The sequence below is a fragment of the Chitinophaga sp. YIM B06452 genome, from assembly GCF_039655965.1.
Lineage (GTDB): Bacteria > Bacteroidota > Bacteroidia > Chitinophagales > Chitinophagaceae > Chitinophaga.
Window position 1 is genome coordinate 115,343 of sequence record NZ_JAWLKY010000008.1, and the last position, 57,671, is coordinate 173,013.

Annotated in this window: 45 protein-coding genes (2 of these 45 running past the window's edge); 12 read left to right on the forward strand and 33 right to left on the reverse strand. The window is 52.5% G+C overall.

Going from position 1 to position 57,671, the window contains the following annotated elements:
* Window positions 1-466: the 3' portion of a hypothetical protein gene (locus R3I13_RS25790; protein ID WP_346320881.1), read on the forward strand. 23 nt of this gene lie to the left of the window's left edge; 466 of the gene's 489 nt are visible here — the last part of the coding sequence; its start codon lies beyond the left edge, outside the window; it ends in the stop codon at window positions 464-466.
* A gap of 128 nt (window positions 467-594) precedes the next feature.
* A complete protein-coding gene (locus R3I13_RS25795) occupies window positions 595-1,020 on the forward strand; it encodes a hypothetical protein (protein ID WP_346320882.1) in 426 nt (141 codons plus the stop codon).
* Between the two features lie 105 nt (window positions 1,021-1,125).
* Here R3I13_RS25795 and R3I13_RS25800 read toward each other — a convergent pair whose 3' ends face one another.
* The 3 genes from R3I13_RS25800 to R3I13_RS25810 form a co-directional block, all read right to left on the reverse strand.
* Window positions 1,126-2,856, reverse strand: a complete 1,731-nt coding sequence (locus tag R3I13_RS25800) for a hypothetical protein (RefSeq protein ID WP_346320883.1) — start codon at window positions 2,854-2,856, stop codon at window positions 1,126-1,128.
* 71 nt (window positions 2,857-2,927) lie between these two features.
* Window positions 2,928-3,464 carry a hypothetical protein gene (locus R3I13_RS25805; protein WP_346320884.1) on the reverse strand — a complete coding sequence of 179 codons (537 nt, stop codon included), beginning with the start codon at window positions 3,462-3,464 and terminating at the stop codon, window positions 2,928-2,930.
* 54 nt (window positions 3,465-3,518) lie between these two features.
* A complete protein-coding gene (locus R3I13_RS25810; RefSeq protein ID WP_346320885.1) occupies window positions 3,519-3,773 on the reverse strand; it encodes a hypothetical protein in 255 nt (84 codons plus the stop codon).
* A 76-nt stretch (window positions 3,774-3,849) separates the two neighbouring features.
* On the opposite strand from R3I13_RS25810, the gene R3I13_RS25815 reads away from it, so the two are divergent.
* Window positions 3,850-4,161 carry a helix-turn-helix domain-containing protein gene (locus R3I13_RS25815; RefSeq protein ID WP_346320886.1) on the forward strand — a complete coding sequence of 104 codons (312 nt, stop codon included), beginning with the start codon at window positions 3,850-3,852 and terminating at the stop codon, window positions 4,159-4,161.
* 18 nt (window positions 4,162-4,179) lie between these two features.
* Here R3I13_RS25815 and R3I13_RS25820 read toward each other — a convergent pair whose 3' ends face one another.
* The 3 genes from R3I13_RS25820 to R3I13_RS25830 are packed head-to-tail and all read right to left on the reverse strand — an operon-like array spanning window position 4,180 to window position 7,824.
* Window positions 4,180-4,863, reverse strand: a complete 684-nt coding sequence (locus R3I13_RS25820) for a hypothetical protein (RefSeq protein ID WP_346320887.1) — start codon at window positions 4,861-4,863, stop codon at window positions 4,180-4,182.
* Between the two features lie 13 nt (window positions 4,864-4,876).
* Window positions 4,877-7,489, reverse strand: a complete 2,613-nt coding sequence (locus R3I13_RS25825) for an ABC transporter permease (RefSeq protein WP_346320888.1) — start codon at window positions 7,487-7,489, stop codon at window positions 4,877-4,879.
* Window positions 7,486-7,824: a helix-turn-helix transcriptional regulator gene (locus R3I13_RS25830; protein WP_346320889.1), complete on the reverse strand. Its 339-nt coding sequence runs from the start codon at window positions 7,822-7,824 to the stop codon at window positions 7,486-7,488. The genes R3I13_RS25825 and R3I13_RS25830 overlap by 4 nt, the downstream gene beginning before the upstream one ends.
* Window positions 7,825-8,098: 274 nt before the next feature.
* On the opposite strand from R3I13_RS25830, the gene R3I13_RS25835 reads away from it, so the two are divergent.
* Entirely contained in the window at window positions 8,099-8,494 is a 396-nt protein-coding gene (locus R3I13_RS25835) for an avidin/streptavidin family protein (RefSeq protein WP_346320890.1), read from the forward strand.
* 37 nt (window positions 8,495-8,531) lie between these two features.
* Here R3I13_RS25835 and R3I13_RS25840 read toward each other — a convergent pair whose 3' ends face one another.
* From R3I13_RS25840 to R3I13_RS25880, 9 genes are all read right to left on the reverse strand, one after another.
* Window positions 8,532-9,653: a TlpA disulfide reductase family protein gene (locus R3I13_RS25840; RefSeq protein WP_346320891.1), complete on the reverse strand. Its 1,122-nt coding sequence runs from the start codon at window positions 9,651-9,653 to the stop codon at window positions 8,532-8,534.
* 41 nt (window positions 9,654-9,694) lie between these two features.
* A complete protein-coding gene (locus tag R3I13_RS25845; protein ID WP_346320892.1) occupies window positions 9,695-11,158 on the reverse strand; it encodes a RagB/SusD family nutrient uptake outer membrane protein in 1,464 nt (487 codons plus the stop codon).
* A gap of 21 nt (window positions 11,159-11,179) precedes the next feature.
* A complete protein-coding gene (locus R3I13_RS25850; RefSeq protein WP_346320893.1) occupies window positions 11,180-14,644 on the reverse strand; it encodes a SusC/RagA family TonB-linked outer membrane protein in 3,465 nt (1,154 codons plus the stop codon).
* Between the two features lie 214 nt (window positions 14,645-14,858).
* Window positions 14,859-16,001: a FecR domain-containing protein gene (locus tag R3I13_RS25855; RefSeq protein WP_346320894.1), complete on the reverse strand. Its 1,143-nt coding sequence runs from the start codon at window positions 15,999-16,001 to the stop codon at window positions 14,859-14,861.
* A gap of 63 nt (window positions 16,002-16,064) precedes the next feature.
* Complete coding sequence (locus R3I13_RS25860; protein WP_346320895.1) at window positions 16,065-16,652, reverse strand: sigma-70 family RNA polymerase sigma factor; 588 nt, start codon at window positions 16,650-16,652, stop codon at window positions 16,065-16,067.
* A 157-nt stretch (window positions 16,653-16,809) separates the two neighbouring features.
* Complete coding sequence (locus R3I13_RS25865) at window positions 16,810-18,279, reverse strand: IPT/TIG domain-containing protein (RefSeq protein WP_346320896.1); 1,470 nt, start codon at window positions 18,277-18,279, stop codon at window positions 16,810-16,812.
* 11 nt (window positions 18,280-18,290) lie between these two features.
* Complete coding sequence (locus tag R3I13_RS25870) at window positions 18,291-21,713, reverse strand: TonB-dependent receptor (RefSeq protein WP_346320897.1); 3,423 nt, start codon at window positions 21,711-21,713, stop codon at window positions 18,291-18,293.
* 87 nt (window positions 21,714-21,800) lie between these two features.
* On the reverse strand, window positions 21,801-22,781 hold the full coding sequence (locus R3I13_RS25875) for a FecR domain-containing protein (RefSeq protein ID WP_346320898.1): 981 nt from the start codon (window positions 22,779-22,781) through the stop codon (window positions 21,801-21,803).
* 63 nt (window positions 22,782-22,844) lie between these two features.
* Window positions 22,845-23,402: an RNA polymerase sigma-70 factor gene (locus tag R3I13_RS25880; RefSeq protein WP_346320899.1), complete on the reverse strand. Its 558-nt coding sequence runs from the start codon at window positions 23,400-23,402 to the stop codon at window positions 22,845-22,847.
* Window positions 23,403-23,674: 272 nt separating this feature from the next.
* Between R3I13_RS25880 and R3I13_RS25885 the strand changes: the two genes are divergently transcribed.
* Both R3I13_RS25885 and R3I13_RS25890 read left to right on the forward strand, forming a co-directional pair.
* A complete protein-coding gene (locus tag R3I13_RS25885) occupies window positions 23,675-24,913 on the forward strand; it encodes a geranylgeranyl reductase family protein (RefSeq protein ID WP_346320900.1) in 1,239 nt (412 codons plus the stop codon).
* A gap of 20 nt (window positions 24,914-24,933) precedes the next feature.
* Window positions 24,934-25,572 (forward strand): class I SAM-dependent methyltransferase, encoded by a 639-nt coding sequence (locus tag R3I13_RS25890; RefSeq protein WP_346320901.1) that lies wholly within the window; start codon window positions 24,934-24,936, stop codon window positions 25,570-25,572.
* A 12-nt stretch (window positions 25,573-25,584) separates the two neighbouring features.
* Here R3I13_RS25890 and R3I13_RS25895 read toward each other — a convergent pair whose 3' ends face one another.
* The 14 genes from R3I13_RS25895 to R3I13_RS25960 form a co-directional block, all read right to left on the reverse strand.
* Window positions 25,585-26,472 carry an alpha/beta hydrolase gene (locus R3I13_RS25895; RefSeq protein ID WP_346320902.1) on the reverse strand — a complete coding sequence of 296 codons (888 nt, stop codon included), beginning with the start codon at window positions 26,470-26,472 and terminating at the stop codon, window positions 25,585-25,587.
* Window positions 26,473-26,564: 92 nt separating this feature from the next.
* Window positions 26,565-27,020 carry a heme-binding domain-containing protein gene (locus R3I13_RS25900; protein WP_346320903.1) on the reverse strand — a complete coding sequence of 152 codons (456 nt, stop codon included), beginning with the start codon at window positions 27,018-27,020 and terminating at the stop codon, window positions 26,565-26,567.
* A 71-nt stretch (window positions 27,021-27,091) separates the two neighbouring features.
* On the reverse strand, window positions 27,092-27,718 hold the full coding sequence (locus tag R3I13_RS25905; RefSeq protein ID WP_346320904.1) for a DUF3347 domain-containing protein: 627 nt from the start codon (window positions 27,716-27,718) through the stop codon (window positions 27,092-27,094).
* Between the two features lie 53 nt (window positions 27,719-27,771).
* Window positions 27,772-28,989 (reverse strand): efflux RND transporter periplasmic adaptor subunit, encoded by a 1,218-nt coding sequence (locus R3I13_RS25910; protein WP_346320905.1) that lies wholly within the window; start codon window positions 28,987-28,989, stop codon window positions 27,772-27,774.
* Window positions 28,990-29,005: 16 nt separating this feature from the next.
* A complete protein-coding gene (locus tag R3I13_RS25915) occupies window positions 29,006-30,307 on the reverse strand; it encodes an efflux RND transporter periplasmic adaptor subunit (protein WP_346320906.1) in 1,302 nt (433 codons plus the stop codon).
* Window positions 30,285-31,538, reverse strand: coding sequence for a TolC family protein (locus R3I13_RS25920; RefSeq protein WP_346320907.1), 1,254 nt, complete (start codon window positions 31,536-31,538; stop codon window positions 30,285-30,287). The genes R3I13_RS25915 and R3I13_RS25920 overlap by 23 nt, the downstream gene beginning before the upstream one ends.
* Window positions 31,522-33,456 (reverse strand): efflux RND transporter permease subunit, encoded by a 1,935-nt coding sequence (locus R3I13_RS25925; protein ID WP_346320908.1) that lies wholly within the window; start codon window positions 33,454-33,456, stop codon window positions 31,522-31,524. The genes R3I13_RS25920 and R3I13_RS25925 overlap by 17 nt, the downstream gene beginning before the upstream one ends.
* Before the next feature lie 2 nt (window positions 33,457-33,458).
* A complete protein-coding gene (locus R3I13_RS25930) occupies window positions 33,459-34,748 on the reverse strand; it encodes an efflux RND transporter permease subunit (protein ID WP_346320909.1) in 1,290 nt (429 codons plus the stop codon).
* Between the two features lie 188 nt (window positions 34,749-34,936).
* Window positions 34,937-35,335 carry a hypothetical protein gene (locus R3I13_RS25935; RefSeq protein WP_346320910.1) on the reverse strand — a complete coding sequence of 133 codons (399 nt, stop codon included), beginning with the start codon at window positions 35,333-35,335 and terminating at the stop codon, window positions 34,937-34,939.
* 166 nt (window positions 35,336-35,501) lie between these two features.
* A complete protein-coding gene (locus tag R3I13_RS25940) occupies window positions 35,502-36,329 on the reverse strand; it encodes a hypothetical protein (protein WP_346320911.1) in 828 nt (275 codons plus the stop codon).
* Window positions 36,326-36,823, reverse strand: a complete 498-nt coding sequence (locus tag R3I13_RS25945) for a hypothetical protein (RefSeq protein WP_346320912.1) — start codon at window positions 36,821-36,823, stop codon at window positions 36,326-36,328. The genes R3I13_RS25940 and R3I13_RS25945 overlap by 4 nt, the downstream gene beginning before the upstream one ends.
* 11 nt (window positions 36,824-36,834) lie before the next feature.
* Window positions 36,835-37,464 carry a class I SAM-dependent methyltransferase gene (locus tag R3I13_RS25950; RefSeq protein WP_346320913.1) on the reverse strand — a complete coding sequence of 210 codons (630 nt, stop codon included), beginning with the start codon at window positions 37,462-37,464 and terminating at the stop codon, window positions 36,835-36,837.
* A gap of 42 nt (window positions 37,465-37,506) precedes the next feature.
* A complete protein-coding gene (locus R3I13_RS25955) occupies window positions 37,507-38,664 on the reverse strand; it encodes a glycoside hydrolase family 43 protein (protein ID WP_346320914.1) in 1,158 nt (385 codons plus the stop codon).
* A gap of 124 nt (window positions 38,665-38,788) precedes the next feature.
* Complete coding sequence (locus tag R3I13_RS25960; RefSeq protein ID WP_346320928.1) at window positions 38,789-39,409, reverse strand: RNA polymerase sigma-70 factor; 621 nt, start codon at window positions 39,407-39,409, stop codon at window positions 38,789-38,791.
* Between the two features lie 184 nt (window positions 39,410-39,593).
* Here R3I13_RS25960 and R3I13_RS25965 point away from each other — a divergent pair, with 184 nt between their 5' ends.
* The 3 genes from R3I13_RS25965 to R3I13_RS25975 all read left to right on the forward strand — a co-directional run bounded on the left by R3I13_RS25965 (window position 39,594) and on the right by R3I13_RS25975 (window position 45,876).
* The gene (locus R3I13_RS25965) at window positions 39,594-40,577 is read left to right on the forward strand and encodes a FecR domain-containing protein (protein ID WP_346320915.1); all 984 of its coding nucleotides are present in this window, start codon (window positions 39,594-39,596) and stop codon (window positions 40,575-40,577) included.
* Between the two features lie 218 nt (window positions 40,578-40,795).
* The gene (locus R3I13_RS25970; RefSeq protein WP_346320916.1) at window positions 40,796-44,149 is read left to right on the forward strand and encodes a TonB-dependent receptor; all 3,354 of its coding nucleotides are present in this window, start codon (window positions 40,796-40,798) and stop codon (window positions 44,147-44,149) included.
* Window positions 44,150-44,175: 26 nt separating this feature from the next.
* Window positions 44,176-45,876: a RagB/SusD family nutrient uptake outer membrane protein gene (locus R3I13_RS25975; RefSeq protein ID WP_346320917.1), complete on the forward strand. Its 1,701-nt coding sequence runs from the start codon at window positions 44,176-44,178 to the stop codon at window positions 45,874-45,876.
* A 78-nt stretch (window positions 45,877-45,954) separates the two neighbouring features.
* Here R3I13_RS25975 and R3I13_RS25980 read toward each other — a convergent pair whose 3' ends face one another.
* Window positions 45,955-50,835, reverse strand: a complete 4,881-nt coding sequence (locus tag R3I13_RS25980; protein ID WP_346320918.1) for a PKD domain-containing protein — start codon at window positions 50,833-50,835, stop codon at window positions 45,955-45,957.
* 83 nt (window positions 50,836-50,918) lie between these two features.
* Entirely contained in the window at window positions 50,919-53,138 is a 2,220-nt protein-coding gene (locus tag R3I13_RS25985) for a GH92 family glycosyl hydrolase (RefSeq protein ID WP_346320919.1), read from the reverse strand.
* A gap of 115 nt (window positions 53,139-53,253) precedes the next feature.
* Here R3I13_RS25985 and R3I13_RS25990 point away from each other — a divergent pair, with 115 nt between their 5' ends.
* Window positions 53,254-54,192, forward strand: a complete 939-nt coding sequence (locus R3I13_RS25990; protein WP_346320920.1) for an alpha/beta hydrolase — start codon at window positions 53,254-53,256, stop codon at window positions 54,190-54,192.
* A gap of 278 nt (window positions 54,193-54,470) precedes the next feature.
* On the opposite strand, the gene R3I13_RS25995 is transcribed toward R3I13_RS25990, so the two are convergent.
* Complete coding sequence (locus R3I13_RS25995) at window positions 54,471-54,986, reverse strand: GNAT family N-acetyltransferase (RefSeq protein ID WP_346320921.1); 516 nt, start codon at window positions 54,984-54,986, stop codon at window positions 54,471-54,473.
* Window positions 54,987-55,101: 115 nt separating this feature from the next.
* Between R3I13_RS25995 and R3I13_RS26000 the strand changes: the two genes are divergently transcribed.
* A complete protein-coding gene (locus R3I13_RS26000; RefSeq protein ID WP_346320922.1) occupies window positions 55,102-56,124 on the forward strand; it encodes a nucleoside hydrolase in 1,023 nt (340 codons plus the stop codon).
* An 8-nt stretch (window positions 56,125-56,132) separates the two neighbouring features.
* Here the strand turns inward: R3I13_RS26000 and R3I13_RS26005 are convergent, their stop codons facing one another.
* The gene (locus tag R3I13_RS26005) at window positions 56,133-56,999 is read right to left on the reverse strand and encodes an AraC family transcriptional regulator (protein WP_346320923.1); all 867 of its coding nucleotides are present in this window, start codon (window positions 56,997-56,999) and stop codon (window positions 56,133-56,135) included.
* A 126-nt stretch (window positions 57,000-57,125) separates the two neighbouring features.
* Between R3I13_RS26005 and R3I13_RS26010 the strand changes: the two genes are divergently transcribed.
* Window positions 57,126-57,671, forward strand: the 5' portion of a protein-coding gene (locus tag R3I13_RS26010; protein ID WP_346320924.1) for a phytanoyl-CoA dioxygenase family protein. Its footprint extends 276 nt past the window's final position; only the first 546 of its 822 coding nucleotides appear in the window; it begins with the start codon at window positions 57,126-57,128; the stop codon falls past the right edge of the window.

Here is a 57,671-nt window from a genome sequence, read left to right on the forward strand (position 1 = left end):
GATGCTTTTTGCAGACTATTTTCAATTCTATATACAGGATGAAAATGCTGAGGGCGATCTAAGTGACAAATGGACGGAAGAGGCCACACAGCGGCTGTTGGCAGTGGCTGAAGGTACAATCGGGATCGGAACCGTCAGGAATATGGATGTTCCCGTAACGGTCAAAGTATTTGATGCTGAGCCGGCATTTAAAACAGGCATGGATAATGTAATCGGGCAAATAAATGAATGTGACTTAGAAGTCAGCTCCGGGAAAATTGTAATTGCAGGATGTACCGATTATTTTCCGGACGCCAAAAGAATAGCGCTTGAAAATGGCATTTACCGGGCCAGGATATACTATGGACATCTGGACAAACTAAGTGAGGATGGGCTTGACGGGGATGATTTTTATGAAATCCATCTTTGGCGAACGGTGAAAACGGAAGGCATTAAAATCGTCAGGAACCGCCATATTGCGATGTAATATTACAGACCAGGATTTCAATGTTTATATTAACATGAACTGTTTGCGGCTAATGGACAGATGTAGTAATTTTACAGGGAATAACCAGCTTTGCCAGGCCAGGCGTCATTTATTTCAAACAAAATAAGATGAACAAATTTGAAAATTTAAAGACCGAAGATGATATAGTAATAGGCAACTACGAATCCCAGGTAACCGGCAATATTACAGTGGAGTTCGACCTGGAAGAAGATGGCGCCGTAATGGAAGATTATTCTGAACTGATCTCCGCATCGGAAACCTGGATCGGGAAACTGACAAAAGAAAAACTGGATGAGCTGAAACGGAATATGAGCCTGGAACTGACCGATTCCGCCTATACCGGCTCCGGTTACAAACCCGGCCAGCAGGATTATGACGGGCTGGCGGCGGAACTAACGCTGGTGAGCATACGTTTTTTCCAGGACGCTTTTTCTTTGGTCTTCAAGGCAAAAAAGGAATACCCTGACATGCTTATCTGGTGCCAGGTTGATGAAGACATGGAGATGGAAGATCTTATGGTGGATAATCCCTGACCACCGGCAATTGACCTGGTAAAAGACGGGCCAGATGTTATGCGCGCCGGCTAATGCCGGCGTTATTAATTTTAATGTGTACTTTACTCTTATTCCCGTTTTTTGCTACGGGTATTTTATGGAAACGCATTTCCCGTTCTTATAAGTCCTGATGGCGTCTACCGGGCCTTCAGCGGCATAGTTCCACTCGCCATCCCGAACGCCGTTGATGTATTGCCCGTCCTCTGTCATACACTTACCGTGTGCGATGGAGTATCTTTTCTCTATCCAGTAACCATTTTTCAGGTGGTTATTGGTCTTTCCCTTTAACTGAAAGTTCAACCCTGCGCCGGCACTCCATTTACGGTCAACAGCAGCTGCGTCCATGTAATCCAGGAACATTCCTTCTTTAACCAGGTATACTGAACTCTTAACAGCGCCTGTTTTTTTGAACATGACCCTTATCCGGTCATTTTCTATTTTGGTGTAACGCCTGTACTTTTCTTCTCCCGTCAGGTCTTCGTATACCACCATGCTATTGTATTCCGAACCGGAAGCCGGGTTCACCAGCATTACGGCTTCATACCTCGCATCTTCGTAGTTAACCTCCAGGTAATAAGATCTAAAACTTACGCCGGCAACCAGGAAATCTTTGTAAGGATGGATCTTCAGCAAAGTGTCATTAGACGATACAAACAGGTCCCACATGTGAGGCCTTTCTACTTCCCTTTCCAAAGCGGTGATGAGCGTGCTTTCCAGGAGGCGGATGGTTTCTGCTGACGTGATCTTCTCCCCTACAGCTTTATGGTCAACAGAATCGACAGGATAATGACCGTTTGCGGGAACAGGCGCCGGCGGTGCGGTGGCTGGCAGGATTACTTCACCCGGGTTGAGGTCTGTGATTTTGGGCAATCCTTCGTAACGGTAAGACCTTTCGGATCCTTCACCACAAGTGGTAAAAAAGACCGTGCTGCCGCTGACCGCTTTTGCAGGTTGGCCGGCCTTGTTTTTAGTTCCTGGCTGCAGTTTGACATAGCGCCGCAGGAAGCGGTCGTCGTTGTAAGGGTTAGCCTGGTAATATTCCTCGTTGCCTCCCGTGTTTTTGCTGACGTACAGGTTTTTTGCCGGATCGTAATCGTAATCTTTTATTTCCCTTAAAAAAATGTTGTAATGTTTGTTGGCCAATACGCCTTCCCCGGACATGCTTTTGGATTGCTCATAGCTTTTTTTCATTTCCAGGGCCTCCCGCCACTGCCGGTCATCAGGACGTTTTTTATAGAAACCTTTGCCGGCACCGTAATTGGATAATTTCAGGACCGTCCTCTCTTCGCCTTCCGGCTGCAGCAACGCACTGAAGTCATTGTATACAACATGGGGTTTGTTGTAAAGGAAAATAAGGTCGTTATAGCCTTTATCGTTGAGGTATTCATACGTATTGTACCCTTCCTGTCCGGTGCCGGCCGCTTCCAGGTATGCGGTAAGATTGAATTCCGGCAGTGCTTCCGGCAGCGTATACACGAATGGCCCGTTAAAACAATTAGCATCGTCATTGAACACCTGGCGTGTATCTCCCTTTCCGAATTTCACAAAGGTTTTCCCGGCGCCGTCGAACCGGGCGAAGTTGATGCGCGTATTGCCCGTCAGGCTTTTGTTTTGCGTGCCGTACACTTCAAAGAGTTCGGGCTTGTCCGGGTAAAAGCGCAGGAGATCGTTCTCAAAATTAAAATGGCCGAATACTGCTGTAGCATAACCGTATAGCATAAACTTTCCGTCTTCGAAAAGACAGATCCCTTCGTTGCCGCCATATTGGCCACTGACCTGCTTATATCGCGCAGATACTGCTTCCTGCGCTTTCATATGACCACAGGTTAACATGAACAAAAATATCGTGATCTTAAATTTCATTATGTCCGGTGCTGAAGCAATTCTTATCTCCGTTTACTTAAACTTACAATTCTTTCTATCCGCGGGCGGTTATAACGTTGCAGGAAAATCGGGTAAAGGTTTAGTATGACATTCAGCGCCAGCAGCCACAAAGACCTGGGAATGCCGAATTTAAAAGCTACGAACACATTAAACCCAAGGACGATAAGCAGGATAACCAGGTGATCCAGTTCAGATTTTTTTGCCTGGTAATATAAGCCCGTCAAAGCCTGGGCATCATTTTTTATCGGGAAAGATTTCCTGATCACTTTTTCCCAACCGCTCCAAACCAATAGTTTCCTGAAAACATTTACGCCAAGGTATTCATATATTTTTCCTTTCCCTTCCCATTCTTTTTGTTGATAGTAAGAAGAAGAAAGGTTGCTTTTAAGTGAACCGGTAAAAACAGATACACATAACATCAAAAGGAAGTTAAGCGCCCACGCAAACGCGAAGCCGTCCATCCTGACGTAATAAACCAGGCCACAGACGGCGGCAATGGAAATTATTGTAATTAAGATTAAGGTCAGTGTCTTTTTCATTGAGAACTTTCGTTTTGCATTCCCCTCACCCAGCCGGAACATATAGTAACTTCCCTATATGTTCCTGGCCTTTTTTTCCTTCCTGATCTCTTTCAGCGAATTTGCGATCAGGGCGGGAAATACAGCGAGTGAAAAGGGAGTAACAAGCAATGCATTGAATTTTCCCTTGGTGATAGAAAGGTATATGCCTGCGGCCAGTGTGATCAGGCATCCGGTGATAATGCCATAGATGCACACTTTAAGTATTTTTTCTTTCTTGAGTAGCTCCTCATTGCTCAATTTAGCGGTAGTGGTTGTCTTTTCTGCCATAATAATCCGGTAAATAGGTATATTTATCGCCCAAATATTAACATTTTTAGTCAATCCAGCAATAAGTCAGATTTATATGACTACACCCAATAATGCCGCCAGCCAGGAGCCATGCCCGGCGCAAACACTGCTCAAATTGTTATCCGGGAAGAGCAAAGCGGAGATCTTCCGCCTTGCCACCATGGGCCCTGTGCGCTTCAGCAGCTTATTGCGTGATATCCCCGACGCCAACCGGCAATCGCTGTCAGTAGCCCTGCGGGAACTGGAGGAACATGGGCTGTTGAAAAAAAATATCATTAAACACAAACCGCTTCATATCGAATACCAGCTCAGCCCGAAAGGCGTGGAAGTGATATCCGTGTTTAAACAGCTGGAGGGGCTGGTGTGATGCGCCTATCTGCCGATGCTAATCTTTTTGAGTAACGGTCAGATCCGCAAAATGCGCATCAGTGCCATAACCTATCCAGAGCCCGATGGCGCCCGCCTGGTCAGGGCCGTGCTTCAGGTCGTTGACGATCAGCGTGGGCTGGGCAGCACCGTGCACGTACAGCCGGGCTTTATCTCCCTGCACCTCGATGCGGACCTTCGTCCATTCGCCGGCCACCAGGTCTACGTATGATTCATATTTTTCCGGGGTTTCTTTTCGTGACCGGTGCCAGGGATAGTCGGGATAGGGTGTGTACTGCACCGAGTGATTCCGGCGCACCTGGTCCTCAGCCCGGCCATTGGTGGGGCGCAGGTAGATACACTCGAATTTGGATCCATCATCAGCCATGCGGAAAGCGATACCCACAAAACCCCGGGCTGATGCTCCTGCCTGCGGCAATGGTTTAGCCGCCAGTTCCAGTTCAATGACGCCGTTGTGAAAACGCAGGTTCCTGACTTTGGCATGGGTTACTTCCGGGCCACCCGCGTTATCCATCGCGGAATCGACCACATGCAAACAGGATTTGCCGAGGTACGTCTCTACTGATACCTTTGCTTTAACCGGCTGTATGCCATCCAGGGTATTGAGGGGTATCTTTGACTGAGCCATACCCGTACTTCCCGCGGTAGTGGTCAGGATAAGGGCAAGAATATAGTTTCTCATATATCGTGATTTATTATTCCGATCGCAGGCTCTTCACGGGGTTCATCCAGGCCGCTTTGAAACTCTGGAAGCTGACTGTCAGCAGCGCAATAAACGTTACGGCCAATCCCGCCAGCGCAAACATCCACAGTTCCATGTCGATCCTGTAGGCAAAATTCTGCAGCCAGTATTGCATAATATACCAGGCAACGGGGCAGGCAATCAGGATAGCGGTCAATACCAGTTTCAGGAAATCGCCCAGCAGCATCAGCACTATGCCATTGGCAGAGGCGCCCAGCACTTTCCTGACACCGATCTCTTTGGTCCGCCTTTCGGTGGTGAAACTGGCCAGCGCAAACAATCCCATGCCGGCAATCACAAGCGCCAAACCTGTCAGGCCTGAAACCACTTGCTGGAAGCGTTCATCGGAACGATGCAGGGCGGCAAAGTTTTCATCCAGGAAAATGTAAGTGAACGGACGTTGCGGCACCAACTCGTTCCATTTTTTTTCTATTGCGGCCAGGGATTCCTTCATATCCGTTCCCCGCACTTTAATAAAAAGATTGCTCAGGTTCTGCCGGCCCACCACAAAGGCGAAAGGCTTGATGGCGTTGTGTAGCGACGTAAAATGAAAATCTTTGACAATGCCCACCACTGTCCGGTAATCCCCTTTCTGATCCGTATCGACAATAGCGCCCAGTGGCTGATCCAGGCCCAGCTGCCTGGCCGCGGTCTCATTGATCAGCAATGAAGCGGTTGAATCAGCGGGGAACCCTGCTGAAAACAAACGTCCCTGCTTTACGCGAACGTCCAGCGTTTGCAGGAAATCATTGTCAACGAACATAAAATTTACCACCACCGCCTGGTCTGAACCTTTTTTGCTCATCCCGCCTGTCCAGTTGGACCCGCCGAAGACCCCGGATGCCGCGCCTGCTTTTACGACCTGCCTTAAACCCAGCAATTCACTTCGGAGCGCATCCAGGTTAGCCAGGCCGCCGACATTCGGTAAGGTAATGACCTGCTCTTTGTCAAATCCCAGTGGCGCCGTTTTCAGGAATTTGATCTGCCTGCTTACGACGATGGTCCCGATCATCAAAAGCACAGAGGCCCAGAACTGGAAAGTGACCAGCCCCCGCCGGAGCCATGAAAAGCGGGCGCCGGGTATCTTCTGGCTTTTCAATACCTGCGCGGGTTCAAAAGAAGATAAGAACAGGGCCGGGTATACTCCCGCCAATAACCCGATGATCATTGCACCGCCCAGAGCTGCCAAACACGTTAGCAACCCCGCGCGGTTCCAGGTAGTGAAATCTTTACCGACCACCTCGCCCAAAAAAGGCAATACCGCCGCGACCAGTCCAATCGCCAGGATGCCTGAGAAAACGGATACCACCACAGACTCTCCCAGGAACTGCACAACCAGCGAGCGCCTGAAAGCGCCTGCAACTTTGCGCACACCCACCTCGCGGGCGCGTTGCGTGGAGCGGGCAGTGGCAAGGTTCACGTAGTTGATCCCGGCTATGATCAAAATAAAAAGCCCGATAAATGAAAGTATGCGAACATAAGAGCGGTCGCTGTTCCGGCCCAGCTCCCATTTAAGTTTAGAATCCAGGTGGATATTGGTCAACTGCTGAACATAAAAAACATCCTGGTTTTCCGGCTGGTATTTCCTGACCAGCAGGCGCAGCTTACCTGTAAATCCTGCCGCATCCGTATTGGGTTTCAGCTTGGCGTAAGTATAAAATGTATGCGAGTTCCAGTCTGTATCAGGGTCCACATCCACACGGCGCAGCGGGATCAGGAAATCAAAATGAAAATGGGAATTGCCCGGCACATCTTTCAGCACGCCTGTGACGGTAAAATCTCCCCCGTCGATCCGCAGGTTCAGCTGCTTCCCGACCGGGTTTTCCGTGCCGAAGTATTTCAGCGCCATCGTCTCCGTCAACACAACCGACTTAGGCGTCCGGAATGCTGATTCCTTATTCCCGGCAACAAACGGAAATGTAAACACATCGAAAAAACTGCTGTCCACACGGTACACGCCTTCTTCATAAAACTGCGCATCCGGCTGCTTTACGAGGAATTGCTGGTTCCAGCCTGGATAGATCCTGGTCACAGATTCAATTTCAGGAAGATCTTTTTGCAAGGCGGCAGCCAAAGCAGGCGGCGTGGTAGCGTCCGGGGTACGGTTGCCGTCGCCGCTAACAAAGTCTTTCACGACGCGGTAGATCCTGTCCCGATCGTGATGGAACTTATCATAACTCAGCTCATCACGGACCCAGTAAACGATCAGCAAACTGCAAAATAAGCTTAACGCGAGGCCGCCCACGTTGATAAAACTATAGAGCTTGTGTCGGAACATGTTCCTGAAAGCGATCTTGAAATAGTTGCGCATCATGCCGGGTGTAATGAAGGGAGTGGATGGATATCGTGTCCGGTTTCTCTTTATATATCCTGGCTTAATAAAACCCAGCGCCTGGCGCCAGTACCGCCAGCGGGCTTTTCTCAGGCCAGCATGCTTAACATTATACGCAAAGTCCTCGTGCAGGTCGCCCAGGATGGTTTCGCGCAGGTGCGGCGCAAGCAGCCATTCAAGCAGCTTGCCGGCCAGGCGCGGCGGTTGCGTATGATGATTACCAGAGGTTCTCATGATCCGATAGCCGGTTTTGGTGGATTTGTCAACTTTAACCAAAAACTGTTCCTTACATCCTGTATCTGCTGCAAGGTGCGCTGCCCGTAAGCTGTCACGGTATAAAGGCGTTTTCGCCGCCCTCCGCGCTCAGCCGTGGCCCCGCCTACTTCTGATTCGACCATGCCTTTTTCTTCCAGCCGCTGCAGGGCTGAGTGCACCTGGTTCAATTTTACGGAGCGCCCGGTCTGTTCAACGATCTCATGCATGAGCACTACGCCATATGCCTGTCCCTGCATCACAGCGACGCTCAATAGTACGATTTCTTCAAATTCTCCAAGGTAGGTCCGGTTCATAGTTGCTGATTATTCCAATATTTGCTGATCAAATAATCTTCCATAATTCCAGGAGCGATCAATGCACTGATAATCAGGTCATTAATTTTAGAGTTGGCAACCGTTAGTGTCCGATAATGAACAATGCCTGTTCGTTATGGAACAGGAAATGCTGAGCGCCTCTAACGCATTCATCATCGTGCAGGTTTCTTTCAATTTTTCCATATGGCTTGAATAAATCCAGGAAAACCTGAACTTCATTTAACCATTTATAACACTGCAAAAATGAAAAACCATGAAATGGATCGGAAAATGGAAGAACCAGTATGGTTCGGTCCTGGAGATAACATCCGTTACCGATAATATGGTAACAGGGACCTTCCGCACTGCTCTCAGCGACAGCGGGTTCTATGGCAATGAAATCCCTGTCTGTGGTTTTTGCCAGGGCGATTGTATTGGCATAAGCGGCGGAGGTATGACCGGCTCGGGCGATATGCTGGTAACTTATACAGGTTTGCTGCGCGGGGATACATTGCAAACAATATGGCTGGTGGTCAATGATGCAGCAAAACTACCCCAGCAGGATGAGGAATCTCCGCGGTTGATAAAACAAAACTGGTGGAAGGCGGTGATGGTAAATTCAGATACGTTTGAGCGGGTGCAAAATACTCAGGCCCCTTCCGGGGCCTGAGTATTGGCTATATTCATAGGTCGTGACGGTGCTGGTCTTATTTCTTCAATGCCTTCTTATACTCTGCAAGTTGCGTTTCCTGTTCTTTAATACTGTCTTCCGTTACAAAGCCGGCGAATTTTCCTTCTTTCAACAGTTCTTTGCCGGTTTTAATGGATTTCTCCAAAGTGCCAATTGCTTGTTTGTAATCGCCCATATTGGCATATCCCATCGCGATGAACTTATAAGCAGCCGGGGGCGGCATTTGAGGGTTGGCGAGCAATCCCTCCATCAATTGTATCCCATATTCATAAGTAGATTTTTTATAACCCGGTTTACTGCAGATAATCCCGGCAACGGACCCGGTATAGCCGGGCTTGGTGCTTTGCCACTTTTTTACATATTCCATGGCCGCATCTTCGCTGATGTGCTCGAGCATTGCCTGGAATTTCAAGAATCCAAAAGTGCCGGCGTACTCCGGGCTGCTGCCGGCGATGGCGGAATCCATTACATTTACGGCTTCCTGGTATTGTTTTTCTTTTACCAATGCATCGTACCTGCCCATTACCTTGCGAAAGGGGGCGGACACCGAATCGCTGATCCTTTGTTTTTCTTCCCGCGCTTTTTTAGAGGCTTCCACATCGTATTTGCCAGACAGCACTACATTCACAACGGAATCCAGTTCAACGGGGTGCCCCATCCACAGGATCGTTCCGTCTTTCACCATAATAGTGCAGGGAATGCCTTCCTGGCCGGCGGCTTTCATCCAACTGTTGCCCATGAACTGGTCTTTGCTGTCGGTGATCACATTAAAATCCATTTTGTTGCCCATCTGCTGCACGAAACGCGTCACCTTTGGCCAGGTGTTTTCATAGGGTTTGTCTCCCTTCTCTTCCCAGATATTCACGGCTATAACAGTGGCTTCATGCTTGCGTTCCCGCGCAAATTCAGACAGGTGCGGCATGGAGGCGATGCAGGGGCCGCACCAGGTAGCCCAGAACTCGAACAGGTACAGGCGGCCTTTTTCATATTCTTTGATGGGCGAGCCTTTCAGCCATTTTCCATAACGAAGTTCAGGCGCCTTATCGCCGATACTAAGGGTGGGCCGATCTTGCGCCGCGGCTGAAACCTGGATGCAGACAATGGAAAATAATACCAAGCGCACGGTTTTCAATAACATACTACGATAGTTCATTTTTTGATGGTTTTTGAAATGAGACGTTAGAAATTGGGAATGGTCAACACCACTTTGGGATCGGTGGGTTGGATAACCAGCTCGGTGCCGTTATTGTCGGCTGCTTTACGTATCATGGGCAATCCGTTGCGGAAATAGTCGTACCCGGCATGGCCTTCAAAAGCCAGTTCCATCCGGCGTTCCTTCAGGATGGCCGTGAGCAGGTCTGCGTCCGCAATGGCGGTAATGTCTGAAGCAGGCAAACCAGCGCGGGTGTGGATCGTAAGAAGATCGGCCCTGGCAGCTGCATAGTTCTTCAGCTTGGCGTTGGCTTCTGCCCTGTTCAGGTACAATTCTCCTGTGCGGAAGTAAATGTTCGGCGCGCGGGTCAGCAGTTGGTTCATAAGCACCAGCAGCTTGGTAGTTTCCCGGTAGCCGGTGGAAGGGTTCACGCGGAAGAAAGTGTTGCGGATATCTTGCGCGGTGAACAATGACTGCAGGTCTGCCGAAGGCATAAAAAAACCCGCCCCGCCCGCGAGCGGATCATAATTGTACATGAGACCGATAGCGGTGTTGCCGGTCATGTTATCGAACGCGAAAATGATCTCTTTGTTCGTCGCAAATTTTGCCCGCCCGATGGCGCCGTTCTGGTCGTCGGCAAAAAGGTTGCGGTAATCATTGCCCTGCAGCAGCGCGAATTTACCATTGTTGTGAAGGAGCGCGCTGTCGGCATAGGTAACGGCTTCTTCGTTAAAGGCCGCGCCAGGATTGGCTACGCTGCCGCCCATGTAAAGATATACCCGCGACAGCAAGGCCCAGGCCGCTACTTTGCCGGCAAAACTGTTGGGTTTGGTAACCGGCGTTTTCATCAGCTGGGCAGAAAGTTTCAGCTCGGCGATGATAAATTCATACACCTCTTTTACGGTCGATGGCGAAGGGAGCTCTGCCAGGCTGCTGGTCATCTTCAGCGGTACGCCGGCGTTTGTTTCTGCGCCCTGGTAGTAAGGCTTGGCATAAAGGCGGATGAGGTTGAAGTAGGCAAATGCACGGAGGAAATGGTTCTCGCCTTTGGCATACAATACCGCGTTTTTGTCTGCCTCCGTTGCACCGCCGAAGCTGGTTTGCCGGAACTTTTCGATGCCCTCCAGTACCGTGTTAACGCTTACGATCAGCTGGTAGGATCCGCGGTACACCGGCAAGCTGAACCCCAGCCCGGCGCCATTACTGTTACGGAACCAGAAACCATCTGTCCGCATGTCGGCAGGCCCGAAAGTCCGCAGTGTTACATTATTGCCGCGGCTTTCCGAGAGGTTCAGCAGCGGTTCGTCGTAATCGCCGGTCAGGTTTTGGCGCAACATGGAATAGTTGCCGACGGTTGCCTCCACGATACCCGCGGCGGAAGCCAGTTCCCCGTCTTTGTCGATCTTGGTCAGCGGGCTGATCGCATCTATTTTTTTATTACAACCTGCCGCGGCCAGCATGGCAGCGAGCAGGATCATATAGTTTCTCATTTTCATTTCGTTTAGCATTCATCAAAAGGATACCTGTAAGCCGAACATGTACCGGCGCGGGATGCTCAGCGTGCCGGCGCCGTTGCCGAAATCCTGGGCCTGCCCCACTGAAGGCCCTTCCGGGCTGGAAGCGATAATATATTTGCTGTAAAGTGTATACAGGTTGTCCGCGCTGAAATAAGCGGTAAGGCCGGATAACTTCAGGCGTTCCAGCAGCGTCTGCGGGAAGTCGTAACTGAGGCGGATGTTGCGCAGGGAAGCATTGCTGGCGTCGTGCATGTACTTGCTGGAACCGAAGAAATCCGTAGTGCCCTGGTAATACAATGCGGGCTCTGTGGCGTCGGTCTGCCCCGGCGTTGTCCAGGGCTTCTGGTGGCTGCGGTACGCGATCTGGTTAACCCTGCCGATCGTCTGCCAGTTCACCTGCGCGGAGGCTGCGTAGTCATCGGTGATCGTATACTTAATAGCGTAGGTAATGAGCACGCTCAGCGAAAGGCGCTTGTAGGTAAAGGTGTTCGTCATGCCGCCGTAGAACCTCGGCTGGAAGGAACCGACCGTCTGGAACTGGCGGCTGTCGGAACCTGCGCCCACTTCGGCCAGCGTGTTCACATATTCCACGCCTATCTTGTTGCCTTTGTCGTCGAAGACCAGCTTTTCGAAAAGAGGCTTGCCGGTTGCGGGGTCTACCCCGGCATACTTCACCGCTTTCAGGCTGTTGATATCATCTCCTTTTCTGAGGAAGAAGCTGTTGTTGGGATAATATCCCTGCTTCAGCGAATCGTTGGCAACACTGAGTATCCGGTTCTTGTTAAAGCTGAAGTTGAAGGAAGTAGCCCATGAGAAGTTCTTCCTTTCAATATTCTTCGTGTTCAGCACTACTTCCACGCCGCGGTTCTGCACGATAGCGGCGTTCTGCCATTGCGAAGGAAAACCCGCCAGCACCGGGAGCTGCACTTTCTGCAACAGGTCTTCCGAACGGCGGCTGTACACATCGATAGTGGCGCTTACACGCTTAAAGAGCTGCATGTCCACACCCGCGCTGAAGGTTTTGGTCACCTCCCAGCGGAGGTTGGGATTGCCCAGCACGGCAATGTTGGCCGCCCCGTTGTCGCTATAGGTATTGGTGGGGTCGTACAGCGTGCGGGTCAGGAAGTTATCGCCCAGCTGGGAACCACTGGTGCCATAATTGGCGCGCAGCTTCAGGTCGTCGAGCCATTTTACCTGCTGCATAAAGTTCTCGTAGTTTACGGCCCAGGCGCCGCCAACCGAGAAGAAGGTGCCGTACCGGTTATCCCTGCCGAAGCTGCTGGAAGCGTCTGAACGGATGGAACCGCTGAGGGTATACCGGCCTTTGTAAGTGTAAGCGGCTTCACCGAAAAGGGAGTATACGGCCCTTACATCTTTGCCGCCTTCGAGGTTACCGGCTTTGGTATTGGGAATGCCGAAGATGGTGAGGTCCGACGGGCCGCCGAGCTGCCGGGCCAGGGAAATGACCGGGTAGCCGGCGCGCACGTGGTTTACGTTCACCAGCATATTTTCAGTAGTGGTTTCCCCGAACTCCATACCCACCAGCCCGCGGATGGCGTGCTCGCCGAAAATTTTGTTGATGTTGACCTGGTTCGAGGTAAGGTAGGAAGCAAGATTGTTCGTGGTGGTGCCAAGGAAGCCTTTGGCAGCAAAAATGGAACTGCCGCCTGAATAGGTCCTTACGTCGATGTACCGGGTGTTTTTGTAATAGTTGAGGTTACCGGAGTTGGTCGAGGAAATGCTCAGCCAGTCGTTGATGCGGTAGCTGAGTTTCAGGGAACCGAAGAACAGTTGCGAGTTTTGTTTGAAGAAATTATACTGCTGGCTGAACAGCGGGTTGTCGGTGATTCGCTGGGTACCTCCTATCTTAAAGTTAAGCGATTGGGTAAGCACGCCGTCAGCGTTATAGGGATTGGCCCAGGGGATATATTGCATGACAGACCCTGCAGCGTCGTCCTGGTCGCGGTGGCCGCTGTTGATGATGCCGTTGAGCGCTATGTTGGCTGTCAGGCGGTCGGTCAGCCGGCTTTCCAGGTTCAGGCGGAACGTTTTCCGGATGAGGCCGTTCTTTACGCCGGTAGACTGTTCATTGTAATAAGAACCGCCCATGTAATAGCGTGAACGGTCGTTGCCCCCGCTGGCTGAAATATTCAGCTCGGAGGTGTTGCTCGTGAGGAATGCGAATTTCGACCAGTCATAGGAATTATCGACCTGCTCCTGCGTGGGAAGCCTGTAGTCCAGGTAGTTATTCAGTGTGGGAAATAATGGCGAAAGGGAGGCCTGGTTAAAGGAATAATGTTCGGTATAGAAACGTTTTTGAAGGTCATATAATTCAGGGCCGGTCATGAAGCGCATACCACCGCGGTTGGGGGTATTGATGCCGTATTTTACTTCAACGTTAATGCGGGGCTTCAGGCCGCTGCCTCTTTTGGTGGTCACTACCAGCACGCCTGCTGCCGCGCGGGAACCGTAAATGGCGGTGGCTGCCGCATCTTTCAGGACCGTAATATCCTGGATCTCCTGCGGCGTTACCAGTTCTTTCAGGTTTTGGTTCGGCATGATCACGCCGTCCAGCACAATGAGCGGACCGTAGTTGAAGGAAGGTATCACGAATTCGTTGTATTGGTCGAGGCCCACGCCGGCAATGCTGCTTTGCCCGCGCATGAATATCTGGCCGCCGCTGCTGGTGGGGTCGGCGCCATTTTGATCTGAAATATAAAGTCCGGCGGCACGGCCTTTCAGCAGGGCTACCGGGTCGGAAGAGGTAATGCCTTTGCGGATATCGTCGCCGGAGATCTTTTGCACCGAACCGGTCATCTCCCCGGGCTTTTTGGCGGAGTAGCCGGTGGAAATTACGACCTCTTTTTGTTCGATGATGTCGCGCTGAAGAATGAATGAAAGCTCCAGCGGCTTATCCGTTACCACCAGTTTTTTGGCAACGGCAATATATCCAATGCTGGAAATTTCGAGGGTGTAGGTGCCTGCCGGAACGTTAAAAAGTACGAAAATGCCGTCTTCGCTGGTGGTGACGCCCATTGTTAACGGTTTGAGCCGTACCGATGCACCCGGCACAGGCTTACCGTCAGTGTCTGTCACTTCGCCCTTTACCACCAGCAGGGCGTTTGCGTTTCCCTTGTCCTGCGAAGGTTGGGGGCTGGCAGCTGGTTTGGCGGAAAGAGTGATGGTCGTGTTCCGGATGTTGTACCGGAGCGGCTGATCGCGGAAAAGGAGGTCAAGGAATTGCTGGAGCGGAAGGTCTTTTGCATGAAGGCTGACCGGTTTGGCGACCGACAATAATTTTTCGTCGAAGAAAAATACATAGCCGGTCTGCCTCTCGGCCATGGCTAATACCTTCGATAGTTCTTCCCCCTTCACAGAAATGGATACTTTATCCTGCGCCTTTACGAATGCGCTCACATGGAGCGTAGCTGCCAGGATGAAAATGATCGTAAGTCTCATGATGCGTAATGTTGAGTAGAGATACTCGCGCCCGGAACCCCGCCACCGCGCGCTGATAAGCATTTTTTTCATACATTTGGTTGATTTGGTAAATAATAAAAGGTCTTGCCAGACTTGAGTTATGCCAGATTATAGCCGGGTATGTTGACGCATTCCGGCTTTTTTGCTTTTTTAATGGTTGATCCTTATGATTGGCTTACAGTTTTATAGTTAGTTAATTATACACGACAATCGTTTTTCCTTCCATCCTGAACCTGATATCTACATCCTGCAATACTTCCAGCACTTCCGGCAGGCTGAGGTTCCGGGTGATCTTTCCCCTGAAGGTGCGGAACGGCAGTTCCCCTTCATAACGTACATCTACATTATACCAGCGGCTCAGCTCATTCATCACCGATCTCAGGTCGGTATGGTCGAAGTTGAAAAGTCCTTTCCGCCAGGCAACCGCCTGGTCTATGTTGGCATCATTGATAATTTTTATGTTGGCTGATGCATTTGCCGTGTTAAGCTGTGCCTGTTGCCCGGGTTTGAGAAGCGCCGGCCGGCCGGAAGGCGCCGCCATGGATATTGCGCCCTGCAGCAGCGTGGTTTTAATAATGCCTTCGTCCTGGTAAGCGTTCACGTTGAAGTCCGTACCCAGTACCGCTACTTCTGCTTTGTTGGCAACGCCAACCTTGAAAGGCATTTCCGGGCGCTGCGCAATTTCGAAGTAAGCCTCGCCGGTGATCTCTACCCGGCGTTCGGAGCCGTTGAAGGCGGTGGGATAACGAATGGAGCTGGCTGCATTGAGCCATACCGCCGTGCCATCGGGCAGGGTGATCTTGAACTGGCCGCCGGGCGGCGTTCTCAGGGTGTTGTAGGTGACCGCGCCATCATCTCCCGATTCATCGTACACGAGCTGGCCGCCCTGCTGCCTTACTACCGCCCTTCCCTGTTGAAGTGTGCGGTGGCCGTTGCTGTCAAGCGTGACTACGGTGCCGTCGTCCAGTACGAGCGTGGCATGCCGGTAGCCGGGGCCGAACTGCTGAGCGGTCTGGACGGTGGGTTTGCCGGTTTTCGTCACCAGCATATAACCGCCTGCGGAAACAACCAGCAACGCGGCGGCAGCTGCCGCCCAATACCAGCGTTTCCGCATGGAGCGCACCGGCGTGGGTCGTTCCAATATGGCCGCCAGGATATGCGAGCCATCGGGCGCATCGGTTTCAATAGCCTGCATAGCCTCCCAGCGCGCGCGCATCAGCGGCTCCAGCATAGCGTCATCTGATGCCATCACCAGTTCCATTAATTCCTGCTGTTCGGCGGCAGTGACAGTGCCCTCGAAAAAGCGTTTCAACAAGTCTTGTAACCGGTCGTCCATCGGGTGAAATATTAAGCCGTATATAAAAAAGACACCTGGCTTTTTAAAAAGTATACGATACTGCTATTTTTTTTCAAAAAACAGGGAAAGAACGATAGAGATAGCAAAACCCAGTGAGGAACGGTCTTTAACGTACCGGGTGATCAGCGCCACCGCCTGTTGCATGTACTTTTTGACGGTAGGCAGGGCGATACCCATAGCTTCGGCGATTTCCGCCTGCTTCATTTTGTTAATACGGTTCATGGTCCAAACCTGCCGGTACTGCTCCGGGAGGTGGGCAACTGCCTGGTCGATGAGGGACAGCTGCCATTCGCGGGTATCATCTGCAACAGGCGCCTGGCGGGTATATTCATCGAGCAATACCGACCGCCGGGCGAGGTTGCGCATAGCGTTGAGCGCGTGGTGGCGGGTCATGACCCAGAGATAGGACCCGAAGCGGTCTACATATTGCAAGGCTTCCCGGCTTTGCCATATCTTCATGAAAATGTCCTGCAGGATGCTCTCTGTTTCCGGCCTGGACTGAACGATGCGGTTAACGTAGGTGAAAAGTTGGGGGTAATAATGGTTGAAGATGGCAGTGAATGCCTGCTCGTCGCCTGCGGCAATTTTCGACAGTAATTCCTTCTCGTTATATGTTGAAATGGTTGACAATAGTCCCGAACTGATACGATCACAATCTATGGAAGTTTCGGAAAATTTGCCAATGTTTATAATACATTCTTCATAGAATATATATGTACCAATTTAATTGGGCATACAGGGCAAATAAAAAACAGGCGCGAAAATCTCCGCGCCTGTTGTATTTGTATTACAAAACAATAGACAGGTGATAAGATTCCGGCACATTCTCAATAACCCGTTGCAAGCCGGTGCCATCTGTTTTACAGCGGAACAAGGTACCGTGCCCCACCATAAAATCATACTGTATCCAGTAAATGTATTGATTGCCGGCGTCTATCTCCAGGTCGCCGGCCCCCATCAGTACTTCAGCGGGGACCGGCAGCTTCGTAAGCGTTCCGCTGCCATCCCGTTCGCCCACAAAAATAGCACTGGTCCCACCGTCCATGATATAAATATGCGTGCCCTCCATAGCTATACTGGATGGAGCAAAAACGCCGTCATTGGCGTCGAACAATGCTTTGGGCGCCTGTGCTGCCTGGCCGTTCACGCTGCCTTCATAAGTGATCATGTTCATCTGGTCCGTCCAGTAAATTTTCCCGCCTGCCTCATCTATTTTTAATGACGTGGGCAGCATCTCTCCCAGCTTATATATTTCTTCGGCTCCTGTTCCATCTGTATTTACCCTGAGGATGTGAGTATTGCCCGAGAAAGTAGCGTCGAAAGCCATTACATATAACCTGTCCTGGCTGTCAAAAGCAATATCCGTCAGCATAAATCCCTCCGGAAAGCTATGAACGAGCGTGGGAGCGGCCGCGCCATCCAGGCTGCCGTAATACACTTTGCTGAAGTCCAGCCAGTACACGCGCCCTTTCGCTTTGTCAACTGTCAGTCCATTGAGATAAACGCCCGCGTTGTCAGACTCGTCATATATGGCCTCCATGATAGCATTGCCGTTCTCATCCAGGACGGCTTTGTAAACCTTGCCCGGCGATGCCCAGAAGATCTCCTTCACCCCGGCAGGTGTTTCATCTACGATGAACTGACCGGCGGGCACGGTGTAAGCCCCCTGTTCCACACGCATAGATACGGTATCCGGCGTTATTGCCGGCACCTTCACCTTTACCTGGTTGCTGCTGATCTCCGTGATCGTTCCTTCCGTATCGCCGAAGAAAATCTTGCAGCTGCCGTCTTTAAAGTTATACCCGTTGACAGTGACCTCTCCGCCGACCCTTGCATGCAAAGGCAGCACTTCCCGAACCATGGGTAAGGGGATAGCAGACGCGTCAACCGTATAAACAGGGCCGGTTGCAGCCGGCTCTGCCTGCCCGCTGTAATCGTAACCGCCGTACGGGTTTTTCCTGTTAAAACTGAATTCCAGCTTTCCTGTAACCGCACCCTCGGGTATCTGTATCAGCATACTGTCCGGCGACATGGTAACGATGCGTACTTCCATGTCATTGATATGCACTTTCGCATCCTGCACCAGATCCGTGAAATTATGGCCGTATACGACCACGTAAGTGCCGGCCGGCCCTGTGCCCGGCGTGATCCTGTCGATGGTCACCTTGCCGAAATCGCGCACGTCGATCACCTCCTTGCGGCAGGCCGTGAATGCGCAAACCAGCACAGCAAACAGTGAGTATATATGTCTTTTCATGCTATTATTTTTTACAGGTTGAACTGGAAGCCCAGGGTATAATAAACACCCGGTTTGTAATCGCGGATGTAATAATCGCCCCGGATGTATTTAAGGGTTTCCGTACGGACCGGGCTGTGGATGGTCCATTCGAAGAGCGTGGGATCTGTGTTGAACTTTTTGTTAAAATCGTTGTCCACATACTGGCGGATCGCCGCATTCAGCAGGTTCTGCGCGGCCACTCTTACGCTGATGCGTTTGTTGATCTTCTGCAGGATGGAAAGGTCTACCAAATGCCTGCTGCGCTCAATAACCGGGGGTTCCAGTTCCGCTTCCCTCCCGCCGGACGTATTGGTGATGATACGCTCTGCGAGCACATTGTATTGCAACGATATCCTGCTGCCGCTGGCCTTGTGATCATAAAAAAGACCGGCATTCAGTATCCAGGGGGCGGCGCCCGTGAAGGCCCTGGTTTCACCGCCAGGATAATAGTTTTCGTTCATCGGCGCATCCACCAGCATCGCCATGTTGCTCGCTTCGGTGAAGTTGTAGCAGGCGTTCACGATGAGGCCCATATGTTCGAAGACGCCCCCACCGAGGAAACCCAGCTGCTTGCGCACTTCCAGCTCTATCCCATAGATGCGGGCGTAAGGCATATTGCTGTGGGTGAACCCGGGAACGCCGGTATTGGTATTGGCCATGGTCTCTTCGATCGGCTGGTTGATATGTTTGTAATAAAAACCGGCGGATATGGCTTCTCCCACGGAAGGATACCATTCCAGCCGCAGGTCGTAGTTGTCTATGCGCGCATCATGCAGCGTGGATTTCCCGATATAGGTGAACCCGTCTGCGGGATTATAGGTAACGAACGGCGACAGTTCACGCAGTTCCGGCCTGTTCAGTGTTTTGCCATAGCTGGCCCGCAATTGCCACTGGTCGTTCAGGTGCAGCGTGGCATTAACGGATGGTAAAAAGAAATACTGGTGCGTGGGAGGGGCCGTTCCAACCAGCACCTGCTGGCCGGCGGAGTTGGGCAGGTATTCCTTCAGCAATTGTTCTCCTTTCGTGTCCAATACGATGCGTTTGGAATATTCCACGCGCAGGCCGCCATAGATGTCCAGCTTCATCACCGGGCGTTTGCCAAGCGGCCAGCGGAATTGTACGGGAATGTTGGAAGCCAGGTAACCGGCCAGGTTATCGAAAACAGCGGTGTACCCGTTCGTCTGCGCGCCTGCCAATCCTACTTCCTGTACGTTGGTGTACATGCGTACATTCCTTGTTTGCATGGCATGCAGCAGGCTGTCGCCCAGGTTATCCCATGGGTTCGCGCTGAAGCCCAGCTCCGGGAAGTTCTTGTAAGCCAGCGCGCTGTAGAAATACCGCTTGCGGCGGCTTTCAACATACGCGCCTGCGCGAAGCAGGAGGTCTTTCTTTTGCTGCAAAGGCGTGAGCGTATAATCGATATTCCCCTGCCAGCGCTTTTCATCGCCCTCGCCGTCCGTAAACCGCCCGATCACCGTGTTCTTGCGCGTCGCCGCATTTAATGTCCAGGTCGTTTTATCTGTCTGGGTAAACTTTCCTAAGCCGGCCCTGTCGCCGCTGATGGAGACAGCATCCGGCTCATAGGCGTTGGAGAACTGGTTGGGGTCTTTCATGATGCCCTGGGAATAGCTCGCCGTCCATTCCAGCAGGTGTTTTTCATTGCCGGTCTTGTGCGAACCGCCCAGCATTCCCAGGTAAAGGTCCTGCGTATTGTAGGCATTCTCCATGCGGCGGATAAAGAGCGAAGCGGCTTCGCTTGTATACCACTCGTTCACGGTATTGATCTGCAGCACCTGCTTCGTGCTGCGGTTCATCAGGCCCATAGCGGTGATCTCGTTCCGGTTATTGATGATCAGCGAAAAATGCTGCATGGCTGCCAGCCGTATGCTGGAGGAATAAACGGAATCGTGCCCGATGCGGAAGCTCGGGCGCGTTAAAGGCGTAAGCGGCACGCCCGGCGGGGGGAATTCTGTATCCCTGTACATATTGGCGCTGCGCGCGGTGGGGGTATAATTGAAGCTGCGCTGGTTTTCATAACGCCCTACGGTCACGCTGTTCAGCTTCAGTTTGCCGATATTGGCGTAGGTATAATAGGTCGCGTCGCCCTGCAGGTCTGCCGGGTGATATTTTTTGCTCAGGTTCCAGGATTGAACGCTGCGTGCCAGCAAAGCGTCCGTGATAGCCGCGTTCGGCGTCAGGTAGGCGTCGGGCACGCTCGGCACGTCTCCCAGCATGACCATCCCGTATGGATTGCGCGGCATGTTCACCGGCATCGCGCGGGTGCCGTCGTCATAACCCAGCCAATCGTATTTACCGCTGCCTGCCTGCACATGATCGTCGAAGAACTTGTTGCCGGTGCGGTATTGCGCATTCAGGCTGACTTCCAGCCGGCGGATGGGAACGGATTTTTTCGTGTACACCTTCACCACGCCGCCCGCGAAATCGGCGGGAAGCTCCGGCGCGGGGGATTTGTACACGATCATGCGGTCTATCACGGAAGACGGCAGCAGGTCGAAATTGAAGGCCCTTTTGTTGGGATCGGTAGAGGGAAGATAGGCGTTGTTGAGATAAACAGGGTTATACCGCGGCGTCATACCGCGGATGCTGATAAAGCCATCCTGCAGTGTTACGCCGGATACGCGGCGCGCTACCTCGGAAGCGGAACGGTCTACGCTGATGGTGATCTGTTCGGAAGAAATGCCCGAAGCGATACCCCTGGCGGTTCTTATCTCTTCGATCAGCTGCCGGTCGCTGGTTGTGATCACACGGTCTGCCCGCACGGTCACTTCTCCCAGCTGGCGTTTGTCTTTCTGCAAAACAATATCCAGTGCGGCAGTAGAATCGTCTTTTATCATGATTCCGGGAATTTCCGTATAGGCAAATCCCACGTAACTGATGATAGCAGTATAACTACCTGCAGGAAGCGTAATGCTGAAGCGACCCTCCGCATCCGTTACAGCGCCGCTGCCGCCGATGCGGATATTGGCGCCGGGCACGGGCTGCCGCTGTTCTTCGTCGGTCACTTTACCGGTGAGCTTTCCCTTCGCGCGGGCAGGTGCGGGAGGCGGACTGTTTTCCTTGCTGATAACGATGTAGCCGTTGGCCTCCCGGAAAGAAAGGGAAGTATGCTGCAGCAGGTCTTTTAATACCTGCCCGAGTGTTTTGTCGGTGTATTCGGCAACAGGCGCTTTGTAGCCATTGGTGCTGGCGGCGTTGAAAGCGAGCTTAAGCCCGGCCTGTTTCTCTACTTTCTCCAGCGCTGCCGCCATGCTTTCGCCGGTAAAGCGGATGCTGATCTTTTTGGATAAAACGGATTGTTGTGCATACAAATGACCGCTGGCAAAAATGCACGCCAGCAACAGGAGCCGTTGCCATAGGCGGTGCCGCGGTTTCGTCCGACTGAAAAATTTCATACCTTCGTTCTAATTTATTTTGTTATAAATACCGGTACTCCAATACCGGTGTTGAAGACGCCTGCTCCAACAGGCGTTTTTTCTTTTTTAGCGAATGATCACGGCCGTACTGTCTTTCCGCCATTCCGCATGGTTCCCGTTCACCATGCAGATCACTTCCATCAATGGCCGCGGGTCTGTGCCATATTTCACGGGCAGGTTATATTGATTGTGCCGCACAGCTGCATTGCCCGCTGTGACGGTGATGCCATAGAGCTGCTGCATCAGGTCCGCCATTTCTGCGAAGCTGGCCCCGGAAAGACGTACTTCTCCTTCCGTCCACTCCCCTATGCTCCCGGGATCGGCATGCATGGTGCGCGCCAGGCCTTTTGCAATATCATAGAACACTCCGTCGCCGGGCAACAGGGTTGCAACGGCACGCTGCTGCCGGTCTACCCGCACCTTACCGGTTTTGACCGCTACCTGGAAATGCCCTGCAACACTATCTGCCATCACGGTGAACGAAGTGCCTAATACGATGGTCTGCATACCTTCGCGGCTCTCCACGGTAAACGGTGTTTCCTGTTTTTTTACATCGAAATAAGCCTGCCCCTGCAATAACTGCACGGTACGCGTTTTGCCGTCAAAACCGGCGGGGTAACGGATCGCGGAGCGGGCGTTGAGGAAGATGCGCGAGCTGTCCGGCAGTATGACCTCTTTCAGTTCACCGTTGCCTGTTTGCAGGGTCAGCATAGGAACGGGGGAAGACGCCTCCCCGCCCTGCCGCAACAGCATGCCAATGCCTGCGATCAACAGCACCACAGCGGCGGCGCCTGCCAGGCGGTACCAGGTGGTTTTTCGTACAGGCTTGCGCGGTAGCCCCTGCAATATCTGCCGGAAACGCACCTCCTGCGGTGCAGCAGGCTGGCCGGCGGCATCCGGCATGTCCGAGAAATCGATACCGGCCAGCTGTTCTTCCGCTTCGGGGGTAGACAGGTACAGGCGCAGCAATACCATTTCACGGTCGGTGATGGTCTTGTCTTTCTGTTTGCGAAGCAATTGCTTCAGCAGCTCGGGAGAAACAGGCATGTCGGGCGGCATTTACAGGAAGTACCCAATAATGCCCGCGGGGTAGTAAGCGGTAACAATTAGTTAATATACGGGAAGGAGCAGCACGGCCAGGCTATAGGCATAAGGCGTGACCTGCGTGCGCAGATGCGTAAGGGCAAGGCTCACCTGCTTTTTCACGGTGAGTACGGAAATGCCCAGCTCGTCCGCGATCTGCTGGTAGCTCTTATCTTCATCGCGGCTCATGAGGAATATCTTTTTCCGCATGGGCGGCAGGGATTGGATAATGGTGTGGATATACCGTTCTATCTCGTCGAAATAGAGCTTTTGCAGCGGGTCAGACAGGTCAGCGGGCACTTTGGGCAGGCTGCTGATGTCTGTATGCAGTATCTGCCTGCGCAGGGATTTGAGGGCCTTGTTGCGGCATACGGTGATGAGCCAGCCGGAGATATCATTGCCTTCCATATCCGCGCGGTGCTCCCAGAGGCTGGTAAACACGTCCTGCACCACTTCTTCCGCATCCTGCCGGGAGATGCATATTTTCGCGGCATAGGCGGTAAGACGGGCCTCGTAAGCCATGAATATGTCCCGGAACGCCTCTTCCGACCCGTCCCGGAACGCGGCAATGAGGGAGGCTGGCATAGCAGGATGTTGACGGGCAATGTGCATACGAGGGCGGATTCGGCACAAATATAGCCGCAGCATATTACCAAACTGTTAAGGATGCCGTGAACAGGAAACCGCTTTCCCCGGCGGCTATGCCTGGTATAAAACACAGTGTTTATACGGCTTTCATGCTTTCAGGGATATAATTACACTAAATTTTCCGGGCTTAGTTTAACCGGATTTCTTAAAGAAGCCTTACCTTACTGCATTTCAAGGACGAATCAGAAGGTTTAATTGTTTCAAAAGCTATGCTCGAAACCAAAATTTGTATTATAGGCGCCGGCCCGGCTGGCGCTACCACCGCCCTGCAATTGGCATACATGGGCATTCCCTGCACCGTAGTAGATAAAGCCGTTTTCCCCCGCGATAAGGTATGCGGGGATGGCCTCAGCGGCAAAGTGCTCACGCTGCTCTCCCGGATCGATAAAGGCATTGCAGAGAGGCTGCAGCAGTATGTGTTCAAGGAAGATAGCTGGGGCGTGACCTTTGTAGCCGCCAACCGCATGAGCATCAATATCCCCTACAAACCCAATTATGCTAAACTGCCGGGCGAGCCAAGGGGATTCGTGTGCAAGCGCATTCACTTCGACAATTTCCTGGTGGACGAGTTGAAGCGCTGTCCCCAGGTACAACTGATAGAAGGCAAGGCCATTACAAAATATGAATTGTTGCCGGACGGTTACCTGCTCTCCGATGCCTCTGGCAGCATCCATATCAAAACGCAACTGGTGATCGCCGCCAATGGCGCGCATTCCGGCTTTACGAAGGAGGTCGCTAATATCCACATGGAACCGGCGCATTACGTGGCCGGCATCAGGGCGTATTACAGCGGCATCAAAGGGCTGCACCCGGACAACCTCATCGAACTTCATTTCCTCAAAAACGTGCTGCCCGGTTATTTCTGGATATTCCCCTTACCCAATGGCGAGGCGAACGTAGGCATAGGCATGCTCAGCAAAGTGGCGCGGCGCAAAAAAGTGAACCTGAAACAAATGCTGCTGGACGCCGTGCAGCACGACCCGGTGCTGAAGGAACGCTTTGAAAATGCCACGCTCCAGGGTAACATCGACGGCTACGGCCTGCCGCTGGGAAGCAAAAAAAGAAGGCTCTCCGGCGAAAGATACCTGCTGGTGGGCGATGCGGGCTTCCTGATAGATCCGTTTACCGGCGAAGGCATCGGCAACGCCATGTATTCCGCCCGCATGGCGGCGGAACAGGCGGCAGCCTGCATAGCGGCAAACGATTACAGCGCGGCCAGGCTGATGGCGTACGACGAAAACGTATACCGCGTGCTGGGGCCCGAATTAAAAATGAGCACCAAGCTGCAGAAACTCATCCGTTTCCCCTGGCTGTTCAACATGCTCGTGCGGTTGAGTAACGGTAATAAAGAACTGCAGGAACTGATGTCCTGCATGTTCCACGAAGTGGACATCCGTAAAAAACTGGCGAAACCACAGTTTTACATGCGGTTGTTGCTGAAACGGTAAACCCTAAAACAATTTATCATATGAACCCACAAGAGAAAGTACTGCACTGCTACAATCAGGTGGCCGAGGACTATGCGGTTGAGCGCTGGGACGAGCTTTCCAAAAAACAGGTCGACCGGTTGCTGTTGAAGGAATTTGCCTCCTCCAATAAAGAAACAGGGCTTTGTGCCGACTTTGGCTGCGGCCCGGGACAAACAACGAAATTCCTGTACGACAATGGCCTGGAGAATATCGTCGGCATAGACCTGTCGCCGGCCATGGTGAATGTTGCCCGGAAACTTTCCCCTCAAATTAAATTTGAAACCGGGGACCTGCTGAACATCGCTTTCCCGCCGGGCTCCCTTGGAAGCGCGCTTGCATTTTATTCGATCGTACATTTTACGCCCGACCAGGTGAGGGTATGTTTCAGGGAAATAAACAGGGTGCTAAAAACAGGAGGAGATTTTCTATTTTCCTTTCACGTGGGAGAAGAGATCGTTCACTTCGACAACGCACGCGGTAAGGAAGTGGACATCGATCTGTTCTTCTTTAAGACAGATGATATTGTTACATTATTGCAGGAAACAGGTTTTAATATAACCGATGCCATAGAGAGGCGCCCGCATGAAAACATGGAATACCCGACCAGGCGGGCATACATCTGGGCTCAGAAAAAATGAAGCGCATAACTTCTAACGGATCTTCCTTTTCATGAAATCCAGCATGATGGGAGCAATTTCCGGCAGGTGGCTTTCCAGTATTTTGTGGCCTGCTTCGAAAACATGGATCTCCGCATCAGGGTTATCCCGCTTGTAGCAGGGCGCCTCGGCCACACTGTAAAAGGCGTCGTATTTTCCCCAGAGCACGAGTATAGGAAGCTGCGTGCGGCGGAAGAATTCCTGGAATTTGGGGAAGTGCGCACGGTTATCCGGGTAGTCTTTAAACAAAGCATATAGCGAATCAATATGGCCGGGACGGTTTATCATGTTCCAGTCCAGCGTCCAGGCGTCAGGCGTGAATAGCGGGACCTGGTCTTCCGGTATGCCGGCTAAATATTGATTGCGGCAGCCTTCTTCATTCAGGAACTCCCCTATTTTATCCCAGTTCTCTTTCGTGGGATTTTCCCAATAAGCCTTACAGGCGTCCCACTCTTTACCCAGGCCTTCTTCATACATATTGCCATCCTGGAAAATGAGCGCTGTGATCTTTCCGGGATTCTTTAAAGCAACGCGCATACCTATCAGTGATCCATAGTCATGCAGGTACAGCGCAAATTTCTCCAGTTGTTTTTTCTCTGCGAAAGAAGATATGACGTTGCCATAATTCTCAAAAGTATATTGAAACTGTTCTGCTGTTGGATAAGCACTGTAGCCCATCCCGGGAAAGTCGGGTGCTACCGCATAATAATTTTCCGCGGCAAGAACCGGCATCAGGTCCCTGTACAAAAAGGAGGAGTTGGGGTATCCATGCATGAGCAAAATGGCCGGGTTATCGGGGTTTCCGGCTTCCCGGTAGAAAATATCCAATCCGTCCACTTGCATGGTCCTGTGAAAAACCCTGTGTTTTGGTATTGAGTTCATAAGATATTTTTTTCAAAATTTCCCCGGTTCTACCTCAAATGCGGTGCCAGGCTCACATCTTTTTCCGAACAAACAACTGTAATAACAGTACCTTATTTATCAACAATAGCTTGGCCGATCCAATTCACCAGGATTGTTTTCTGTTCTGCGGACAGCCGGGCGTCAGCATGCATGAGCGTATACGACGCAAGCGGCATCTCCCCTTCCTCAACCTGTTCTTTCATTCTTTTCAGTTTATTCCTTTGCCTTTTGGAGGAATACGCGCCGAAATTATTGAAGTTCAATTCTGCTTTCCCTTCTTTAATATGTTTTGCCATGAACCAGCCCAGCGGCTGGATGTTGACATACCAGGGATAACGCGTGTTGTTGCTGTGGCAGTCGTAGCAGGCGTTTTGTAATATTGTCCGGACATTCCCCTGAACATGATACAACACGGTTATATCCGTGACGGAAACACCGCTGCCGGATTGATTCTTCGCTGGCGGGAAGAATTGAATGGTAATAATTCCAACCAGCAGGAACAGCAATATATATTTTAGCACTTTCATTTTACAGCTTTAAAGTATGATCTCCCGCGGACAGTCACGGGAGATCATACATCCGTCTTGCAGCGGATCAATTATTTGATAACTTCTTTCACCACCCCGCATGTGAGCATCTTGTCGCCAAAATATGGGTTTTTGATCTCCCTGGTTTCGCTCAGCCACATGGCGCCTTTGTTGTTGTCGTACATAGGGCAATGGTCGTGGTAAAGCGCCTGCCCGCTGCCGAATCCTTTTACCAATTCATAAACATCCTCGCTCATCTGCACAAAATGCTCGCGTTGGTGCGCAATGTTCCCTTCGTTTTTACTGATGTGACCGGCATGTTCTTTCAGATCCTCTTCATTTTCTGCGTATAACTTTTGCTGTTCCGGGGTCATGGCAGACTGGTCAACTTTCCCCAATGCCTCGCCCATCGCTTTCGCGCCTGCGGCGGTTTCTGCGGCATTGCCTGCTGCCAGGCCGTTTTTTACATGGATATAATGATCGATCACCGGCTTGAGGGAAGCGGCTACTTTCGCGTCTACCTCTGTAAACTGCGGTTTGATCTCAGTCACGTTTTCATCAGCAGGCGTCTCATGTTTCATGGCATCGCCTGCTGTTACAGCGGAGTCCTGTTGTTGATCACCCGATTTTTGCGCGCCGTTGTTGCAGGCAGCGAAGACAACGGCGGCCAGCGCCAGGGCGGTAATGTTCTTTTTCATTTTTTGTTGATTTTAAAGTTTAAGGAAACAGTAAGTATGATTGGTTTTAATTTTTACATGCCGGCCATTCCCGCCATCGGGTCAGATCCTTTTTTCAGGATGAACTCGGAATACAATAAATACGCACCGGTAACAACTACCTTATCCCCTGCATTTAATCCCGCTGTGATCTCCACGGCATCGGCATCCTCCATGCCGGTCTTTACCATTTGCGGCACGAACTTCCCGCGTTCCTTTTCGATCCAGACATGCGCGCCTTTACCGTCGCGGATCACGGCGTCTACCGGCAGGCTCAGCACATTTCCCTTGCTTTTTAAAGGCAGCCGGATGGTAGCCTGCATGCCGGGCTGCCAGCGGCTCCCGGGGTTGGGAATAGTACCGCGTACCTGCAGCAGCTGGCTGCCGCTTTGCAAAGAAGGGTTGATGAACCGGACCGTCATATCCCCAGGTTCATTCTCCCAGCCCGCCACCATCACCTGCACGGATTGCCCGACGCGGATGGCAGCGGCTTCCGCGGGATAGACATCTGCTTCCACCCATAACTGATCGTATCCTTCGAGGCGCATCACCGGTCCTCCTTCGGGAACATACTGGCCTTCGGTGACGGTCAGCTCAGACACGATCCCGCCGGTTGGGGCCGGGTAGGTAACGTAAGGGTTCACTTTCCCGGATTGCACCAGGCGGTCGATCTCCGCCCCGCTCTGATCATACAATACCAGTTTTTGCTTCGCCGCCGTTTCGATCTGCCGGAAACGGGCGTCGTCCGGGAATTGCCGTGCCTGCGCAACCGTTAACAGGTATTCCTGCTGCAGGGCCGCCAGCTGCTCGGAATAGATCTTATACAATGGCTGGCCTTTGCTGACCTTTACACCGGTCTCTTTCACAAAAAGAACTTCAATGCGGCCGGGTACACGGCTGGAGATAATGGCCGTTTTTTCGGGGTCGGTTGCCAGCCTGCCGCTCAGGTTCTTGAAGCTGGACAAGCCCCCCGCTCCCACCGCCATGGTCGTGATATTGGCTAATTGTACCTGGCTTTCGCCGAGCGTGAGCGAAGCGTCTTTGCCGGATTTGTCAACAGGAACGAGGTCCATGCCGCAGATAGGGCATGTTCCGGGCTTGTCCTGCACGATCTGCGGGTGCATGGGGCAGGTATATGTCTGCGTTTTTTTACCGGCGGCTTCTTTTGTACCCGCTTCCGTGCAGGCTGCAAGCATGATGGCCGGCGCAATGGAAGCAAACGCAACTGCCTTTAAAAAACTTTTCCTTTCCATATCTTACAATGTTGCATTAGTGATTCGTTTTGATAAAGCTCTCGCTGTCCACGAGATACGATACATTGGATGCCACTTTCCAGGCGCTGATATCCGTGAGCACCTGTATCATGCCATCCGCTTCCGCACCGGTTCTCACCGCTACGGGAACATAGGCGTCATGTTCTTTCCTGAACACGACGGAACTATTACCCAGCCTTGAAACCGCTTTCTTAGGCAGCCACCAGCCCTCCGTATAAGTCAGGGGAACATTCGCGCTTAATAATTGCCCGGCCCGGAGTTTGTTGTCCGGCAGGTATACCCTCGCTATCGTAAAGTTCATCCCGTTGCGGAAAACAGGTTCGATCAGTCCTATGTTGCCGGATTGCACCATGCTTTCATCGCTGGTGGGATGGAAATGCAGCTTTTGCCCGTGTATAAGCCTGGCAGCCAGCGCGGGCGGGAAAGCGAACTCCGCCACCAGCGCCTTATCCTGGTAGATCGTAAACAGGGACTGGCCCGCGCTGACATACTGCCCTTCACGCAGTAATACCGGCGTAGCGGCGGGCGCTGCAGGCGCGGGAATAGCCGCAGCCGCTCCACTCATACCATTCATTCCATCCCCCGCAGCGGGAGTAGCCGCCGGCATAGAAGGCGCAGGCGTTGCGTTTCCGCCGACCGGTTTCTCCAGGATATAGCCGTTGCCGGGACTGAATACCGGAACGCGGTACAGTATCTCTCCTGTTTTTAATACCCGTTCAACCTGGGCGTTCTGCATGCCGAGCAGCAGCAGCCTTTGTTTCGCGGCAGACAACATTTCACCGCCGCTTTTTGCAATAAAGAGCAATTCCCGCTGCGCTGCCGCCAGTTCCGGCGAATACACTTCCATGATCATCTCTCCTTTCCTGACGGGCTGGTAATTGTATTTAACCAGCAACCGTTCTATCCGTCCGCCAACACGGCTTGAAATACTGGTCTGGTTGCGGGTATCATACGTCACGATACCGTTCACACCGGCAGCAAAAGTGCGCGCGCCGCTTTCCGCGCTGATGGCCGGGATCGTAGCTACGATCCTTGCATTGACCGGTTTCGTCAACATGGCAATGCTGCTGTCTGCCGCCATCCCGCCGTGAGCATCTTTCAGCACCAGGTCCATGCCGCAGACCGGGCATTTCCCGGGTTTATCCTGCACTATCTGCGGATGCATCGGGCAGGTGTATTCCCTGCCTGCAGCATGTTCCGCATGAGCGTCCTTATCGCCTTTACTTTTGCAGGCAGGCAGCGCCAGTACTGAAAAAGCCAGGCCCAGCAATATTTTAACGATATAATTGTTTATCATAATCCACGATCATTTCGTATAATTTTAATTTTTCGTCCAGCACGTTGGCCTGCATCATGGTCAGCGCTTCCCAGGAATCGATCACGTTAGACAAGCCCAGCTTGTTTTCCTGGTAATTGAGGAAGTTCACATCCAGCGCCTGGCGCAGGGCGGGAACGATCTTGTTTTCCATGGCCCCGATCCGCTTTTGCATGGAAAGTATTTCGTAATGCATGCCGTAAAGCATTCCCTGCGTTTCCTGCAGCATAGCGGCCCTTTCTTTTTCCATGGCCTGCACTTCATACTGCATCCCTTTGATCCCCGACTTGTACATTCTGGAAGACCACGGCGCAATCGGGATGCTCGCCATCACCATCGCGCTGTAGGCCTTTGGCATCATGGCGCCCAGCGGATTCATATGGTCGAAGCGCAGCCTGAAGTCCGGCTTCTTTTCTTTCCGCATGCTTTCGATATTCAGCTGCATAGAGCGTATGCTTTCATTCATTTTCAGGATGTCCATTCTTGCCGTTGCCAGGGAAGCTGTATCGTAGGAAGGCACCCCATCAAACTGCGGCTGGTAGCTGGTGTCAATGTCAAACTGGTCATTGCCCGGCGCATTCATCAGGCTGTTCAGCCAGGCCCTGGCTTTGGCAATGTTGCCTTCCTGCATGAGGATCATATTTTTGTTGTCTTCGATCTTCGCGGTGGTCTTGTATACGCCGCTGAGCTGCGACTGGTTGTAGGGATAGCGCACTTCTTCGATCTTCTTCATCGTCTCCATGATCTTTGTATTCTCCTGCAGGATGCTGATCCGCTGTTTCGCGACGAGCCAGCTGAAATAGAGACGTTTCGCCTGCGCTTTCAGATCGTTCAAGGTAACCCCGCGCGTGGCTTTGTACACATTGCCCTGGGAGGCGATATACTTTTTGCGGGCGCTGAGCTTTGCCGGGTTGGGAATGTCCTGTTCCAGCTGCAGCATCAGGCTGCCTTTGTCCCTGTCGTCCATCACCGATTGCCCGGGATATGGCGTCATAAATGTGCCAATACCGGCCATGGGCGCCATCCAGGCGGTGGCGGCGTCTGCATTGTATTGGTAGCTTTCCGCTTTCAGGGAATAAGATTGCAGCAGCGTGTTGTGCCGGTCGATGCGGAGCAGTATGCTATCCAGCGGCAGTACCGGCGCTTGCTGGGCGGCCGCTCCCACCGGCGGGAACAGCGCTGACAGGATGAGATAATTAATGATGTACTTCATGGATCTCCAGTTTTCCGTACTTGCGTAATTCGTATTCTTTTGTTAATAAGAAGATCAGCGGCGTTACCAGCAGGATGTGGGTAGAAGAGGTCAGCACCCCGCCGATCATCGGCAGCACGATAGGTTTCATCACGTCGGTGCCTACGCCTGAGGCCCAAAGGACGGGCACGAGGCCGAACAGGGACACGCATACCGTCATCAGTTTAGGGCGAAGCCGTTTTGCCGCGCCGTGGATTACCGCCAGGCGCAGGTCTTCACGGGTGATCGTTTCCGATGAATTCCCTTTCTCCTTCACCAACTGCTGCATCGCGTCGTTGAGATAAATGACCATGACGATCCCTGTTTCCACCGCGATGCCGAACAGCGCAATGAAACCCACGGCTACGGCCACTGACAGGTTCACGCCCCAGAAATAGATCATGTAAGCGCCGCCTATCAAAGCGAAGGGCACCGTGATAAGGCTCAGGAAAGCTTCCCGGATGGAATGGAAAGCGAAGTAAAGGGAGAAGAAGATGATCACCAGCACCACCGGCGCGATCCACATCAGGGTTTGCTGCCCGCGGATCAGGTTTTCGTACTGGCCGCTCCATTCCAGGTAATAGCCCTGTGGAAGAATACCAGCGGTATGATTCAGTTTTTTGATGGCCTCATCTACCGTGCCGCCCAGGTCCCGGTCTCTGACGTTGAACATCACGGCGCCGCGGAGCATGGCGTTTTCCGAAGTGATCATCGGGGGGCCGTCTGCAAATTTCACGTCGGCCACGGAAGACAATGGTATTTCCCCGAATGAGGCAGACATGATGGGAATGCGTTTGATACGCTCTACGCTGTTGCGGTAATCCTGCGGCATGCGGAGGCTGATGGAGAACCGCTGCCTGCCTTCGATCGTGTTGCCGACAGGCGCTCCGCCCAGCGCTGTTTCCACGGTCTGGTTCACATCATCCACGGTTAACCCGTAGCGGGCAAGGTCCTGCCGCCGGACATCTATATCCAGGTACTTCCCGCCGGTAACAGGCTCCACATACAGGTCCGCAATGCCGGCGGTGCCTTCCAGCGTCTTTTTTACCCGCTCGGAAACAGATGCAATGGTATCCAGGTTCTGGCCATACACTTTCACGCCTACATCTGTACGGATGCCGGTGGCCAGCATGTTGATGCGGTTGATGATGGGTTGCGTCCAGCCGTTGACCACGCCCGGGATCTGGAGTTTGGCATCCAGTTCGTTGATGATATCTTTCTTGGTAATGCCTTCGCGCCATTCCGATTTGGGTTTCAGCATAATGATCGTTTCGATCATGCTGATCGGTGAGTTATCCGTGGCCGTACTGGCACGGCCGGCTTTACCCAATACCTTGTCTACTTCCGGAACCGATTTGATGATCTTGTCCTGCACCTGCAGGATCCGCTTCGCTTCGTTGTTGGAAATATCCGGCAGGGTCACGGGCATGAACAGGATGCTTTGCTCGTCCAGCGGCGGCATGAATTCGCTGCCGAGACTTTTGAGCAGCGGGATGGTGATCACAAGGGCAATAAGATTGACCGCTATCGTGGTCTTGCGCCATTTTAGGACTCCCCTGATGATGGGCTCGTAAACCTTTTCCAATAAGCGGTTCACAGGGTTGGCATGATCCGGACGGAACTTTCCTTTCATGAAAAACGAGATCAGCACCGGCGCCAGCGTTATTACCAGCAGGGCGTCCACGATCATGATGAAGGTCTTGGTATAGGCCAGCGGGTGAAACAGTTTGCCTTCCTGGCCCGTCAGCATGAACACCGGCAGGAACGAGGTGATGATGATGATGGTAGCGAAAAACACCCCGCGGGACACTTGTTTGCTGGATTGCTCAATGACCTTCAGCCGCTCTTCTTCGGATATCCATTCCGGCGGTCTTTTGAATATTTTCTTTAACCGGTTCATTGTTATTGGCTTTGTTGCTGTTTTTGCCACAGGGCATATCTTTCAGCAAGATGTTTATATGCATTTTCGGACATGATGATCCCATTGTCCACGATAACGCCGATAGCCAGGGCGATCCCCGTCAGGGACATGATGTTCGACGAGATGCCGAAAGCATTCAGCAGGATGAAGCTGGCCGCAAGCGTGATGGGAATTTGTATGATGATGCTGAAGGCGCTTCTCCAATGGAAAAGGAATATGATCACGACGACCGACACTACGATCATTTCCTCGATGAGGGTGTTTTTGATGGAAGTGACCGATTCCCTGATCAGCTCTCCCCTGTCGTAGACAATATCGAACTTTACGCCTTCCGGCAGGCCTTTGGCCACTTCTTTCATCCTGGCTTTTACCTTTTCGATCACGGCATCTGCATTTTCCCCGTACCGCATTACCACGATGCCCCCTGCGCGTTCGCCTTCTCCGTCCTGGTCAAATATGCCCAGGCGGGTTTCACCCGTCATTTGCACGGAGGCTACGTCTGCGATGCGCACCGGTATGCTGTTCTGGTTTTTGACGGGGATATTTTCTATTTCTTCGATGGATTGCAGGTAACCTGACGTCTTGATGATATAACCGATGTCGCTTAATTCGAACTTCCGCCCGCCCGATTCGTTGTTGTTAGCCCGGATGGCATTGATGACCTCTGGGACGGAAAGGCGGTAGTACAGCAGCTTATTGGGGTCTACCGTTATTTGATATTGTTTCTGGAACCCGCCGAAAGAGGCGATCTCGCTGACGCCTTCCACGTTCTGCAATGCAAATTTCACGTACCAGTCCTGCAGTGCGCGTTGCTCCCCGAGGTCCATACCGGGGGCGTCCAGCGTATACCATAAGATATGGCCGACGCCCGTGCCGTCAGGGCCCAGCTGGGGTGTGACGCCGGCGGGAAGCGTGCGGGAAACGGTGCTCAGCCTTTCCAGTACCCGTTCGCGCGCCCAGTATATATCCACATCATCGTTGAAGATGACATATATAAAGCTCATGCCGAACATGGAAGAGCCGCGGACGTATTTGATCCTGGGCAGCCCCTGCAGGTTCGTTACCAGCGGGTAAGTCACCTGGTCTTCGATTAGCTGCGGCCCGCGGCCCATCCATTCTGTAAATACGATCACCTGGTTCTCTGACAGGTCCGGGATGGCGTCTATCGGGTTCTTTTTCACGGCGAAAATCCCCCAGGCAAATAACGCCGCGGCCATTACCAGCACGATAAACCGGTTCCTTAATGACCATTCAATAATACGGTGTACCATATCTTGCTTTTCGGTTTTGACGGACGCGGCAGCTCAACGCTGCGCGTTTCATAGTAAAATGATGACCGGCTCAATTGCGTCATTGCAAGGAGCTGTGTTTGTGTAAGTAAGCGGTGAAATATGTAGCGGAAACTACCGGCCATTAAAAGCTAAAGGGAGTGAATAGCAGGCCGGGTAAGGGGTTGGGGTCAAATACGGAAAGTGCAAAAAAAGATACGGGCAGGTACGTTGTTACTTCGGGGCGGGGCATTCCCGGTCGGGTATTCTTCAACAAAAGAGACAGGGAATGCCGCAGGAAGGCTGATGAAAGAAACGGGAACGGCAATGGCCGCCAACTGCATATGTTGAAAAATGTTCTCGGAGATCTTCTGGTCTTTTTCCAGTTTCACTGTCTGGTGAATGTCCTTACAGCATTTTTTAGCACAGGCACTATTCTCCCCTGAACCGCATTTGCTGCATTCCCGGGCTTCGTGCTGCCAGAACTTCACATCTACCAGCTCTCCCATGCAATAATGCAGGTGAAATGTAGCGCCGGTGGACGTTGACATGTAAAGCAGCGCCAGGATCAAAATGAGGAACCTTTTCATCTGCCACAAAAATATGGGCATTCCTGGGTTTAATTGTTACATAATTTTGTGATATCGTTTATATTTTTTGGTGTGCCGGGTATCTGCCGCTTATTTTAATTCCCGCAGCTTTGCTTTCATTTGCGCTATTTCTTCCTGCTGGGTCCTGATGATCGTTTTACATAATTCAATGCCCTGCCAATGCTTCCTCTACATCTGAAGGATAGACCGCATCCAGCATTTCGCAATACGGGTCAGACATATGAAATCCTTCCTTGTATAAACGGGCTGCATGGCTGAAGTATTTTTTCGCCAGCTTGTGTTTCCCCAGAGAGCGGTAAGCCATTCCCCTGTAATAACTGGTTTCTACATAGTTCCTGTTCAATTTTTCCTGCCGGTCGAGGTCCGCCAGGGCGCCGGAATAATCCTGCAGTTTTAATTTTAACACGGCCCTGTGCAGGAAGTCGAACTGCCCGAGATAGGCTTTGCCCCTGGCAGCTATAACACTGTCAATGCCTTTGGAGAAATAAAGGGAGGCACCGGCATAATTGCCTAACTCCCTTTCACATAACGCCATTACGATATTCAGGCTATAAGTGGCGTCGCCGGTACGTTTGGTGGAATAATGAGTGAGGCTGTCGAACCTTTCCAGGTCTTCAAGCGCGCCTTCATAATCTCTCAGGAATTTGAACCTGCACCAGCCCCGTATATCCATGAACCTGCCGGGCTGCAGGGCGACTGCTTTATCCACGTATTTACGCCAGGTTGCAAAATCACCTCTTTTCAGGTAAGGAACGCCTATTTCATTCCAGGCGTCTGCCATACCGGGGCATAGCCGGATGGCACTGTCCAGCAATTCCTGGCATCGCCGCGAGCCCTGCGGAAAATCGCCGGCCAGGTTGCTTAACCTGCAGGCTGTATTACAGCTGGAATCCGTATATACATTGCAATTTTGCTGACCTTTTGAGATGAGGCCAACCAGGCAGAAAAACAAGAGCAGGTATTGGTGCTTCAAGGACTGACGCTTATTATTTTACCATTCCTGATATGGAAAGTGATATACTGGTAGCTGTCATATGCTTTCTCCTTATACACCGGCGCCTGCCACCCGCCCAACTGCTTTACCAGCCCGAGCAACTGTTGGGATAATGCAGGTTTAAATTGAATGGGCTGGTAATTTCCGTCTATCCCGAAGAGGCGGAAACGCCCCGTCTGGCCATTGCAGTTAATAATGAACCTGACTGTCAGGAATCCATGCTGGTCAAGGAACTCGTCCTGCGTATGAAAATTATCGAGGAGAAATTTTACGATCTGTTTTTTATGGCTCTTGTAGTAAGACTTAAGATTGTAATATTCAAGCACCTGCCGGGGATTACATACTTCAAACGCCGGATCGTCCCGCAGGCTGTCGAAGAGGATTTCGCCTGCATTTTCCGGGAAAGCCTGTTTTTGCGCAAAGGCCGGGATGATAAGGATAAAAAGGGTAAGGGATAATATGATGCTTTTCATATAACATGAATTTACGAAAACACCCGTTTTTCTGCCGCAATGAAATATTGCTGCCCTTTCCGCTGCAGGCAATCCGTTTCAAGTATTTTGAAATCAGCGCCCGTGATTGATTGTTCCAGCCCGGGAAGGTCAAATAACTTCATGCCAGGAATAAGCCCGAGCTTGCTGGCAAGCAATAATCCCATCCCCGCAAGCGATCTTTTTCCCAAACAGGGCGTGACGGAAATAAACAATCCTCCCGGTTTCAGCAATTCATGTATCCTCGCCAGCGCTCCCGGCATATCTTCCAGCAAATGGAGCAGGTAGACGGCCAGGATCACATCAAAAGATCCTGCTTTAAGTTTCTCATCAAATATTGTCGAACACGCGTACGTTACGTTCCGGATGTTAAGCTCACCGGCACTCTGCCGGGCCACCCGGATCATTTCAGGGGAAATATCAATGCCGGTTATCCCGTTCACTTCACCGGCAATCGCGTTGGCCACTATCCCGGTCGCGCAGCCGTAATCCAAAACGTTACCTTCCTGCCTGAGATACTTCCTGGTTTTATCAAGTATCCTGATTCGTCCGTCCCTGTCCTTCATTTCTTCCTTATCGTACCCGCCTGCATTGTTGTTCCAGAATTTTTCAGATCTGTTCATATTTCTTCTTTTATAAACAACAAAACAGCATCCGCAAGGTTGCTATTTGCTTCCGGGTATGGCCTGCGGCGCGGTGGTAGGGCCTTCTACGATAAGCTTGCCGTCTTTTAATATCTTCATCCGGTCAATGAAAACAACACGTTGCTCACCCGTCACGGAAGTACGCGCGTGGTATACGCAAAGCATCTCTTTTCCATCCGGCGAGTATGTGATGCTGTTATGTCCCGTTCCGGTCACTACCCCGCCCTTCTCTACGTTTTTCTGTAATACGGGGTTGTTGGCTGCTTTGGTAAAGGGGCCCAGCGGGCTTTTGGAAGTGGCATACCCGACTGCGTAATTTTTGCCGCCGAAATAATTGGCGGAGTACATCATATAGTAGGTATCTCCTTTTTTAAAGATAACTGAACCTTCCGTCCACCGGCGGTTGATCTCTTTTGAAGTAACAGAGCGGCTTTCCCATTCGGCCTGCTTGTCATCCATTTTTACGGGAGGACGCAATAACATTACCGGCTCTCCGATTACGCCGCTGAAATCAGGTTTCAGTTCAACGCCGTATACCCAGCTTTCTTCAACAACGTCAAACCATCCCTTTTCCTTCGCCCAGGCCGCCACTTCGCTCTCCACGGGATGTTTGTAGCAGCAGCGGGAATAATAAAGGTAAATCCTGCCATTTTTATCGAATAGCACGTTGGCATCGATAACGGGGTAGCCGGGATCAAAAACGGGTTTGTTGCTGAGGTCGGTGAACGGTCCTGCGGGATTGTCTGCCACGGCCACGCCGATACGGAAATTCTCCAGTTCTTTATTGGGATTGTCTTTCCACTGCGCGCTGTAGAACATGTAGAACTTTCCTTTGTACTCGTACACTTCAGGCGCCCAGTAAGCCCCGTTCCACGCGGCGGTGGAGTCGCTCCAGCCGTTGCTGTTGCCGGCGTAATATACCTGTCCTATACTTTCCCAGTTCACCAGGTCTGCGGAGGAATAAGCGGCAAAACCGTTTTTGGCGCCTCCGCCGGTTCCGTACATATAATATTTGCCGCCTTTGACTTTCAGTACATAGGGGTCACCGAATTCAATCGGCAGCGGGTTCTGGTAGGTGCGCCCGGTGGCCGGCTGGCTGGACTGTGCAAGCAGCCCGGAAGTATGCAGGGTTAACATCAGCAAAAAGGATCCGATTGATATCTCCAGTGTTCGTTTCATTATTTGATAGTTATTTAAGAGGATGCGGTCAAATATAGCCGTAAGAAATTACAAATTAAAATTTGTGGGGGCAAGGAAAGATTATGCATAGATGGAGTAAAGCGCTGAAAGGAGTTGCCCGCTGCTACAGGCCCGCAGAGTGGTACAGGCCGTCTGCGGCAATGATCAGCAGCAGGGTTACATCATTGCCCAGCGATGCCCGCAGGATGCGCAGGGCTTTGCGCATGTGCTGCTCTACTGTGTTAACGGAGATGTTCAGTCTTTCCGCCACTTCCTTGTTGGAGAGCTGCGCCTCGCGGCTCAGCAGGAACACGGCCCTGCATTGGGGCGGCAGTTCTTCTATACGCGCCTTGATGTAAGTATGCAGCTCTTTCATTTCCAGCTGCAGGTTTACTTCCGGGGCCTGGAAAAGCGGGCCTTTCCACAACGCCTGGTCTTTCCGCAGCTGCTGCAGCTGCTGGCGGTGATAATTGAAAATACGGTTCTTTAATGCAACAAAAAGATAGTTCCCCGGAACAGTATCTTCACGGAGGGAGGGCATCTGCCGGTAAAAAGAGAGGAACACGTCCTGCGCCAGCTCTTCCGCCGCGGCGGTGTTACCGGTTTTTTTATAGGCGATATTCACCAGGCGGATGAAGTGCCGTTCATATATGATGTTGAACGCTTTCTCATCTCCCTGCTGCCATAACGCGAATAATTCAGGATCACTATAGTTGGCGTACCGTGCTATGATGATAAAGTTTATTCAAATTTAACAATATTCCGTACTTTTTCAACGCTTTGCTGAATCGATTCAGCAAAAAATCAAAGATCCCTTTATCAAACAGGTTATCAGTCAGTTAGAAGAAAAATCCCTGGAAAAGAAAAAAAATCCCCTCGAGGACTAACGGCAGCTGCCTGAAACCGTGTTTTTATTTACAGTTATACTTATGGAAGCACACGCTTTATATGAACTCCTGGAAAAATACCGGCAGGGCAAATGCAGCCCCGAAGAGCTGGAGCAGCTGGAACGCTGGTATGCGTCGCTGGGCAAAGACCGGCCGGACAGCCTGCTGGAAGAAGGCAGCGAAGCAGCGCAGGTGCTCACCAGCCGTAAATTACAGGAGCTGCATGCCTCCCTCGGGCGGGAGCGGCGCGTGGTGCCATTCCGTAAAAGAGTGCTGCGATGGGCGGCCGTAGTAAGCGGGCTGATATTGCTGGCGGGAGGCGCCAGGTATTATTTTAAGCCTGCTTCCCGCCAAGGCGAACTGGTAAAAGAATATCGCATACCAGCCGCGCACAGCCGGCACATCACCCTGCCGGACGGCAGCCTGGTCATATTGCACGCCGGCAGCCGCCTCGAATACCCCCTCGCGTTCAACAACAACATCCGCGACGTGACGCTGGTGGGCGAAGCTTACTTCGACATCAGGCCGGATACCGCCAAACCATTTGTGATACACAGCGGCAGCCTGCGCACCACGGTGCTGGGCACGGCTTTTAATATCAGGGCATATGAAGGCTCCCCGGAAATAACGGTATCGGTTACACGCGGAAAAGTGAAAGTGGAAACAGAGCAGGAAGGCAAACTGCTGGCCGTGCTGACGCCGGACCAGCAGGTGGTGTACAACAACATGGGAGCCACCGCCGTCAGGCAGCCTGTGACCGCGGATTCCGCTATACAATGGGTGCGGAAAGACATGGTGTTTGAAAATCTTTCTTTCGCCGCCGTTGCACAGTCCATCAGCAACCGCTACCACGTCAATGTCCGGTTTGAGGACGAAGGGCTGGCTACCTGCCCCATCAGGGCCTCGTTCAACGGCACAGAGCCGCTGGAGACCGTTTTATCTGTAGTCTGCGGCATCCGCAATGCATCATATACCATAGAAGACGAAAACGATATCCTGATAACAGGGAAAGGATGTCTGCCATGAAACTATTTCGCTAGATAGAGAAGAACAACACTATTCGTTCACCAAAATTGCGTTCAAATAAGAAACGGGCCGTGTATCCGTAGGGCCCTGCATTTGCCTAACCTTTCTGACGACCAGCAGGCACATACCCGGAACAAGGCAATGGCATTGCCACAGGGCAGCGTATGCCCGTAAGTCAACCAGGATTATTCTGTAAACAAACTAAACTTAAACTAGTTATGAAAACACACGTAGCTGTGCAAAAACAGCTGAGAGGCTTCCTATTGCCTTTACTGATCTCAACTTTCCTTGTGTTGCCCATGTTCCTTTCCGCATCGGGCAATGCGCAGGACATGAACACCAAAAAGATCACCTTATCGCTTACCAAAGAATCACTCCGCAATGCGCTGGTAAAAGTAGAATCACTTTCAGGCTTCCGCATTGCTTATCCGCCGGACCAGGTGGCGCGTTTCCGCAGCGTCAGCCTGCCTAAAGGCACACGCACCGTGAAAGAGACCATTAACCTGCTGTTGCTGAATACGTCTTTGCAATTCCGCCAGCAGGAGGAGATCATCGTCATATTCCTGCAGGAAGAAGGGAAAGCGGAAACAGATACCACCATAGCACCCGCCGCTGCGCCCCGCCAGGAAACGAAAGCACGCACCATCATCGGCTCCGTAACCGAAGCGCGCACCAACGTTTCCCTGCCCGGCGTTACCGTCATGATCAAAGGCACCAACCGCGGTACGCAAAGCCAGGGAGACGGCACTTACAGCCTGCAGGTGCCGTCAGGCTCCACTACGCTGGTGTTCAGTTATATCGGCTACAAGCCCAAAGAAGTGGAGCTGACCTCCTCCAACCAGCTGCACGTGGCGATGGATCCTTCCAACACCGGGCTGGACGAGGTGGTGATCGTGGCGTACGGTGAACAGAAGAAACAGACCGTAACAGGTTCCATCGCTTCGCTTACCACGAAAGAGTTGCAGCAAAGCCCTGTGTCTAACCTCACCAACGCACTGGCAGGCCGCCTGCCCGGCCTCATTACCACGCAGCGCAGCGGCGAACCCGGCGTGGACGCCAGCACGCTCTATATACGCGGCATTGCCACGCTCAACAGCGCCACGCCCATTTTCATGGTAGACGGTGTGGAACGCAGCATCGATTACGTAGACCCAAACGATATTGAAAGTCTCACCATCCTGAAAGACGCCGCCGCCACCGCCGTGCTTGGCATGCGCGGGGCAAACGGCGCTGTGCTGATCACCACCCGCCGCGGCAAATCAGGCGCGCCCAGTGTGAACTTCCGCGCATCCGCCGGCATGCAGGAGGCCAATAAATTGCCGGAATACCTTGGCTCTTACGACTATGCCCGGCTGCTGAACGAAGCGCTGGTGAACGACGGCGCACAGCCCGCTTTTTCAGATGAACAGCTGGAAGCCTTCCGCAACGGCACCGCGCCGAATACGGACTATTACAAATTCATTATGAAAACCTCCCACGTAGGACAGGCGAACCTGAACGTCAGCGGCGGCGGCAACGTGGCACGCTACTTCATTTCAGCCGGCTACAACATTGCAGAGGGCAACTACCGGCATACCAAATCCAATAAAGAAGGCTACAACGGCAACAACGTCATGAAAAGGTATAACCTGCGCGCCAATGTAGACGTGGACATCACTCCCAACCTCTCCGCCCGCCTGGACCTGGCCGGCATCCTGACAGACAGGACGGACGGCAACAACTCTGCCAGCACCATCATGAACCTGGCCAACCGCATGGCGCCTATTTATCCCATTTTCAACGAAGACGGCAGCATGTGGGGCAACGGTACTTTCCAGAGCAATATTTACGGGGAACTGTCGCAGAAAGGTTACCGCCGCTGGTACAACAACACCACGCAAGGTACCTTCGCCCTCACCCGCAAGCTGGATTTCCTGACGAAGAACCTCAGCGCCAAACTTTCATTCTCTTATGACAACACCAATACGCCCAATGCCAGTTACGGCCGCAACTACGCCGTATTTGAGCCCATCCGCAATGCACAGGGGGAAATCACCAGCTACAAACAGTTCGGCAACGACACCCGCATAGACCCCAACGGCGGCTTCAGTGGCGGGGGCGCGGTGCGGCAGACCTATGTGGAAGCCACCGCCAACTGGAACCGGTCCTTCAAAAAACACAACGCCACCGCCATGCTGCTGTGGAACAGGCGCCTGCTCGAAAACGGCTCCAGCATTCCCAACGCGTACCAGTCCCTGCTATTCCGCGGCACGTACAACTACAACCAGAAATACCTGCTGGAGCTGAGCGCTTCTTACCAGGGCTCTGAAAACTTCCCGAAGGAAAGCCGCTTCGGCCTGTTCCCTTCCATTTCCGGCGGCTGGGTACTGTCTGAAGAGAATTTCATCAAAGACAATGCGCCCTACATCCGTTTCCTCAAACTGCGTGCGTCCTATGGCGAAGTAGGCAACGACCGGAGCGGCGGCGACCGCTTTCTCTGGTTCACTTCCTGGGGCGGCGCCGATCCGTATTATTTCGGCAGCAACGCCAACCAGGCCAACGGCTGGGGCCAGGGCGCCATCGGCAACCCCGGCGTTACCTGGGAGCGCGGCAAACAGGTAGACCTCGGGCTCGACCTGCAAATGTGGAACGGCAAGCTGGATATCACGCTGGACGTGTTTTCCCAGAAAAGAAGGAAAATACTCATTTCCCGCAGCACCCTTTCCGATGTGTTCGGCCAGGGCATCAAGGCGCAGAACATTGGCGCCGTGGACAACAAAGGCATAGAGTTTGAAATTTCCCACCGCAACAACATCGGAAAATTCCGCTACCAGGTGAGGCCAAACTTTACCTACGCAAAGAACGTCATCGTGTACAGCGACGAAGTGACCCGCAGTTATTCCTGGATGCGGCGCACCGGCCATCCCATCGGCACCAAGTTCGGACTTATTGCAGAAGGCTTTTTCAGGGATGCGGAAGATGTGGCGGGCAGCCCCTTCCAGAATTTTTCCGCTTATGGTCCGGGCGATATCAAATACAAAAAACTCACCGGCAAAGAATATGACTACATACAGGCCAGCTTCGATGAAACCCGCATTGGTTACGCCCGCACGCCGGAGATCATGTACGGCGCCACGCTGGCTGCCGGCTATGGCAACTGGGACCTCAGCGTATTATTCCAGGGCGCCGCGCACGCGGATGTACTGCTGAACAACGAAGCCGTGTACGAATTTTTCCAGAGCGGTAAAGTGAAGCCCTTCCACCTGGGCCGCTGGACGCCGGAAACCGCCGCCACCGCCACTTACCCGCGCCTGCACAGCAATACCCATGGCAACAATCACCGCGCTTCCTCTTTCTGGATACGCAGTGCAGATTACCTGCGGCTCAAGAACGCGGAAATAGGTTATACCCTGCCCAAGCGCTGGATCGCGCCGCTGAGCCTCTCCTATTTCCGTATTTACTTCAACGGCATGAACCTGTACACCTGGGACAAGCTGGACGATTTCCAGGTAGACCCGGAAATAGGCGACGGCAACGGCGCCATGTATCCCATTCAGCGTATCTGGAACTTCGGGATAGATGTAAAATTTTAACCACTCACCATTTAAGCTGATTCAAAATGAAACGTAATATTCTCCTTACGATATTTTTATTTTCCGCGCTCGCCCTGCTGCCTCATTGCAAAAAGGGCTTTCTTGACAGGGCCGCCACCACGCAGCAGCAGGATGTAGACATCTTTACCAGCTTCGCGATGACGGACCAGGTGGTAAACAACCTCTACAGCAAAATGCGCGGCACCTACACTTACCTTGGCGGCTACAACATGGGCTCCGCTACAGACGAAGCCAAGGACGCCTCCAGCTGGATGGGCTCCATGCGCTTCAACAACGGCTCCTGGTCCGGCAACGACAACCCTATCGGCAACACCTGGCGGGACAACTACGTGGCCATCCGCCAGGCCAACACCATTCTCGAGAACGTAGCCAGGTTCAACACGCCCGATGATGCGAACAACCCCGGCACCCTGGAGATCAGGCTGGGCGAAGTGTATTTCCTGCGCGCCTATTTCCTGTTCGAGCAGATGCGGCAGTTCGGCGGCGTGATCATCGTTACAAAATCCATTGACCAAACGGATGAAGCCGCGCTGAACAAGCCCCGCAATACCTACGACGAATGCGTGGCCCAGGTATTGGCAGATTGCGACGAAGCGTTCAAACGCGTACGCTACACCTACGATCCCAATACGGAAACAGGCCGCGTTACCAAAGGCGCCTGCCTCGCGCTGAAGGCCCGCGCATTGCTCTTTTCCGCCAGCCCCTTGTGGGCCAATGCCGGTAAAACCGGCTTCCTCGCGGATATTGCCAGCGGCAGCATGCCCTCAGACCCTGCCAAATGGAAAAAGGCCGCAGACGCCGCCAAAGCCGTGATAGACCTGAAAGACGGCGGCAACACGGTATACGCCCTGGAACCAACACTGGCCGCCCGGCAGGATATGTTCAAAAGCAAAACGCTGCAAAGCAAAGAAGTGATCTTTGTGCGCATGCGCGAAGCCAACCAGGACTACGACCGTTATATTTTCCCCAAGGGATACGGCGGCTGGAGCGGCTGCGCGCCCTCCCAGGAGCTGGTGGACGATTATGAAATGAACAACGGCCTGCCTATCGACGACCCGCTTTCCGGCTACGACGACACCAGGCCCTACACTAACCGCGATCCCCGTTTTTATACGGACATCCTCTACAATGGCGCCAACTGGAAAGGCCGCCAGGTAGAGACCTACGCTACCGGCCGCGACAGGCAGAGCACAGAAACAGACCATACCCGCACCGGTTATTTCACCCGCAAGCTGGCAGACGAGGCCATAACACCCGGGCAAAGCGGCAGCCGCTTCATTCATGGCATCAATTACCGTCTTGCTGAAATGTACCTCAGTTACGCGGAAGCGCTCAACGAATGCGAGCCTGCCAATCCCGATGTGCTCACCTACGTAAACCTGATACGCACACGCGCAGGCCAGCAGCCTCTGCCGGCGGGTCTTTCGCAGGCAGACATGCGTAAACGCATACAAAATGAAAGGCGCATAGAGCTGTGTTTCGAGAATCACCGCTTCTGGGATGTGCGCCGCTGGAAAATAGCGGAAACCACGCAGAAAGAAATGTGGGGCATGCGGCCAATCATAGACGCCACCGCACCGGGCGGTTTCCGGTACGAACGTTTCAAGGTGGAAGACAGGCTGTGGAGAAATGCGATGTACGTGATCCCCATCACAACAGACGAAACACTGAGGAACCCCAATCTGAAGCAGAACGAAGGCTGGTAACCATCGGGCTGCATACATTCAATTACCAGGAAAGTAATAAGGGGGCGAAAGCCCCCTTTTGTTGTTGTATTGAATAAGTTACCTGATCAGCGTAACCGTGCCCCTGAATACGAAAGTAGTACCGTCCTCGCACACGGTTTCTATCGCATATACATAGCTGCCGTAAGGCGCAGGCTTGTTCTTCCAGGTGCCGTCCCAACCGGCGGCGGCGCTGTTGATCTGGAAATGCGTTCTTTCAAATACCAGGCCGCCCCACCTGTCGTAAATGCGCATCCAGGCCACTTCTTTGATGCCGCGGCCTTTGGGGTAGAACCGTTCGTTTACGCCGTCTTTGTTGGGTGAGAAGCCTGTTGGCAGGAACACCGCCCCCATGTCGCAGGTTACTTTTACCAGCACATCGTCCGTGGCCTTGCAGCCGTAGCTGTTCTTTACTTCTACCGTATAATTTGTGGATATATTGGGCAGGGCCACCGGGCTTGGACAGGCGGTGCAGTCCAGGTATTCCTGTGGCGTCCAGGTCCATTGTATGATATCTGCGCTGCCTTGTGCGCCCAGTGTTACAGGCACACCTGCCATCCCTGTGCGGTCCGGCCCGGCATTGACGGTGGGCGCCGGCTGTACGTTCACTACCAGCGAAGTATCGTGCGTAAAGCAACCATCGGCATCATAGCCGGTTACTTCATAGGTGTAATTGCCTGTTGTTTTGATGGTGGCATGCGGGTAAGGGCTGCCGGTATCATCCAGCCCCTCTCCTTTCCACAGGTAATGATCAGCGCCCGCTACCCGCAGCGGAAGCTCATGACCAAGGCACAGTACCGTATCCGGTGTGGCCTGTATCCTGAAAGGTTGTGCCACGCGGATGCTCACATCGTCGGTATTAGTGCAGCCATTGGCGTCTTTCACGGTTACCTGGTAAGTGGTGTTTATCCCTGGAGACGCCACCGGGTTGGGCGCCTGCGGGTTGCTCAGGTCCGTGGCCGGCGACCATTGATAAGTGATGCCGCCGCCAGCGCTCAGCGTGGCACTGCTACCCAGGCATACTACATCCGTTGTGGCAGCGGCGTTCACCACCGGCGTGGGCGTTATATTAATATCGTGAAGCGCTGTATCGCTGCAACCATCTTTGCTGGTAACAATGAGCTTCACCTCCGCAAGACCGGGCTTGCCGAACACCTGGTTAGCCGGTTGTTGTACATTGCCGGTGTTATTATTGCCGAAGTCCCATTTCCAGGCAACATCACTTGCGTTGCTCACTGTGCCGCTGAAGCTGACCGGCGCGTCCTGGCAGGCCTGCAAAGGCCCGCTGATGGCCGATACCGGCTTGGGATAGGCATGCACCATTTTGCTCACCGTTTGCGTACAGCCGAAAGCGGTAGTAGTAGTGAGGGTGAAATTATAGCCCTGCAGTTTATCCAGGTAGAAACGCGGCGTGGCAGTGGCATCGTTTTCCGCCTGCAGCCCGGTTTCGTATGTCCATTTATACGTGGCTTCTTCTTTCAGTTCATCAATGGAGTAGCTGTTGAACTTGGGCGCAAAGGTGATCCAGCCTTCATCGCATACGAACTCCGGCACAGACGCCAATTGCACATCCAGCTTGTCTATAACGATAGGATCTTCCAGGAACGCGGTGCCCTTGCAGCCTGCCTGGTCTGAGAGGATGAGGCGCGGCTTGTAAATACCGGGATCTTTGAAAGTATGTTTGATCACTGCATCCGTTGTTTCCGTTACATTACCGTCTGTGAAGTCCCAGGCAAAGTTGACCGCGTTCATAGCCTCTACCTTGAACTCTATCTCTTTTGTGAGACAGCCGCCGTTGGAAGAAGTGGTGATAGTGGCGTAAGGGCCCTTTACTTCTACTTCCTCCTCGTATTCGTCTTCTGTATCAGCATCACCTATCACTTTCAGCTTCACTTTATATTTTCCTGCGTAGGTGTAAGTGTGGGAAGGATTGTCGATGGTGGAAAAGCTGCCATCGCCGAAATCCCAGTATGAACTGGCGTGGTTAACGGAGGTGTTGGTGAAACGGGCTATCACCGGCGGGCAGCCGCTGTTATTCACGAACGAAGTGGTAACCGTAAAACCGGCGCTGACGCTGGATACTTTGATCTGTTTTTTTGCGCTGTCCACACAACCGTTATCGTCTTTTGCCAGCAGCTTCACGGTGTAGACGCCTTTATCAGGATAGAGCTTGTTCGGGCTGTGCTCGGTGGAAGAGGTATTATCCCCGAAGTCCCACTGGTAGGTGGCATTGCCGCCCGTTTCGGAAGTATAGTTAAAGAACCATACATCGCCGCCAGGCGGTATCAGTGAGGCGCTCGGCATAAAGTCTGCGTTGGGGCCGTTCACCTGCAGGTAGGCGCCGCTGGTCATGCTGGTGCAGCCGTCTTCGTCTGTGACGGTCAGTGTCGGGGAAAAATAACCGGACTTATTATAACTGTGTTTAAAAGGAGGCGCGGTAAATATTTTTACAGGAGTACCATCCCCGAAATTCCATGACCAGGTTTTGATAGGTTTCCCGTTGGAAACATCCGTCTGGTCTGTAAAAGTAAGCTCAGTGCCCCTGCACTCCAGCACGTCCGGTGCAAGGAATTTCGCCACCGGCCCGCGCACGGTCACCGGTACCTTGTTGCTGGTATCCGCGCATCCCAACATGTTATACCTGATAAAACGGATGGTGTCCTTGCCGGGTTTGAGGTTTGCAAAAGTGGCGTTTTGGTAACCGTAATCCCACGGAAAAGTACCGTCTGAAGAATGCCAGAAATAATATGAGATGGGAATGGCAGCGTCAATGGATGTTATGCTGGCCTTGAGCATTTCATTACTGCACAGCGTTGTTTTGTCTGTGTTAATGGTAATGGGCGACGGCGCATACACCGTGATGCTCAGGGAATCGGTACTGGTACAGATGCCGTCTGAAACGGTCAGCTTTACAAGGTAGACGCCCGTCTTGTCGTATTTGTGTTTCGCGGGACTTGTTTTTGAAGTGTATACATTTTCCTTCCCGTCTCCCCAACTCCATTTCCAGCTGGTAATATTGCCGATAGACAGATCATCAAAACTCATCTCCGTTCGGTTCTCACAATTGACAGGCTGTATGGCAAAACGTGGGAAAGGATTCACCGCTTTGATATAATCCGTTTTGGTGACCGTTGCCCGGCAGCCGAAATTTGCCACGGTCAGCGATACCGTATAGATACCCGGCTCCCTGTAGCTATGCGCCGAATTCTTGGTGTGAACGCCGGCGGTGCCGTCACCAAAATCCCAGATCCATTCGTTGCCTACGTCTGCAGTTCCATTGAAATGCACCCAGTTGTTGCCGCATACCTGCGGGGCTTCCGGTGATGAAAAATCAGGCACCGGTTTTTTATACACCCGGATACCAGCGGTAGAATACAGGTTCACCGTTCCTTTACAGCCATTCGCTGTGGTATAGGTAAGCTTTACGGTGTAGGTGCCTGCCGTGGTATAGGTATGCGAGGGCGTGGCGGCAGTGGATTTGGGGCTGCCGTCGCCAAAGTCCCATTCATAGCTCGTAATGTTATCCCCGGCAGTGATCCAGCTGCTAAAAGAAGGAGTCAGTCCTTCGCAACCCTCATTAACACTTGCATAGGCGTTCACCTCCGGCTTTACCACATAGATATAATCCCAGGCTTCGCTGGAGCAGCCGGATGCATTGCCTACCGTGAGCTTTACGGTGTAACCTCTCACGGCATTGTAAGTAACGGAAGGGTTTTGCTGGGTAGAAGATTGTTCATTCCCAAAGCTCCAGTTCCAGCTGGTGGCGCCCTGCGATTTATCGGTGAACTTCACGGTGGCTGGCACATCGCAGATAGCCGCCTGGTCGAACGAAAAAGCGGCCTGGGGTGCGGGTTTCACCACAAAATCTTTCGTCACCGATTCCCGGCATTTGCCGTATTCTGCCGTCATGGTCACCTTTACAGTGCCAGGGCCGCCGGATGGATAATATAGAACAGAGGGGCTGCTGTAACTGTCGATGTACCCTTTATCAACGCTCCAGGTCACATTGTCTGCCTGCGGGTTGTTGGCAGCGTTGAAGGGGGCGCTGCTGCTGTTCGCACAGATGCTGGCCGGCACCACGAAGTCCGTTTTAAAATTGGCCACGTTAATGTCCTCAGACGTTTTGCTGGCGGTGCAGCCTTTATCGCTGGTAACGGTGAGTTTTACTTTATAAACACCCCGGTTGGTATAGTTATGCGGGCCAGGGTTAGCCACTGAAGCGGTGCCGCCATCGCCAAAGTCCCATTTATAGGTAAGATTGCCGGGGCCCGTGGAGGTATTGGTAACCGTCAACGTGCCGGGAGCGGTGCAAAGGAACTTGTCAGACACGCTGAAATTCACGACCAGCGGGGCCGCCGCGTCTACGATATTACTGATCTGCTTCGATGCCGTGCAACCGTTGCTGTTTGTAACGGTGAGGGTAACGGTGGGCGACAACGCGTTGTTGTAAGTATGCACCGGGTTGCTGCCGGAACCGGTGGCGCCATCCCCGAAATCCCAGCTGTAGGCTGTGATAGTGCCGTTCATGGGGTTCGACTTGTCCGTAAAAGTAACGTCGAAGGGTATGCAGCCTTTGGCGGGGCTGGCGGTAAAGTCGGGTTTGGGTTTCTCCCATACCGTAACCGACTTTTCCGCTGTGCTGGTATTGCCCGCGGCATCTTTCACAGTCAGCGTCACTTTGTAAGTACCTGCCGTTGTATAGGAAGCGCTGGGGCTTTGCTGCGTAGAGGTTGCACCGTTACCCAGGTTCCACTGCCAGGAAACGGGGTTGCCGGTAGAATTATCGTTGAATTTGGTGATCAGGCTTTCACAATCGCCGGATTTACTGGGGGTAAAATCCGCCCTTAACTGCGCCCGGGCGGAAACGCCCGTCAAAAGCATCAAAAAAAGTACAACATAGGTGATAGCACGGCCAGGCGCTGCCTTGGGAAGTAGGGACATGAGAATAAGAATTCGCGTCCGAAAGGTAAGCAAAAAATCCAAATCCGGGGCGGCCATTTGCCCGGAAAACCGCTTTAGCACTGTCAGTCAGGGCATTGTGCAGTATGCACCTTCAGCTGTCCGCCGCGCATCAGCACGTCGTGCGTGATATGCATGGCCGCATGCGGCCGGCCGTTGAGGCTGAGGGATTGAATGCAGCGGCCACTGCCGGTTACTTTTATTTCCCAGGTCCTGCCATTGGGCAGTTTTATCACCACGCGCTCAAATGCGGGCGTGCAGAGCTGGTACTGGCCGCCAACGGGGTCTACCGGGTACATGCCGATGGCTGCAAAAACATACCAGGCGCTCATCTGGCCGGCATCGTCGTTGCCGCTCAGGCCGCCAATGCCGTCGCTGTACTCTTCTTCCAGGATACGCGCCACGGCCTGCTGGGTTTTATAAGGCGAAGCGGTGTAGTTGTAGAGGAAAGGAATATGATGGCCGGGCTCGTTGCCGTGCCAGTATTCGTTTTTAAGAAAGAGGCTGTCCAGCGCATTTTCAAAGGCCTTCCGGCCGCCCATCAAAGCGGCAAGGCCTTCAACGTCCTGCGGTACGTAAAACGTGTACTGGCGCGGGGTGCCTTCGGTGATGAAAGGAAGTTTTTTGTCCGGGTGGAATGTTTTATAAAAGCTGCCGTCGCTGTAGCGGCCGTTCACCAGGCCCACTGAGGGGTCGAACACATGGCGGTAGTTGCGGGCGCGTGCTGCCAGCACGGCGTGGTCGTTTTTCCTGCCGGCGGCGGCCGCTATGGTGGCCAGGGCATAATCGTCGTACGCATATTCCAGCGTGCGCGATACCTGTTCTTTTTTATGGAAAGCGTCCGGCACGCTGTCTTCCAGGGGAACATACCCGTATTGCAGGTAGGAAGCCAATGCGCGGCGGCCCTTGCCGTTTTTGTAGTCAGGAGGCGGCGCAACGTCAAAGGCATTTTTACGCATTAAAGCGTATGCTTTTGCAACATCATACCCGCGGATGTTCTTATTGTAGGCTGATGCAATGAAGGCGGTAACATGATCGCCGATCATGGCGGCTGTATAACTGTTCCAGCAGGGGAAAATGGGCAGCCAGCCGCCCTGTTCGCCTTTCAGGATCATAGAGCGCACACAGTCGTTGATCAGGCGGGGCTGCAGTATTTCAAACAGGGGCAGTTGCGCGCGGTAGGTGTCCCACATGGAAAAATCGTCGTAATAATTTCCTTCTTTCAGCTGCTCCGCCTGGTAATTGCCTGCAAAGCGCGGGTAACGCCCATCTATATCGTTCATCAGGCGCGGGTGCTGCATAGTGCGGTAAAGCGAGGTATAAAATACCCGTTTGGCCGCCTCATCATGTCCCGATACTTCCACCTGCCCGAGCGCTTTATTCCAGGCGCTTTCAGCCTGCTTACGGAAGCGTTCAAAATCCCAGGTGTTCATTTCAGCGCGTAAATTCTTACGGGCGCCTTCGAGGCCGGTGAAAGATGTGCCGATGCGCAGCTTTACCACCGTTCCCGCCGCCGCTTTCAGGCCAATGTAGCCGCCCGCCCCGGGCTGGTCCCGGATGCTTAAGGCAGCGGAGGTTCCCGCTGCCGAAAATGTTCCCGCGGTGGCAGCCGTTTCATACTGGATCACGAACCAGCCGCTGAAACCCGCCGGCTGGCCACTGCCCTGGTAAATGCGGTAAACGGGGTTATAGCCGGTGATCTCTTTCTTTACGGTATCGATGCTCACGAAACCTTTGTGTTTATCGCTATTGGGCGTTATCAGCAGGTACAGGCTGTCTGATTGCAACATGGTGAATTGCAGCATGCCGCAGCGCGCGGTGGCCGTCATTTCCGTTTGCACGTCACCCAGCTGGTTCCTGTAATAATGCGGGCCGCTTATTTCTTTACTGTGATCAAGAGGCAGGGTGGCGGAGGTTTTCAGCGCGCCGGTCACCGGCATTACCGTTACGCTCCCGTAGTCCTGCGTACAGGAGCCGCTCAGCCAGTGCGTGAGCCGGTAGCCGCCTGATGTTTCGTCTTTGTAATAATAAGGCGCCTGGCATTTACGCTCGGTGGCGCGGGTTTGCGGGCTCAGCTGCAACATGCCGAAAGGCAGGCCCACCGCGGGGATGACGTTGGCCAGCATTTCCGTGCCGGCGCCATGTTTGGCAGCGCTGATGGTAGTAGACGCTGCGGTACCCGTCAGGGGATTTACATATTTCACAAACGAAGACTGCGCATGAGCGCCACTATATGCCAGTAAGAATAACGCGGAGATCTTTTTCATACAGCATAAATATAACAAAAACCGGATACAGCCCCCGTTTTGCAGTGTCGCTTTTAACCCTATGATTGTCGCATGTACACTGCAGGCGGTACGATATTGTTACCGAGATTTGTATCATAAAAAAACGCACGATATGAATAAGCATCTTATCACCGGCATCCTGGTTGTTATCGTTACAGCGGCAGCAACATCCTGCCAGCCGCGCCCGGAAGAAGGGCAAAACGTTTCAGCTGAACCCAAAGGCACTGTTGCCAGCCAGGCCCTGAAACCGGCTGAGAGCGGCTATGCAGATGTGAACGGGCTAAAAATGTATTACGAAGTATATGGCCAGGGTAAACCCATCGTGCTGTTGCATGGCTCCTATATGACCATTCCCCTGAACTGGTCGCAGATCATTCCCCTGCTGGCCAAAGACCGGAAAGTGATCGTAGCCGAAATGCAGGGCCACGGCCGCACCAGGGACATAGCCCGGGAGATCAGCTACGAAGGCATGGCAGATGATGTATCCGGGTTGCTCAAACACCTCAAAACAGACAGCGCCGACATACTGGGCTACAGCATGGGCGGCGGAATAGCTTTCCAGCTCGCTGTACGCCATCCTGAGCAGGTACGCAGGCTCGTGGTATTGTCCGGCACTTATAAGCACGATGGATGGTGGCCCGATGTGGAAGCCATGTACCCTTCTATCAATGCCGACATGTTTAAAGGCACGCCTATACAAAAACAATACGACAGCCTCGGAAACGATCCGGCCCATTTCCCGGAGTTTGTCAAAAAGGTGATCAGTATCGATCTGAAACCTTATGACTGGTCTAAAGAAGTGAAAAACATCAAAGCCCCGATATTCATGGCCATCGGCGATGCGGACGGCGTACGGTATGAGCATGCGCTGGAACTGTTCCGCGCCAAAGGCGGCGGAAAAATGGGTGATATACACGGCCTGCCCAAATCCCGCCTGGCCATCCTGCCCGGCACTACGCACATCGGCATGATGATGCGCACGGAGTGGTTGATACCTATGGTCACTGATTTCCTGGATTCAGATTTAAGCACGGCTCCGCCTACTTTTTAAATAGCTGAGAAAAAGCCCGCTTTTCTTTGTAAAAAAACGCATTGCAATAAAACCGTCATTGCGAGGAGCAGCAAGGAATTCTGTGCAACAGGAAACGCGACGAAGCAATCTCCTCCCTGGCCCGGAGTACGCCAATTCAATGAAAGAGATTGCTTCGTCGTCCCTCCCGCTTTGGCTCGGCGTCTCCTCGCAATGACGAACTCTTCTCGCGATGACGACTTACAGAAATTTATGTTATTGCCGCTCTTCGCGGTGACGGCCTTTGCTGTCCTATCATCTCATACATCCATCATCATCACCACCATTCCTTTGTATTCACTCCTGATGTACGGATAATTAAGTTCATATTCACCAATCACCCGGAACCCGCACTTTTTATAAAATTCAACAACCGCCGTACTGCTTTCCATTGCTTTCAGCCAAATGACCTGCTTATGCTTTTGTTTTGCATAGTCAAGCACAAAGTCAACCGCTTTTTTACCAAACCCTTTGCCAGCGGCTTCTTTGATAAAATAAATGCGTTCCAGTTCCAATGTTGTATTCGCCGGGAAATCACCGACCGCGCTGTCTATATTCAGCTTAACAAGCCCCACATATTTTTGCCCGTCCTGCACCAGGAAAAAGGCGGCATTGGGATTGGACATTTCTTCATCCAGCTTCTTTTCATTGAAGCTATTCTTCATATAGTTTACGCCTTCATCTTCCCAGAGATGGGTGTAATGTTCCAGGTACGACTGCAGCAACACCCGGATCATATCTTTGATGTCTTCTTTTGTACACGGTTTTATGGTCATAACATGCGCGATGAGTTGATAAATATACCGAAAAACAACGGCCCCGCTTCTCCTCTTCTTCCTTCAGAATAAAGTGTTTATTTTGAAGCCGGATACCTAAAACCCATAATAGCACATGATGCGCCTTATATTCCTCGTTACCGGCATGCTCGCGGCATTTTCCCCTTATGCGGCTTTCTCCCAACCCGCAAAGACCTCCCCTGTGAAGATCATCTTCGACACGGACATGCATACCGACTGCGACGACGCAGGCGCCATGGCAGTGCTGCACACACTCCAGGATAAAGGAGAATGTGAGATCCTTGCAATGATGTGCAGTACAACAGACCCTTTCTCCGGGCCGGCGATAGACGTGATCAACACCTACTACAAACGCCCCGGCATCCCGATCGGCATCCGCAAAGGAAAAGGCGTATTGCGCTCATCGCGGTATACACAGGGCATTGCTTCCGCATTTCCGCACGACTTCGACCCGGATAAAGCGCCGGAAGCGGTAGCCCTTTACCGCCGCACGCTTGAAAAGCAGCCGGACCAGTCTGTCGTGATCGTTACCGTTGGCTACCTGACCAACATCAGCGAATTGCTGCAGCTGCCCGCGGAAGCAGGGCGGCTGAGCGGCATGGAGCTGGTAAAGCGCAAAGTAAAGTCATGGGTGTGCATGGGCGGGAATTTTATCGGCTCCCCTGCGAAGGATGATCTTAAGCTGGGCAACGTAAATTTCTTCTACGACTCATCCGCGGCGTATTACGCTATTCATCACTGGCCCGCGGAGCTCGTCTTCGCCGGGCGCGAAGTATGCTCTGTGCCCAGCGGCCTGGCCATCGGCGAGCATCTTTCACAGACGCCGCAGGATAATCCCGTACGAAGGGCATACGAACTGTATTTCGGGGGAACGCCGAAGAACCGGCATGTGGCAGACCTTGCCACCGTACTGTACGCCGTTCGCGGCCTGCGCGACTACTGGGATATTGAGACCAAAGGGTATATGGACCTTCATCCCGATATGACCTTCGAATGGAAATCCGACAGGGACAGTAACCAGGCGTATCTTCTAAAAAAAATACGTGATGGAAAGCCCAACGACCGTTACGTGGAATCGGTGCTGGATACGCTGCTCCTGGAAGGGCCCGGTTTGTAAAAGGCGCGTTATAAAGCGCCGAATTGCTGACGGTATTGCAGGGGGCTGAGCTGCATTTTTGCTTTGAACATTTTATAGAAGTGCGACACATCGCCAAAACCGCTGTCGAAACAGATATCTGAAATGGTCTTGTCTGACTGCGTAAGCTGCTGGGCGGCATAGTTTACCCGGTATTCAATGACGGTTTCTATAAAGGTCTTGCGGGTGATCCGCTTGAAATATTTACAAAATGCATTCGGCGTCATGCCCGCAATGGCCGCCGCTTTATCCAGCGAAACCTCCTGCCTGAAATGCTCCACCAGGTATGCAAAGATGGGATGTATCCTGGCCTGGTCCGCCGGGGACAGCTCGCCTGCCTGCCATTGGCGGTCCAGCTGTGTATATTCTTTTGACACGGCCAGCTGCTGCAATATTTCCAGCAGGCGGATCATCTGCCTGAAACTATTTTTCTCCGCGGCAAGGCCCATTAGCTGTTCCTGCACCAGCGCCCGCGTCTTTTTGACGAACTGTATGCCGCCGCCGCTTCTTTGGAACAGCTGGCGGATGTTGTGCAATTCAGGTTTGGAGAAAAAATCGTTTCCCAAAAAATCAGGCGTAAACTGGATCACGATGGAACGCGCGGCGGAGCTGCTCTTCGCATCCGGCTGCAGTTTCCAGCAATGGGGCACATGAGGGCCCAGCAACACCAGGTCGCCATCGGAAAAACCGGCCATATGGCTGCCCGCATACCGTTTGCCGCTTCCTTTAACGATCCACGTCAGTTCGTACTCCGGGTGAAAATGGTATGGTGCCGCGAAACCCGCTTTCCCGAATGATCTTACCAGGAAGGAGTGATTGCCCGCGGGCTGCAAAACTTCGTAGGTGGCCTTCAGCATGGCTTTTTTTATCTTAAAACTATGATTTTTACGTCAAATGGATAAAATACCCCAATAAACAGCCAATTTCACCATTTTTTTCCCGGCGGCGGATGGCTTATTTCGTACTATTAAAACTTTCCAGTTATGAATACCACCACTCCCACCCTGCCGGAATTAAATGACACCAGGGAAATTTTCCCCGCACAGGCGGAAGCCTTCCGCAGGGACGGGCATACGCTGACCAGCAACGTGCTCAGTGCCGCTGAAGCAGCCGCTTACCGCGAGGTTATAGCCGATGCCGCCAATCAATACAATACAGAAAAGCGCAGGATCGAAGACAGGGACACGTATGGCAAGGCCTTCCTGCAGATCATGAATTTATGGCGCGTGGATGAACGGGTGAAAAAATTCGTGCTGGCAAGGCGTTTCGCTAAGATGGCCGCGGACCTGATGGGCGTATCCAACGTACGCATTTACCACGACCAGGCTTTATTCAAAGAACCCGGCGGCGGCCCTACGCCCTGGCACCAGGATCAATACTACTGGCCTATTGACACGCATAATACCATTACCATGTGGATGCCGCTGGTGGATATTGACGTGGACATGGGCATGCTCACCTTTGCCTCCGGGTCGCATAAGAACGGGGTGGTGTTCGACTATGAGATCTCCGATGAATCGGAAGGCGCG

What these genes read in the sequence shown, in the direction of transcription:
- R3I13_RS25830 (WP_346320889.1), bottom strand. Translation starts at nt 7,824, where the DNA reads ATGAACCGGACCTACCTTGGAGAATTTGAAGAAATCGTACTATTGAGC.
- R3I13_RS25805 (WP_346320884.1), bottom strand. Translation starts at nt 3,464, where the DNA reads ATGAAAAAGACACTGACCTTAATCTTAATTACAATAATTTCCATTGCC.
- R3I13_RS25910 (WP_346320905.1), bottom strand. Translation starts at nt 28,989, where the DNA reads ATGGAAAGGAAAAGTTTTTTAAAGGCAGTTGCGTTTGCTTCCATTGCG.
- R3I13_RS25920 (WP_346320907.1), bottom strand. Translation starts at nt 31,538, where the DNA reads ATGAAGTACATCATTAATTATCTCATCCTGTCAGCGCTGTTCCCGCCG.
- R3I13_RS25810 (WP_346320885.1), bottom strand. Translation starts at nt 3,773, where the DNA reads ATGGCAGAAAAGACAACCACTACCGCTAAATTGAGCAATGAGGAGCTA.
- R3I13_RS25870 (WP_346320897.1), bottom strand. Translation starts at nt 21,713, where the DNA reads ATGAAATTTTTCAGTCGGACGAAACCGCGGCACCGCCTATGGCAACGG.
- R3I13_RS25895 (WP_346320902.1), bottom strand. Translation starts at nt 26,472, where the DNA reads ATGAACTCAATACCAAAACACAGGGTTTTTCACAGGACCATGCAAGTG.
- R3I13_RS25925 (WP_346320908.1), bottom strand. Translation starts at nt 33,456, where the DNA reads ATGAACCGGTTAAAGAAAATATTCAAAAGACCGCCGGAATGGATATCC.
- R3I13_RS25850 (WP_346320893.1), bottom strand. Translation starts at nt 14,644, where the DNA reads ATGAGACTTACGATCATTTTCATCCTGGCAGCTACGCTCCATGTGAGC.
- R3I13_RS25915 (WP_346320906.1), bottom strand. Translation starts at nt 30,307, where the DNA reads ATGATAAACAATTATATCGTTAAAATATTGCTGGGCCTGGCTTTTTCA.
- R3I13_RS25820 (WP_346320887.1), bottom strand. Translation starts at nt 4,863, where the DNA reads ATGAGAAACTATATTCTTGCCCTTATCCTGACCACTACCGCGGGAAGT.
- R3I13_RS25875 (WP_346320898.1), bottom strand. Translation starts at nt 22,781, where the DNA reads ATGCCTGTTTCTCCCGAGCTGCTGAAGCAATTGCTTCGCAAACAGAAA.
- R3I13_RS25905 (WP_346320904.1), bottom strand. Translation starts at nt 27,718, where the DNA reads ATGAAAAAGAACATTACCGCCCTGGCGCTGGCCGCCGTTGTCTTCGCT.
- R3I13_RS25880 (WP_346320899.1), bottom strand. Translation starts at nt 23,402, where the DNA reads ATGCCAGCCTCCCTCATTGCCGCGTTCCGGGACGGGTCGGAAGAGGCG.
- R3I13_RS25835 (WP_346320890.1), top strand. Translation starts at nt 8,099, where the DNA reads ATGAAATGGATCGGAAAATGGAAGAACCAGTATGGTTCGGTCCTGGAG.
- R3I13_RS25935 (WP_346320910.1), bottom strand. Translation starts at nt 35,335, where the DNA reads ATGAAAAGGTTCCTCATTTTGATCCTGGCGCTGCTTTACATGTCAACG.
- R3I13_RS25825 (WP_346320888.1), bottom strand. Translation starts at nt 7,489, where the DNA reads ATGAGAACCTCTGGTAATCATCATACGCAACCGCCGCGCCTGGCCGGC.
- R3I13_RS25885 (WP_346320900.1), top strand. Translation starts at nt 23,675, where the DNA reads ATGCTCGAAACCAAAATTTGTATTATAGGCGCCGGCCCGGCTGGCGCT.
- R3I13_RS26005 (WP_346320923.1), bottom strand. Translation starts at nt 56,999, where the DNA reads ATGCTGAAGGCCACCTACGAAGTTTTGCAGCCCGCGGGCAATCACTCC.
- R3I13_RS25945 (WP_346320912.1), bottom strand. Translation starts at nt 36,823, where the DNA reads ATGAAAAGCATCATATTATCCCTTACCCTTTTTATCCTTATCATCCCG.
- R3I13_RS25975 (WP_346320917.1), top strand. Translation starts at nt 44,176, where the DNA reads ATGAAACGTAATATTCTCCTTACGATATTTTTATTTTCCGCGCTCGCC.
- R3I13_RS25855 (WP_346320894.1), bottom strand. Translation starts at nt 16,001, where the DNA reads ATGGACGACCGGTTACAAGACTTGTTGAAACGCTTTTTCGAGGGCACT.
- R3I13_RS25950 (WP_346320913.1), bottom strand. Translation starts at nt 37,464, where the DNA reads ATGAACAGATCTGAAAAATTCTGGAACAACAATGCAGGCGGGTACGAT.
- R3I13_RS25965 (WP_346320915.1), top strand. Translation starts at nt 39,594, where the DNA reads ATGGAAGCACACGCTTTATATGAACTCCTGGAAAAATACCGGCAGGGC.
- R3I13_RS25890 (WP_346320901.1), top strand. Translation starts at nt 24,934, where the DNA reads ATGAACCCACAAGAGAAAGTACTGCACTGCTACAATCAGGTGGCCGAG.
- R3I13_RS25980 (WP_346320918.1), bottom strand. Translation starts at nt 50,835, where the DNA reads ATGTCCCTACTTCCCAAGGCAGCGCCTGGCCGTGCTATCACCTATGTT.
- R3I13_RS25800 (WP_346320883.1), bottom strand. Translation starts at nt 2,856, where the DNA reads ATGAAAGCGCAGGAAGCAGTATCTGCGCGATATAAGCAGGTCAGTGGC.
- R3I13_RS25840 (WP_346320891.1), bottom strand. Translation starts at nt 9,653, where the DNA reads ATGTTATTGAAAACCGTGCGCTTGGTATTATTTTCCATTGTCTGCATC.
- R3I13_RS25815 (WP_346320886.1), top strand. Translation starts at nt 3,850, where the DNA reads ATGACTACACCCAATAATGCCGCCAGCCAGGAGCCATGCCCGGCGCAA.
- R3I13_RS25930 (WP_346320909.1), bottom strand. Translation starts at nt 34,748, where the DNA reads ATGGTACACCGTATTATTGAATGGTCATTAAGGAACCGGTTTATCGTG.
- R3I13_RS25970 (WP_346320916.1), top strand. Translation starts at nt 40,796, where the DNA reads ATGAAAACACACGTAGCTGTGCAAAAACAGCTGAGAGGCTTCCTATTG.
- R3I13_RS26000 (WP_346320922.1), top strand. Translation starts at nt 55,102, where the DNA reads ATGATGCGCCTTATATTCCTCGTTACCGGCATGCTCGCGGCATTTTCC.
- R3I13_RS25795 (WP_346320882.1), top strand. Translation starts at nt 595, where the DNA reads ATGAACAAATTTGAAAATTTAAAGACCGAAGATGATATAGTAATAGGC.
- R3I13_RS25845 (WP_346320892.1), bottom strand. Translation starts at nt 11,158, where the DNA reads ATGAGAAACTATATGATCCTGCTCGCTGCCATGCTGGCCGCGGCAGGT.
- R3I13_RS25990 (WP_346320920.1), top strand. Translation starts at nt 53,254, where the DNA reads ATGAATAAGCATCTTATCACCGGCATCCTGGTTGTTATCGTTACAGCG.
- R3I13_RS25900 (WP_346320903.1), bottom strand. Translation starts at nt 27,020, where the DNA reads ATGAAAGTGCTAAAATATATATTGCTGTTCCTGCTGGTTGGAATTATT.
- R3I13_RS25955 (WP_346320914.1), bottom strand. Translation starts at nt 38,664, where the DNA reads ATGAAACGAACACTGGAGATATCAATCGGATCCTTTTTGCTGATGTTA.
- R3I13_RS25865 (WP_346320896.1), bottom strand. Translation starts at nt 18,279, where the DNA reads ATGAAAAGACATATATACTCACTGTTTGCTGTGCTGGTTTGCGCATTC.
- R3I13_RS25995 (WP_346320921.1), bottom strand. Translation starts at nt 54,986, where the DNA reads ATGACCATAAAACCGTGTACAAAAGAAGACATCAAAGATATGATCCGG.